Below are 57,671 nucleotides of genomic sequence, written 5' to 3'. Positions count from 1 at the left end.
GCCGATGCCGGTCAGCAGGTCTATGTCGTGCCGGCCTTTACCGGCCTCGGCGCGCCGTACTGGGACCCCGAAGCGCGCGGCGCGATCTTTGGCCTGACGAGGAACAGCGGTCCGGCCGAACTTGCGCACGCCGTGCTCGAATCCGTCGCGTATCAGACGCTCGATCTGCTCGTTGCAATGAGGAAGGATTGGGGCGACCACGGCATTGAAACGGTATTGCGTGTCGACGGCGGCATGGCCGCTTCCGATTGGACCATGCAACGCCTTGCCGATATCGTCGCCAATCCGGTCGACCGTTCGGCCGTCCCCGAGACGACGGCGCTCGGTGCTGCCTGGCTGGCAGGCTCGAAGGCGGGCGTGTGGCCGGGGCGGCGACAATTTGCAGAAGCATGGAATTGCAGCCGACGTTTTCTACCCTCCATGGCCGACGGGGTGCGCCAGACCAAGATCGCGGGGTGGCGCAACGCCGTGTCGCGCACATTGTCCGGAGCGCAATTCGGCAGCCAGATTTCCTGACGCTCGCGGAAGTGTTCATGCCGGATGCCGCCGCCTTTGCTCAGGTCGAATAGGCGCCGAGAGAAAAGGAAAAGTTCGGCTTGACCGGCGCACGACGATTGGTGAATGCATAGGCGGCGATTGTTGCTCCCCAAGCGTATGCAATCGTGGCCTTCTTGAGGAGATGAGAATGACGTCGAGCAGCCTGTTCGTATCGGCCAAAGGCGCGAACTGGACAAATCCGGAGCCGGGTGTCACCCGCCGCATCATGGCCTATCTGCCCGAGATGATGATGGTCGAAGTCGTTTTCGAGAAGGATGCAGTGGGGGCAGCGCATTCGCATCCACATGTCCAGGCGAGCTATGTCGCGGAAGGCAGCTTCGCGGTGACCATTGATGGCAAGACGGAGACATTGACGGAAGGTGGCAGCTTCATTGTCCCCTCCAACCTTGTGCACGGCGTCAAAGCACTGGAAAAGGGACGATTGATCGATACCTTCACGCCACATCGGGCGGAATTCCTCGGCTAAGCTGTTGTGCATGAGCGATGCTGGCAGCACGGCGGGGGCGCCGCCAGGTTGCCGGGCGTAGATTCAACGCCAGGCAAAGCCAAACTACAGGACCCGATGCATGTTTCTGACAGACGAAGAGCTTATCGATATCAAGCAGTTTCGACGCGATCTTCATCGGAATCCTGAGGTATCCGGGGAGGAGACTGAAACGGCACTCCGCGTCCGACAGGCATTGCTGCCGACAAAGCCAGACCGGATTGTCTCGAACCTCGGCGGCCATGGACTTGCGGCAGTTTACGACGGTGGGGTCGCCGGGCCGACGGTCATGATCCGCGCCGAACTGGATGGGCTTCCGATCGAGGAAATCTCTGACGCTGCTCATCGATCGACGGTTGCGGGCAAAGGTCATCTTTGCGGTCACGACGGGCACATGGCGACACTGATCGCACTGGCCAAGGGCCTTGGCCGCAAGCGACCGGCAAAGGGCCGGGTCGTCCTGATGTTTCAGCCGTCGGAGGAAAATGGCGCCGGGGCTGCGGCTGTTTTGGCCGATCCGAAGTTTGCTGTGCTGATGCCTGACTTGGCGTTGTCGCTCCATAATTTTCCCGGTGTCAGGCTTGGCCACGCACTTTTGCGGGAGGGGCCGGTGAACTGCGCCTCGCGCGGCATGAAGATCGTCCTCAAGGGCAAAACATCGCATGCCTCCTATCCGGAGGATGGCATAGCACCGACGTTTGCACTGGCGCGGCTGCTCGGCGGGCTGACGTCCCTTGGCAACAATGCAGCTCTCGGACCGGATTATACCCTGGTTACCGTCACCCATGCCCGCCTGGGCGAGCCTGCCTTCGGGATCAGCCCGGGCCAGGCGGAAATCTGGGCAACACTGCGGACATTGACGGATGAGAGGATGACCGCGCTTGTGCACGGCGCGGAAACGCTTGCACGCAAACAGGCGCAGGCGGCAGGGCTGCAGTTGGAGATCTCCTACGAGGACGTCTTCCGGCAGTGCTTCAATTCGGCAGAGGCCGTCGATGCACTGCGTCGTGCATTGGACGAGGAAGGCATTGCCGTTGACAATCCGAGCGATCTCTTGCCGATGAAGGCATCCGAAGATTTCGGACTGTTTCGAACCGTGGCGCCGTCAGCGATGTTTTTCCTGGGGGCAGGCGAGGATCATCCACGGCTGCACAACCCGGACTACGACTTCCCGGACGAACTGATTTCCATCGGCTCGCGTGTTTTCATGCGCGCGATCCGGAACGTTCTCGGGTGATTTGATCACGCGCGGAGCGCGTTTTTCTCTTTCCTGCGCGGAACGATGGGCCTATCTAGCGATGGCACGGATCGGACAAGGCTTCGGCTGTTTTCGTTGGTCCGACTGCTCGCATACTTTGCATTTCACATTGGCAGTTTGATGACAGCGATAGATACGACCGGGAAGAAAGGCGATGCGCAAAGCGCGCGCCGGGCAAAGATCGTCGCGCTGGTCGTTGCCGTCTCCTTCTTCATGCAGATCCTCGATGGAACGATCGTCACCACGTCGCTGCCGCAGATGGCGGCAAGCTTTGGCGTTCAGCCCGTGTCGATGAGCATCGGCATTACCGTCTACATGCTGACCATGGCGGCTTTCATCCCGCTCGCCGGCTGGCTCGGCGACCGCTATGGGGCAAGGCGCGTCTTCATGACGTCGATCGCCATATTCACGGCGGCTTCCCTGTTTTGCGGGCTTTCCAGCGGACTGGTCGAATTCGTCGTTGCGCGCGCCATCCAGGGTGCGGGCAGTGCGTTGATGACGCCGGTCGGCCGCATCATCGTGCTGAAGAACGCCCGAAAGTCCGAGCTCGTTCAGGCAATCGCGCTCATTACCTGGCCGGCACTGACCGCGCCCGTCATCGGGCCGCTGCTCGGGAGCTTCATTACGACCTATGCCAGCTGGCACTGGAACTTTCTGATCAACCTGCCGATCGGGGCTATCGGCATGGCGCTGGTCTGGCGCTTCGTGCCGGAGCAGCGCGAGGAGGATGCAGGCAGGCTCGATCTGCGCGGCTTGGTACTCAGCGCAGTCGGTCTTACTCTTCTGCTTGCCGCGCTTGAGTTGTCGGTCAAATGGCATGGCGGCCTCCTGCCGATCCTGGCGATGCTTGCGGCAGGGATGGTGCTGTCGTTCATGGCGACGCGGCATTTACTGCGGATCGACAATCCGCTCCTCGATCTCTCCGCTTTCAAGGTCCACACCTATGCCGTCGCCACGCTGTCGGCCGGTACGGCCAGCCGGGTCGCGATCAATGCCACACCGTTTCTACTGCCACTACTCTTTCAGCTCGGCTTCGGCCTGAGTTCGATCGAAGCAGGTGCCTATCTGCTCGTCTATTTCCTTGGCAATCTCGGTATGAAGGTGGTGACGACTCCCTTGCTTGCCAGGCTGGGCTTCCGCACCGTCCTTTGTTTCAACGGCCTGATCGCAGCGGTCTCCATCGCTGCCTGCGGGTTTCTTTCGCCGGCGACGCCGCGTATCGTCATCTATGCGCTTCTTCTGACCGCCGGTCTTTCGCGCTCCATGGAGTTTACGGCGCTCAATACGCTGGCCTTTGCCGACATCAATCCGGTGCAGCGCAGTTCTGCCTCGACTTTGTCCAGCATGCTGCAACAGGTCTCGCTGCTGCTCGGCGTTGCAATCGCCGCCGCCGTGCTCAACATTTCGGTCGCGTTTCGCGGTCTGGACAATCCGGGGCTGGCGGACTTCCGTTGGGCGTTCCTCGTCATCGGAGCAATCGGCATGGTGTCGTCGCTGCGCTTCCTGCAACTGGCACCGGATGCGGGCGCAGAGGTTTCGGGACACCGGTTGCGGCGGTAAACTGGCGGGACCGTACCCAGGTGTTCGCTCTGCTGGGCTGGCTGCGAACCCGATTTCGACATCGCCACGTTGCGACCGACGTGCTATCGACGGCAGTTGAACGCGAACGGGACGGCTCGACTTCTCGTACTTCGCCTTTCTGTCGCCTTTCTTTCCTATGAAAAGCAAGCCTCCAACCTGACATAGCAAACCCAAGCGGGGACATCTTGCGGCTGACACCTATTCTGCTTCGGACTTTTCTGTTCCTTTCGCTGGCCGCGGCCAGCGGGACCCTTGTTCATGCGCAGACGCCGCAGCCGCAGGCCGCTCAAGTTCAAGCGCAGCAGCAATCCGCCGAACCGGCACCGCTTGCCACGACAGCCGTCGAGCAGGCGGCGAAGGATATAGAGAAAGCCAAAAGCGCGCTCGCGTCCCTGCAGGATGGCGTGAAGCAGAACGGCCAAGACGACGATGCGCTCGTTGCGCTGAATGGCAAGGCCGACCAGCTCGGCCGCGCTGTCATTGGTATTTCCAGCGGATTCGCTCCGCGCCTGGATCAGATCAAGGCACGTCTTGCGGAACTCGGCGATCCGCCGAAGGAAGGGCAGCCGGCGGAGGCAGAGATTGTCGCCAACGAGCGCAATGCACTGACGGCCGAACGGGCGCAAATCAACGCCGTGAAGGGCGATGCCGAAAGCCTGTCTGCCGCGATCGGAAAGCTCAGCAACCAGATTGCTGAAATCCGCCGCCAGCTCTTCGCTGCGACCCTGCTGCGCCGAACGGATATATCGGGCTCGGTCCTTGACGATGCAGCAAGCGCATTTGTCCAGGAGGCCGGCGCTTTCTGGCAGGCTTTGGCAAGCTGGCTGGGTTTCGTTTTGAAATTCAAGGCGCTGGCATTCTTCGCGGCGATCTTCATGTCGCTGGCAACGGCTCTGATTTTGCTATCCGGTGGCTATCGCCTGTTTGGGCACTACCTTCAGCGTAAGGAGACCGCGGTACAGCCTTCTTACATCAGCCGGCTTTCGATTGCCTTCTGGTCGACGCTGATCAGAACGCTCTCGCTCGCTGCTCTACTCGTCTCGTCCTATTTCTTCCTCAACAGTTTCAACGTTTTGAGGTCGGATATTGCGCCTGTGGTTGCCGCGCTTTTCGGCGCGATTGGGCTGGTCTACTTCGTTCGGCGGTTTAGCAATGCAGTCTTTGCGCCGAGAGAGCCGCACTGGCGGCTGGTCAAGCTGTCCAACCGCGGGGCAAGCTCCATCGGCGCCTGCCTGCTGGCGATGGCAATTGTGCATGCCCTCGACTTTTTCTTCGGCAGCATCGGCGAGGCGATGGGCTCGCCGTTGGTCCTCACCGTCGTCAGGAGTCTGATCGCGGCACTGATTATCGGCTTGATCCTGATCGCAGCGTCGTTCGGCAGGCCGATGCTTGCCATGGACGGCGATCCCGACTCCCCCGGGCGGCACTGGCCTCGGGGCATGGCGATCATTCTTCGCGTGCTTGGCGCGGGGCTCATTGTCTCAGCGTTGACCGGCTATGTCGGTCTGGCACGGTTCGTCGCCTCCCAGTTGATCGTCACGGGCGCGATTGGCGTCACGACCTATATCGGCCTGCTTTCCGGCAAGGCGATATCGCGCAACGAAACCTTCGGCGATACCGCTCCGGGGCGGTTTGTTGCGCGGCGTTTCAAGCTCGGCCCCGTTGCCATCGATCAGGTGGGACTGCTGGTGGGCTTCTGCATCTATGGCGTCGCTCTGGCGGTGGGCATTCCGCTGATCCTGCTGCTTTGGGGCTTTCATGTGCAGGACCTGCAACTGCTTGCCTATCGACTCTTCACTGAGGTCAGGTTCGGCGGGATCAACATTTCGCTCGTCGGAATATTCACGGGCATTCTGTTGTTTGCCGGCGGCTATCTGCTGACGCGCTGGATCCAGCGGTGGCTCGACAGCAACATCATGGCGCGCAGCCACGTCGATCTCGGCGTGCGCAATTCGGTGAAGACCGGCATCGGCTATCTCGGCGTTGGCATTGCGGCGCTGATCGGCATTTCGTCTGCGGGCATCGATCTCTCCAACTTCGCGCTCGTCGCATCTGCGCTGTCGGTCGGTATCGGTTTCGGCTTGCAGAATATCGTGTCGAACTTCGTATCGGGCCTGATTTTGCTCGTGGAGCGGCCATTCAAGGTCGGAGATCATGTCGTTTCCGGCACGGCGGAAGGCATTGTCAAGCGGATCTCAGTGCGGGCCACGGAGATCGAGACTTTCCGCAAACAGTCGATCATCGTGCCGAACTCGGAGCTTATCAATGCTTCCGTCGGCAACTGGACACACCGAAACAAGATGGGTCGCTCGGAGATTCCGGTCTCAGTGAGTTACAATGCGGACCCGCAGAAGGTGATGGACATTCTGCTGGAGCTGGTGAATGCAGTGCCGCTTGTGTTGCGCAATCCGGAGCCACAGGTCGAGTTCCTGCGTTTCGGTCCGTATTCGCTTGATTTCGAGCTGCGCTTCATGCTCGGCGACATGGGCGATGGCATGAAGATCAGAAACGAGCTGCGCATTGCAATCCTTAAGCGCTTCAGGGCCGAGGGCATCGAAATTCCGCTTCCGCAAAGCGATGTCGTATTCCATCGTCCGCTCGATACGATCACGTCAGCCGCTGCAGATACCAAAGTTGCTGCGGAGGCCGACGACGTCGCCGACCTCGGCGAAACGGATGAACCGGCTGAAAGCGACGGTAGGGTGCGCCGGTTGCGGAGCAAGGCTGCCGACAGCGGTCGAGACCGGCAGTGATTGCAATCCATGCAGTTGCGCAGACAACGAGTTTCGCCGCGCATCGATCGCTTGCCGGCGCTTGCGACAGCGCGATGCAGTGTTGTGCCTATTATTTTAAGCATGTTTTGAACAAAGTCGGGGCGGTCGCCGTGGCCGCCTTTTTGTTGGGCTCCCGAGCGTGCCGATTAATACTTATTCAAACCGCATAATGTAGCGATTTGGACCAGGGCATGGTTTCTTTAAAAGGTTTGGAAATGGCTTTTTTGGGTATTTCGGGGATGCAGTATTCCGGTGGCATGTTTGCAAATGCACGTATTGTCCTGGCGGAAGACTCCAACGTGTTCACCGCGATGATCGGGAGTCGGCTGAAGGAACTCTTCGATATCGATGTCGAGATCTGCCGAAACTTCGAGGAGCTGCAGCTCTGCTACGATAAGACCACGGATCCGATCACGCTCGCCATTTCGAACATCAACCTTCCAGGCGCGGAGAACGGCGAGGCACTCGAATATCTGGTCGACCTCAGCATTCCGACGATCGTCTTCACCGGCACGTTCCAGGCCGGCATGCGCGACAAGCTGATGGCAAAGGATATCGTCGACTACATCCTGAAGGATAATGTCTTTGCCGTCGACCTGCTGGCGGAATCGATCTGCCGCTTCCTGACCAATCACCGCCATCATGTGCTCATCGTCGATGACAGTCCAACTGCACGCGCGCTGCTTTCCAGCCGCCTGAAGCGCTACAATTTCCGCGTCAGCACCGCCGACAGCGGCTTGAAGGCGCTGGAGATCCTGAAAGCCAATCGCGACATCGGGTTGATGGTCACCGACTACAACATGCCCGACATCGATGGCTTCGAGCTGACGCGGCGCATCCGGGCCAGCATCGGCTCGCACGAATTGCGCATCATCGGCGTATCATCGTCTTCCAATCGATTGCTCTCCGCTCGGTTCCTTAAGGCCGGCGGCAACGACTTCATGTTGAGGCCGTTCATCGACGAGGAGTTTTATTGCCGCGTCAACCAGAACCTGGATACGCTGTTGCAGATAAAGTCGATGCACAAGCAGCAGTCCGTCGCCTGAAACATTGGTTGACATCCGGATCCGTCGCGGGGCTGGACGCGGCGGGCTCATAGCTCCCGGTTTATGGGCGTCGGTTGTCGCGGACAATCCCAGGTGTTCGTTTTTTTGCAATTTACAGTGTTGCTTCTTGCTGCCCGTCTTCACGCCGAGCGAGCTGTCGGATATCGTCCAAACCGTCGGCAGACGACTCGATTCGAGTTCCGGCACTCAGCGGGGCAGGGCTGGATGGCTTTTCAAGCGGAAAACAACCGATGGGGCGCGGGGCCGCGTTTTGGCGGCCATACGGTACTTTTGGTTGAAGATTCTCGGATGTTTTCCGCAGTTCTGTCACACCGATTTCATGTCGAGCTCGGCTTGAACACCAAGACGTGCGCGTCGCTGAAGAGCCTTCGCGAGGTGCTTTTGCAGGACAGCCAAGCCTACACCATAGCGATCGTCGATCTGACCTTGCCGGATTCGCCATATGGCGAGGCGCTCGATTGCGCGATGGAACACGGCATACCGGCCATCGTTTTTACCGCGACGTTCGACATCGGGACGCGCAATCGGATCATGGAGCGGAATGTCGTCGACTATGTGCTGAAGGACAGCGAGTTCGCGCTCGACAACCTCGTCGCGGCGGTTCGGCGGGCGATGACAAACAGGAAGACGCGTGTGCTCGTGGTCGATGACGTCGCTTCGGCGCGACAGCTTCTTGTGGAGCTGCTGGAGGCGCAGCAGTACATGGTGGTCGAAGCCAGTAGCGGCGAGGAGGCTATGTCTGCCCTGCAGAGCTACGGTGACATCGAATTGGTGGTGACCGATCACCACATGCCTGACATGAGCGGACAGGAGCTGACGCGACGGATGCGGAAGCGCTTCGGCTCGGACAGGTTGCGGATCATCGGAGTGTCGTCGTCGAGCGACCGCATGCTTTCCGCGAGCTTTCTCAAGGCGGGCGCATCGGATTTCCTCTATCGGCCGTTCGTTGCGGAGGAGCTTCAATGTCGCGTTGCCAACAATGTCGAGACGCTGACGCAGCTGAAGCAACTGCGGGCCGCCGCCGCACGCGATTATCTGACCGGTCTCTACAACAGGCGCTACTTCTACGACATTGGCCCCAAGCTTGTCACCGATTGCCTGCGGCAGAAGGCAGTAAGCTCTGTCGCCATATTGGATATCGACCACTTCAAGCGGCTCAACGACACCTACGGTCATGAAATCGGCGATACCGTGCTGAAGGCTGTCGCAGACAGATTGGCGACTATTTTCGAAGGCAGCGACAACCTGCTCTCCCGTCTCGGCGGCGAAGAATTCGCTATTCTGTTTCCGATGACGGATTCCATCGCTGCGACGAAATTGTGCGACGAGATACGGTCGGATATTTCGCGGCTGAAGGTGACGGCGGACGACGAGGATCTGTCGGTGACGATATCGATCGGCGTGGCCGAAATCTCAGACTACGAGACGTTCGACAACTATCTGAACGCTGCCGACCAATTTCTCTATATGGCCAAGCACAAAGGCCGCAATCTCGTCTACTCCGACGCGAAGCTGACGGGCGAGGCGGCCCAGTAGTCGCGCCCCACGGCCCCTCAGGCTGCGATTGCCTGGCGAGCCGTTGCCATGGTCATCTTGCGATCGGCGCGCTCCTGCTGCGGCGAGCGGTGATAGAGTTCGCGATAACACTTCGAGAAATGCGATGCGGAGACGAAGCCACAAGCGACGGCAACCTCGACAACCGGCATGGAGGATTGGACGAGGAGGTGGCGCGCGCGGTCGAGCCTTATCTCGAGATAGTAGCGTGCGGGCGAGCGTCCCATTTCCTGTCGGAACAGGCGCTCGATCTGCCGCCGTGATAGGCCGGCACCGTCGGCAATCTCCAGAAGCGACAGCGGCTCCGCAAGATTGCCTTCCATCAGCTCGATAATCGAGAGCACCTTGCCGTTTTGCACGCCAAGACGGGCGCGTAGCGGCAGGCGCTGACGATCATGCGGGCTGCGCACGCGATCGGTCAGGTGTTGCTCACAGACGCGGTTGACAAGTGTTTCACCGAAATCCTCACCGATCAGGTTCAGCATCATGTCCAGCGATGCGGTGCCGCCTGCGCAGGTGTAGAGATTGCTGTCCACTTCGTAGAGATCGGCATAGACCTCAGCCTGCGGGAAGGCTTCAGAGAAGCCCGGCAGGTTTTCCCAGTGGATCGCGCAGCGTTTGCCGTTCAGCAGACCCGCCTGTGCAAGCACATGCGCGCCGGTACAGAGGCTGCCCACCGCTACGCCGCGATTGTAGGTTTCGCGCAGCCAGGCGTTGACCGACTTGTTGTTGAACTCCTCGACATCGATGCCGGAACAGACCAGCACCATGCTCGGGCGGTTCTCGCCGCCGAGGTTACGACGCTCGTCGGCCAGCGAGGTGTTGGCCTCGATACCGATGCCGCAGGAGGAATAGACCTTCTCGCCATCGACCGAGGTCAGGCGCCAGTTGTAGGCCTGATAGCCGAGCATGCGGTTGGCGATGCGCAGTGTGTCGATCGCTGCCGAAAACGGCAGCATGGTGAACTGGGGGACCATGAAAAAGACCAGGGAGCGTTTCTTATGCTGCATCTTGTTCATGAGACCATTCCGTGCTCGAGGACGATCGTCTATTGGTTGCTTGGAATGCGTCGTTTTGATATCCTGAAAACGACATTGGCATGAAAAAATGCGGCCGCAAAGAGCAAATTGCGACATTGCTCGAGTTGATCTTTGTCAATTGACGATTGGCAGCGACAAATGTTCAGTCGCGACGCGCCGGAAAATACATGTGTCTGAAATTCAAGATTAAATTCTGGGTCGCCGAAAAATAGCGAAGGCGGCGCTGCCGGGAGCAGAGCGCCGCCTCCAAGAGGGTCGGTATGTCGCATTCATTACATGGCCTTACGTTCGTCTGCGTCATCTGCCGACGGCCAACCGATATCCTTGCGCATATCAAACGGCATGGATTCGATTTCGCGTGCTGCCTGCCACTGATGCCATGCATGAACGATCTTGCGGGCATAACCTGACACGGACGGATAGAGGTCGCCTGAGGAAGACGGCTTGCTGTCTCTGTAACTGATCGTGGTCATTTCGATTTCCTTTTCTCTCGAACGACATCTTCTTCATGCCTACTGATATGGGCCTGTCGTGCCCATCAATCAAACGAATAGAGTTTATGGCTATCATCAATCTTTTTGAATGAATTCGCTGAGCTCGCCTTTTGATAACCGGCGACGTCGGCGGTTGTCGAAACCGGCGAGGACAGAGCCGAAAGCCTCACGCAACCCGTGTTCGACCCATTTCTGACGGGGTGTTCACCGCAGCAATGCGCGACGCCGTGAAAGGGCTGCTTTCGCAAGGCGATAGAATTTCTGCCTTCGGATTTTGCGGACCTGCAGAGATCATCCATGGGCGGTGCAAGGGGTGTGCCGCCGGCTCTGCCGTATCGATATTTCCGGAGCAGATGTGATGTCCATCAACCGCCGCCAATTCAACCAGCTGCTGCTGCTCAGCAGCGCAAGTCTTGCTCTTGCCCGTCCTTCATTTGCAGCCGGAGAAACACCTGTTCGTGGCGGCACGCTTAATTGGGCCTACTATCCCGACCCGACATCGCTGATTGCCATCAACACGTCGTCCGGCACTGGCCAGGCGATTGGGCCGAAGGTGAACGAAGGGCTTCTTGACTTCGACTACGACCTCAACCCCATTCCCCTCTTGGCGACCGATTGGTCGGTCAGCGAGGATGGCCTACGCTATACGTTCAAGCTGCGGCAGGGGGTCAAATGGCACGACGGCAAGGATTTCACCTCTGACGATGTCAATTTCACGATCTTCCGGTTGAAGGAGGCGCATCCGCGCGGCCGCATAACCTACCAGAATGTCACGGCCGTCGAAACGCCGGACGCCCACACCGCGGTCATCGTCCTGTCCAAACCTGCTCCCTACCTGATCTCGGCGCTGGGCAGCTCGGAATCGCCGATCGTTCCCAAGCACGTGTACGAGACCTTCAAGCCGCAGGAGCAGCCGAAACTGGAGCAAACGATCGGCACCGGCCCGTTCGTCCTCAAGGAATGGATACCCGGCAGCCATCTGATCTTCGATCGCAACCCGGACTATTGGGATGCGCCGAAGCCCTATCTCGACCGGGTGGTGCTGCGCGTCATTCTCGATCCGGCTGCACGCGCCGCCGCACTCGAAACGGGCGAGATCGATATCGGCGCCAACCCTGTGCCGCTGTCCGATATCGAGCGCCTGAAGGCCAATTCGAGCCTTGTCGTCGATACCACGACCTATGCCTATTCGGGGCCGCAACAGCAGCTGTTCTTCAACTATGAAAATGAGATCTTGACGAAGCGCGACGTGCGGCTGGCGATCGCGCATGCCATCGACCTGCAAAAGCTCGTCGATATCGCGCTCTATGGGTATGCGCAGGTCTCGCCGAGCCCCATCAGCAAGGCATTGCCGAAATGGTACGATCCAAGCATCAAGGCGAGGGAGCCGGACCCGAAGCTCGCGGAAAAACTGCTGGACGAAGCGGGCTATCCCCGCGGGGCAGACGGAACGCGCTTCAAGCTGCGTCTCGCCTACAATTCGTTCCTGCCGCCGTCTTATGCAGACTTCATCAAGCAGTCGCTTGCGGTCGTCGGCATCGATGCCGAAATCCAGAAGCTCGATCTCGCGACCTTCCTCAAGACCGTCTACACGGACCGCACGTGGGATCTGGTCGTTGAATCTCTCTCGAACACTTTCGATCCGACGCTCGGTGTGCAGCGCGCCTATTGGTCGAAGAACTTCAAGATCGGTCTCGTCTTCTCGAACGCCAGCCACTACTCCAATCCGCAGGTGGATCGCCTCCTCGAAGCCGCGGCGGTCGAGCCGGACGAGAGCAAGCGCCGCGACCTCTGGTACCAGTTCCAGCATCTCATCCATGACGACGTCGTGTCCGTCGACCTGGTCGCTGCGGGCGCGCAGATTGTCGCGAACAAGAAGGTCCGGAATTTCGCGCCGGGCGCTCAGGGCATCAACAACAGCTTTGGGCAGATCTGGCTGAGCCCGGACGCCTGATTTCCCGGGCGACGCAAGCGAACCAGCCGCAGGCGTCGCGCGGCCGGTCATCCCAAGGACGACTTTCAGAGGCGGTGGGAAGGGCGGCACTTTCGGATTGTGTGCTCACGGCTGAAGGCGTCGAAGTATGCTACCCAACTCCGCTACTGTTTGCAGCGGGGTTGACGCTGGAGCGGGGGCCGGCGGGAGGATCGTCCCTTGTACGTCCCGCGGCGAGCATCCCAGCACCTGCCGAAAGGCGCGCGTGAATGTGCTGGCGTCGGAGAAGCAAAACATTTCGGCAAGCTCGGCGGTCGTGAAACGGTTCGTGGGATCCCGCAGCATGCGATAGGCCGCAAGCAAGCGTTGCCTCTGTATGTAGTGCGACACCCCTTGCAAGGGCTCGAACAGGGAATAGAGCGTCGAACGAGACACCCCGATGTCCCGGCAGAGCGTTGCCGGACTGAGCGTCGGGGACAACAGGCTCATATGGATCCGCTGACGCGCTCGCTCTAGACGCGTCGATGCGATCGGTTTGCTGGCCTCGGCCAACCTGTCGGGCGTTGGCGCGACGCAGGCGATGATCATCGCCGCAATGGATTCGACCAGGCGCGGAACGTCTTCGGTTGCCATTGTGGGGAGCCGCCGCTCTACGGAAATGAAAAAATCGGACAGGAGCGCACCAAGCCCGTCGTTAGGGAGCGTTTCAGAGTGTGTATCAAGCAAGCCTGCAACCGGGCGCAGGAGGTCGCGTGGAATGAATAGTGTCGATACGCTTGAGTCCGCTGCAGCGCCGCAAAACTGCCGCCCGAGGGATCGAAAATAGACCTGAGGCGAGCCCTCCAACGCCTCCTCGGTGTGCCGTGCGCTTTCGGGCAGCACAAAACACCAGTGATCGAGCGGATCCTTGCTGAGATGCTCCCAGCTGCGGGGTACTTGCGGGCCGGGCAGGCGGGCTGAAGTGAACGCGACGGCACCCAAGTCCCACACCTTCTGCTCGAAGGCAAAGGCGTCACGATTGTTCGGAGACAATGACACATCGATGACAGCTGAATTATAGGCACGCCAGGCCTCGAACTGGTGTTCCTGCGGCAATGAACGCGTATCGAAGATCAGCGGGAAAATTCGATTCTTCACGATCATCAAACCTCTGGTGTTCCGGTAGCACCGACTGAAGGTTGTTCATAGGATTACTCTGATTAATACTCCATCAATGTCACATCTTTCGCCGATTGGTCTTGATGTCTGCCCGTTTGCCGCTGCAATGAAGGAGGTTTCGCCTTGGGTGACCTTCCCAGGCGCAACCAGTGATATATCGACCGCGAAGGCAAGCGATCCAGGGGGACGGACGCTGCGCTTCGATCGCGGCATCGGCTCATTGCGAAGCGCCGGCCCGTGCCAGAGCTCCCTTTGCCGCAATGGTGCGGATCATATGGCTTTGCGGCGCGTGCGAGCGCGCCGTGATCGCATCGCGGTGATGCCGTTCGAGCTGGAAATCCCGGTTGAGGCCTGGGTTGCCGGCAAGCTCCAGCGCGAGATTGGTGATGGCGACGGCATTGTCGATCACGACATGACGAACGCTCATACCGTCCATTCCGACCGACCGCCCTGCATCGACGTCTTCTCCCAGCGACCGCAGCAATCTCTCATTGGTAGCCAGCCGGATTTCGATCTCGCCGAGGCCATCCTGGACACGTGGAACCGATGCGATCGGCGCGCCGAGGCTCGCCGGCGCGTGGTGCGCGGCAAAGCGCAGAACCCGATCGCGGGCCGACCTGGCCACGCCGTGGTACACGGCGCCGATCAGCGAGAAGAAGAAGGCGGTCGCATGCTCGTGGCGCGCGATTGGCTCGGAGGCGAGTTGCGCTTCGATGATGTCGTCCGCGGCGATGACGACATCGTCCAAAATGATGTCGTCGCTCGCCGTCGCATGCATGCCGGCGGCGTTCCATGTCTTTTCGATGCGGAGGCCGGGTGCATCGGTCGGCACGAGGAAGGAGGCAAGGCGAGGCGTCTCTTCGTCCGTCAGCGCCAGCAGAGCGACCCATTTCAGGATCGGAATGCCAGTGACGTAGCTCTTGCGCCCGGTGATACGCCAGGTATCGCCATCGCGTCGGGCGATTGTTTCGGGCAGTGCGCCGTGAGCCGGTGAGCCGATGCGCGGCTCGGCCTGAGCTGCGTTGATCAAGGCCGGACCGAGACGGTTTGCCGACACGACCCGTTCAGCTAGGTCAGGCGCCCATTTGCCGAAGCGGCGGATCGAGTAATGCGTGTTGTAGTGCATGGCAAGCACAAGCGCCGTCGACGGTTCGCCGCGGGCGATTTCGCTGATGATTGCCTGGGCCTCCTTGAGGCCACTGCCCAATCCGCCATGCTCGCGCGCGGTCACAAGGCCGAGGAGACCCGATGCAAAGAGCTTGTCGAAGTTGGCGAAGGGAAAGTCTCCCGTGGCGTCGTGATGGGCGGCGTTGGCCGAGAATCCATCGGCAAGGCTTTTCGCCTTGTCGATCAGCTCGTTGAAGTCCTGTGTCATGATGATCGGGATGCTTTCTGCTTCACGCGACGGCGCGGGTGTCGAAAGCGTCGATGTGACGGCGGTCGACCCAGTCGGTGATGGAGAAGTCGTTTGCGAGGAAACCCCAGTCGCGCAGGAAATCCTTGTAGTGTCCGATTGCATCGACGAGTTCGGCCTGCAGGCCAAGGCCGAGATGTCGGTGGATATCAGGGCCATTGGCCGCGAGGACCTGCTCTTCCGTCGCACCCGCTTCGCGTGCGACAAAGCGTCGTGTTTCCTCAGGATGAGCCTCGGCCCATGCGCTCGCCTTGAAAATCGCGTCGAGCAGCCGGCGAACGAGGTCAGGGCGATCCTCTGCAAGCAGTTCATCGACCGTCAGCACGCGAGGCGACCCCGAATTGATGCGGATCTTCGGATCGGGGTGGAAGCCGAACTCGACGACCTCCACGGCGCCGATAAGGTTGGCGACATTGATGCCGGCCGTTCCCTTGACGTAAATCGCGTCGACCTCGCCGCGGAGCAGCGCTGCAACTTCCTCGCCATAGGCCTGCCGGCGCTTCAGGCCGAAAAGCGATGGCCCTTCCTGGCTGGCAAGGACTGAATCGGCAAGTCCGATGTCGACGATCTCCACATCGGACGGAGAGAGGCCTTCGAGCGACAGCGCCGAGACCAGGCCCTTGAGCGCTGTGGCCCGCATGAAGTCGACGATGCCTTCCGGTCGGCGCGCGATGCCGAAGCGACGGCCTTTCAGGTCCTTCGTCGTCTTGATCCCGGTTCCCGGCAGCGTGATGATCGCCTGGAATTCGTCTGTCCAGGTGATGCCGACGAGCCGCGTCTTGCGGCCTTCCGACCGGGCACGGATCGGCGGCACGTTGCCGCCGTGGCGGAACGACCAGTCGAGCGTGTGGTTGAAATGGCTCTGGCGGATATTGCGATCCGGCGAGTCGATGATCGATTTCAGCGTCACGCCGTCCTTGCTGAAGCCTTCTTCGAGATAGCCGAGCTGCGCTGCAAGGCCGACGGGCGTCGGAACGGGGCAGCGCGTGTACCAGATTTCGGAAATGGCATTGCTTGTCATGATCGTTCCTTTCAGTTGCGCAGGCCCGCCTGCTTCATCAGCGGCAGAACCTCGCTACCGAAGAATTCCAGGTCGTCGCGGAAATCGAAGAAGCTGAGTTGAAGGCCATCTACGCCGGCGGCTTTCAGTTTGACGAATTGATCGACCACCTGCTCCGGCGAGCCGATGACGCGGATGTTGCCGCCGATGGCGCGATAGGGGTCGTCCGGGTCACGCCCCTTCCAGGCCTGGGCGTCCGAGTTGAGCGACTGGAAGCCCTGCGGCGAACGCTGGTCGGCGTGAGCGACGATCTTGTCGGCAAGCGCCCAGGCTTCCTTTTCCGTTGGCCGGCAGATGACCATTGGATTGAGCAGGGTTTTCACCGATCGGCCGACATCGGTGGCTGCGTCCTTGACCCGTTTTGTATGAGCGGGCAGGGATTGAAGCGCGCTGTCGATATCGGCACCCGTCGGGCTGGTGATGAAGACGATATCGGAGTAGCGGCCGGCAAAGGCGATGCCGGCGTCCGACCCGGTCGCGTTCACCAGGATCGGGCGTCCGTAGTTCGGCTTCGGCGTGACGAACCCGCCGCCGAGCTTCCAGCTGCTTTCGCCCTCGTAGGAGAAGTTCTCCGTGTCGCTCCAGAGCCGCTGCACGACCTCCAGGAATTCGGCGGCCAGCACATAGCGCTTGTCGTGCTCAATGCGTGGCCAGCCGAACATTTCGTGCTCGACGGCACGGTGGCCGGTGACGACGTTGATACCCCAGCGCCCGCCGGTGATGTGGTCGAGCGTGGCGCCGAACTTGGCAAGATGCAACGGGTGCCATGGGCCGTAGAGTACGTGCATGGTGGAGATCAGGATGATCTTCTTCGTCAGGCCGGCAAGGGCCGCCGTCGAGACGAAGCTGTCGAGCGCCTGACCGTCGAAGACGCCGCCGTAGCCGCCCTTCGGCAGCCACTGCGACAGGGCGAAGACGAGGTCGAAACCCAGTTCCTCGGCCTTCAGCGTCAGCGCCTTGTTATAATCGAAGCGCCAGTCGGTCGATCGTTCCAGCGTCGATTGCGTCCAGCCGCCGGCCTGGATCGGCAGGAAGAGCCCGAGCAGCACGGGCTGCTCAAGCGCCTTTGACAGCGGGCTGTCTGGAAAATCCGTCGGCGCGGCGAATTTCGGCAGGCCCACGAACGAGCCAGGCAGGTGTTGGATGGACATGGCGTCCCCTTGCTTCTCGGTTTCTATCGGAATCGCGGCCTGCCTCAGGAGGCTGCGACATAGGCATAGGCAAGGCTGCCGGACACGCCTTCGCCGCCAACTGTGTGGTCGGTGATGCGCTTGTTGTAGATCGTGAGTTCCGGTTGGCTGACGATGTCGATCGCCGGTAGATCCTCGACCAGAATCTGCTGGATCTCGCGCCATTGCGCGACACGTTTCGCGGCATCGACTTCGACAGCAGCCGCTTCCAGCAGCGCGTCGACCTTGGGGTTGGAGTAGGCCGACCCGTTGGAGAAGGGCACGCCCGGCTTGAAGTTCTTGCTCCAGTAGAGGCGCTGCACGCCGACCGTCGGATCGAAGAGGTTGCTCATGCCCTCGAAGGCGAAATCGAAGTCTCGGTCGGTGTAGATACGCTTGGTGTAGGTCGCAAAATCCTGGCTGCGGACGGTGGCGTCGATACCGACCTTGGCGAGCGCCTGGCGGATGTACTCGGAGCCGCGTGGGTAACTTTCGCCACTCGGCACGTAGTCGAGGTTTATACGTGCGCGGATGCCGTCGGAACCCCGCGGATAGCCCGCCTCGTCAAGCAGCTTTTCGGCAGCGGCCAGATCGATCGGATAGGTCTTGAGGTTGGCGACGTACCATTTTGCGAGGTTCGGATTGATCGGCCCGGAGATGGCTTGGCCGTAGCCGTAGTTGATGGTGTTGCGGATCACTTTCCTGTCTATGACATGCGCAAACGCCTGTCGGACGCGCACATCCTTGAAGAACGGACGCTCCAGATTGAACTCGATGCGGCTGACGCCATTGGAATACTGATAGCCGCGTGTGTCGAAGGCGATGCTTGGCAGCGTCTTGAAGCGCTCGAGGTCGCTCAGCGGCACCGGCGTTGACGGAGCGAGGTCGATCTCGCCGGTCTCGATCGCGATCGAGCGCGCCGCCGCATCGGGAATGAAGCGGACGATCAGCTGATCGAGATAGGGCCGCGGCTGGTCCCAATACTCTGTATTGCGTTCGTAAACGATGTGGCTTCCACGCACCCACTCCTTGAACTTGAAGGGTCCGGTGCCGATTGGAGCGAGGTTTGCCGGGTTCTCGGCGACCTTCGTGCCTTCGTAGATATGGCGGGGAACGATCGGCGTTTCGGAGGAGGCGAGCGCCGTGATCAGGTAGGGCGCCGGCTTTGAGAGCGTCAGGATTGTCGTCAGCTGATCTGGCGTTTCGACATCGACGAGATTGAGGAACGTGTTTCGGCCGCGCGGATGCACATCCTTGATCGTCTTGATCGAGAAGGCGACGTCAGCCGAGGTGAAGGGCTGGCCGTCGTGCCACTTTACGCCGTCGCGCAGCTTGAACGTATAGCGAAGCCCATCGTCGCTGATTGCCCATTCCTTGGCCAGAAGCGGCCGCGGGTTGAGTTCGAAATCATAGGTCAGCAGCCCCTCCGTCGTCTTCGGCGAGACATAGACCGAATTGAAGGCCGTGTGCGCGATCGTCGTCAGAACCGGCGGTTCGGCGGACAGCAGCAGAACCGCCGTGCCGCCAAGTACCGGCTCGGCAAGGGCGGGCAGGTGGGTTGCCATCGTCACGCCGAGCGCGACTGAGGAGAGAAGAAAGCTGCGGCGCGTCGGAGCCGAAAAAACGGTCATTGTCGTCCCTCAAAGACTGCGAGCCGCATTCCATTGGATCGGCCCTTCCTGATCTGTCTTTCTGTCGAGGTGCAGCGCCGTAGGGCTTTTTACCTCAGCAGAGTGATGATTGGGTACAAAAACCCACAAAATTAGATTTTGTAACATTTAATTTTTCAACTGACCTATTTTTAGGTCATTTGTAGAATTATTTGCCAATATTGATTTGACAAAACACACCGATTTAGTCAACTATTATTACAAGACAGCGAAAACAAAATCTGCGAACGTCGCGAGGTGAATGGCAATGTCGGCTTACAAGCGCGTGTGGCGAACGGTTCGCAAGACGATCGTCCAGGCGGTGCCCACCATGCTCGGGATCGTCATTTTCAATTTCTTCCTGCTGAAGCTCGCCCCGGGCGATGCTGCCGACGTCATGGCGGCCGAATCGGGCTCGGCCACAGTCGAGACGATGGCAGCACTCAGGGAGCGGTTCGGGCTGGACAATCCGATCCTCGTGCAGTTGGGCAACTACCTGAACAACCTCGCGCACTTCAGTTTGGGCTTCTCGCCGCGCTATGGCATGCCGGTGGCTGACCTGATCGGCCAACGCCTGCCGGGCACCCTGATGCTGATGCTTGTCGCCCTGTTCATCGCGATTGCGGTCGGATTGTTCCTCGGATCGCTGATGGCGACTTTTTCGGGACGCTTACCTGATCGATTGATCTCGATCGTGTCGTTGCTGTTCTATTCGATACCCGGCTTCTGGATCGGCCTGATGCTGATCCTCCTCTTCTCCGTCAAGCTCGGCTGGCTGCCGAGCGGCGGCGACAGCACCATCGGGTCGCGCCTGACCGGCATTCCGGCCATCCTCGATCGCGCTCGCTATATGGTGCTGCCGGCCACCTCGCTGGCGCTCTTCTACCTCGCCATCTATGCGCGTTTGACAAGGGCTTCGATGCTGGAGGTGAAGTCGCAGGACTTTGTCCGCACGGCGCGTGCCAAGGGCGTTTCGCCATTCTTCCTGACGACGCGCCATGTGCTGCGCAACGCGCTGATCCCGATCACGACCATGGCCGGCATGCACTTCGGCGGCATGCTCGGCGGCGCTGTTGTGGTGGAGACCGTTTACAGCTGGCCGGGTCTGGGTCGTCTCGCTTTCGAAGCTGTGATGGCGCGCGACTTCAGCGTTCTGCTCGGCATTTTGCTGCTCTCGTCCGTCCTTGTGATCGTCGCAAACGCTGCCGTCGATTTACTGCAGGCATGGCTCGACCCCAGAATTGGAGCAAGTCGATGAACACCTACAAGCTTGGACCCTATACAGGCGAGGCAATCGAGTTCACTGCCAAGGGCGCAGCGGAAGTGGACCGCGCACCTGAAAGTGCAAAGCCGGAGCCGCGCTGGGCCCATATCCACGCACCGGATGTGCGCGCCTCCGTGCCGGGTACCGCATGGCGCGGCGCGCGGCGGGAGCTGAAGATCTTCCTCTCCAACCCCAACGCGTTGTTCGGCGTTGCCTTCCTGGCCGCCGTTGCTCTGGCGGCACTTTTGGCATCCGTCGTCTATCCCGGCGATCCGATGGAGATGGTCGCCCGGCCCTTCCTCTGGCCGGGGCAGGACGGCGCCTACCCGCTGGGAACGGATTCGATGGGCAGAGACGTGCTTGCGGGCATTCTCCACGGGGCGCGTATTTCGCTGACGGTCGGCATTGCGGCAACCGCGCTCGGACTGACAGCCGGAATCGCCATCGGTGCGTCCGCAGGCTATTTCGGCGGTCTGGTCGACGACCTGCTCGTCAAGTTCATCGAGATCTTCCAGACGCTTCCGAGCTTCGTGCTGCTCGTCGTACTGGTGGCGATCGCACAGCCGACGACCTCGACAGTGACGGTGGCGATTGCCATCGTCAGCTGGCCGACCATTGCGCGTCTGACACGGGCCGAGTTCCGGGCGATCCGCGAAAAGGACTATGTTCTCGCAGCCCGTGGCCTCGGCTTCGGACACACCCGTATCATTTTTCGCGAGATCCTGCCGAATGCGCTGCCGCCGTTGATCGTCACCTCTTCCGTCATGGTTGCCAGCGCTATCCTGATGGAATCGGCGTTGTCCTTCATGGGGCTCGGTGACCCGAACCGGGTGTCGTGGGGCTCGATGATCGGAGCCGGTCGCGACGTGATCCGCACAGCCTGGTATCTCACGGCGCTGCCCGGGCTTGCGATCGTCTTCACAGTGCTTGCCCTCAATCTGATCGGCGACGGGTTAAACGATGCGCTCAATCCCCGTTTTTCGGAGGAGCGTTGATGGCCAGTCTTCTCGATGTGCGCGACTTTTCGGTTCGCTTTGCGTCTGCCGAGCCGGTCAAGGGCGTGAGCTTTACCGCCGAGCCCGGAGAGATGTTGGCTATTGTCGGCGAGTCCGGGTCGGGAAAGTCGCTGACGGCGCTCGGTCTCATGGGGCTGCTTCCACGGCAGGCGAAGGCAGGCGGCCAGATCTTCTTCAGAGGGCAGGACCTCTTGACGCTTCCCGAACGACAGCTTCGGCGTATCCGCGGTCGCGATATTGCGATGATCTTCCAGGAGCCGATGACCTCGCTCAATCCGGTGCTGACGATCGGCGACCAGATCATCGAAGTGCTGCGCATCCATGAAAGCCTGAGCCGCAGGCAGGCGCGGGTACGCGCCATCGAACTGCTCGACCTGGTCAGCATCCCGGAGCCAGGCCGGCGGGTGGACGACTACCCGCACCAGCTTTCGGGCGGCATGCGGCAGCGGGTGATGATCGCCATTGCGGTTGCCTGCAACCCGACGCTTCTTGTCGCCGACGAGGCGACCACCGCTCTCGACGTGACCATTCAGGCTCAGGTGCTGCAATTGCTAGATAATCTGCGCAGCAAGCTGAACATGGCCGTCATCCTGATCACGCATGATCTCGGCATCGTCGCCCAATGGGCCGACCGCGTGGTCGTCATGTATGCCGGGCGCAAGATCGAGGAGGGGCTGCCGGAGGCGGTGTTCGAGACGCCCTATCATCCCTATACGCAGGGCCTGCTTTCGGCATCACCACGGCTGAAGGCCGATTATCACTACCGCGACGGACCGTTGTCGGAAATTCCGGGCTCGATCGTATCGGCGGCAGGCGAGAAGGGCTGTTCGTTCCGCCCGCGTTGTCCCGTTGCCCGTCCCGCCTGCGGTTCTTCCGTTCCGCCGCTTCTCAGCCTCTCTTCAGGGCGGGAAGTCGCGTGCCCTTATGTTCCAGCCATTGCGGAGGCAGCCCATGCCGCTCCTGTCGGTCGATAGACTCTCGACACACTACCCAGCGGCGGCAGGCACCGTTCGTGCCGTTGATGAAGTCTCGCTTGAGATCGGCGAGGGCGAGACCGTCGCGCTTGTCGGCGAATCCGGCTGCGGCAAGTCTACCCTCGGCAAGTCGCTGATGCGGTTGGTGACGCCGTCCTCCGGCAACGTGTCCTTCAAGGGGCGCGACATCTCTGCTATGTCGTCGAAGGAGTTGCGGTCGATCCGCCGCAACATCCAAATGATCTTCCAGGATCCTTTCGCCTCGCTCAACCCGCGCCAGACGATCAGAACGATCCTGACCGCGCCTCTTGTCGCTCACGGCATCGGCGACGCCGGGCGGCGCAATGCGATCGCTGCCTCCATGATCGAGCACGTCGGGCTTTCAGCCGATGCGCTCGACCGTTACCCGCACGAGTTCTCAGGCGGCCAGCGGCAGAGGATCGGGATCGCTCGCGCGCTCATCCTTCAGCCCGAACTCGTCATTTGCGACGAGCCTGTTTCGGCGCTCGATCTATCGATCCAGGCGCAGATCCTCAATCTGCTCGTCGAGATGAAGACCGAGCTGTCGCTCTCCTATCTCTTCATCTCGCATGATTTATCGGTCGTGCGCTATTTCGCCGACCGGGTTCTTGTCATGTACCTTGGCCGCATCGTCGAGAGTGCGCCGACCAGCGCGCTGTGGTCGGACGCCAAGCATCCCTACACGCAGGCTCTGCTCGCAGCCGTGCCCGATCCGTCGCGGCGCAAGCAGGCAGCCCCGATCACCGGCGATCTGCCGAGCCCGCACAATCCGCCAGCCGGCTGCCGCTTCCATACACGATGTCCGCTCGCCACCGATATCTGCCGGGCCGAGGACCCCGCCTTGCGTCAGTTCGGCCATGGCCATGCCGTTGCCTGCCACCACGCCCAATAGAAATGGAGAATGAAAATGGTTGACTATCGCTATCTCGGACGCAGCGCACTGAAAGTGTCGCCGCTCAGCCTTGGAACCATGATGTTCGGGGGGCCGACGCCGGATGAAGTCGCCTTCCGCATCATCGACAAGGCCCGCGAGCAGGGCATCAATTTCATCGATACGGCAGACGTCTACCACGACGGCAAGTCGGAAGAAGTCGTCGGTCGCGGCATCAAGGCTCATCGCGACGACTGGGTACTTGCTACCAAGTTCGTCAATTCGCACAAGAAGGGTCCGAACCTTGGCGGCCACTCGCGCAAGTGGGTGATCGAGACCGTCGAAAACTCGCTTCGCCGGCTGAACACCGACTACATCGATATCCTCTATTTCCACCGCGCCGTCTTCGACGCGCCGCTGGAAGAGCCGTTGCGCGCCATCGCCGATCTGATCCGCGCCGGCAAGCTGCGCTATTTCGGCGTCTCCAATTTCCGCGGCTGGCGCATTGCCGAGGTTTCGCACCTCGCCGACCAGCTCGGTATCGATCGGCCGGTTGCCAGCCAGCCGCTCTACAACATCGTCAACCGCACGGCCGAAGCCGAGCAGCTGCCGGCCGCCCATCACTACGGGCTCGGTGTCGTTTCCTATTCGCCGCTGGCACGCGGTGTGCTGACCGGCAAATACGAACCTGGCCAGGAGCCTGGTGTCGATACGCGCGCCGGGCGCGGCGACAAGCGCATTCTGGAGACGGAATGGCGGCCGGAATCGATCTCGATTGCCAAGGAGATCGCGGCGCATGCGACCCGCAAGGGGATCAACCCGACAGAGTTTGCGCTTGCCTGGGTGCTGAACAACAAGCTCGTTTCCGCTGCCATCACCGGTCCGCGCACCGAAGACCATTGGGACAGCTATATCCGCGCGCTTGACGTCAGGCTCGATGCCGAGGACGAAGCGCTGGTCGATCGTCTCGTCACGACGGGCCATCCCTCGACGCCGGGGTTCAACGATCCGAGCCATCCAGTGGAAGGTCGCGTGCCGCACAGTGACGCGTCGGGTGCAGACAATGTCGTGCCGCTCGCACGCGCAGTCGCCTGAACCAAAAGACAGGCAGGGTCCGCCATGCGCGGGCCCTGCAATCACCCGTTCCGGCGACGAGAAGGCCTTCACATGGCAAATACCGCTTCCTCCCCCTTACCAGTCCACGACCAGCTCACCGCGGCTGACAGAAAGTCCCGGGTCGGAGACCTGTCGGCTTTGCTTGCGAAGGTTCCGGAAATCGCCGGGGAGATCGCCAAGGGCGCCGTGAAGCGTGACCTGGAGCGCGCGCTTCCTTTCGAGGCCTTTCGGCTGTTCAAGGAGGCGGGGCTTGGAACGCTGCGCGTGCCAGTGGCGCTGGGCGGTCCGGGCGGTTCCGTGCTGGATTACATCGAGACCGTCATGGCGATCGGAGCAGCCGACTCCAATGTCGCACATGCGCTTCGAAGCCACTTCAATTTTACCGAGGGACTTCTGCTCAATCCGAACATGGCGATCGACCGTACCCAGCTCAGCCGCGTCCTCTCCGGCAAGCTCTTCGGCGGCGCGCACACGGAGCAGGGGACCAAGCGGCCGGGCGACGTGACGACACGGCTCACGAAATCCGGCGATAGCTACCGTCTGAACGGCCGCAAGTGGTATGCAACTGGCACGGCCTTTTCGGATTTTGCATCCTTCAGCGCAAAGAATGACGAAGACCAGCTTGTCAGCGTTCTGCTGCCTGTCGATCGCAGGGGGATCTCCATCCTCGACGACTGGGACGGCATGGGGCAGCGGCTGACCGCAAGCGGTGGCGTGCTTCTCGAGGACGTCGAGGTCCTTCCACACGAAATCTCGACCCGCGGCCTGAATACGCTGGTCGGCCGCCATACTTCGACGTTGCGGCAACTGCACCTCGCGGCCTCGATGGCGGGTGCTGTTCGCGGCGCTCTTGCAGAGGGCACCGAATATGTGCGCAGGCAAGCGCGTTCGGCCGCGCATAGTGCTGCGGAGACGGCGAATGCCGATCCCTTCGTGCAGAAGATACTGGGCGAGATTGCCGCCGGCTCGTTTGCGGTCGACACGCTGATCCGCGAGAGCGCGCGTGCGCTCGACCGCACGGTCGAAGCCTTCGGCGCCGGCGACGCGGACAAGCTGGAGGCGGCGCTGATCGAAAGCGCACTGGCGACGGCAAGAACGCAGGTCGTCGCCTCACAGCTCGCACTTGCTGCCGCGACGAACGTCTTTGAACTCGGCGGCGGCTCGGCGACATCCCGCCATCTCAATCTCGATCGCCATTGGCGCAACATCCGCACCGTCCTCAATCACAATCCGCTGCTGCACAAGGCGCGGGTGATCGGCGACTACTACATCAACGGCACGACCACGCATCTCGAAGAGGGCAAGGTGTTCTGAGCCGGCCGATTCCAGGGAAGGTTGAATTCATGAGTTCGGAGTTTATCGGGCACGTTTCGAACCGCGAAGGTTCGGATATCGTGCCGCCAAAGGGTCCTGTCGTCGACAAGGACTACATCGTCAACCACGCGCAGGCGGCCGAGCAAGCCGGTATCGACCGATTGCTGATCGGTGCCTTCTCGACCTGGCCCGACAACAACCAGATCGCGGCGCATGTGTTTTCCAAGACGGATCGCATCGGTGCGCTTCTTGCACATCGCCCGGGCTTCATTGCGCCGACGCTTGCGGCACGCCAACTGGCGACGCTTGACCAGTTTTCCGAGGGGCGCCTGTGGATCCATGTGATCACCGGCGGCTCGGATGCCGACCAGCAACGCGACGGCGACTTTCTGGAGCACGACCGGCGCTACGACCGCACGGATGAATACCTTGATGTGCTGAGGAAGACCTGGGAGAGCAGCGGACCGTTCGATCACGAGGGGGAGTTCTACCGGGTCAAGGGCGCGATCTCCCAGGTGAAGCCCTTTCAGCAGCCGCGCATCCCGATCTCATTCGGCGGCTCGTCGGACGCCGCCTTCCGCGTCGCCGGCAAGCACGCGGACATATACGCGCTCTGGGGCGAGCCGCTCGACGGCGTGCGTGAAACCATCGGCAAGGTGCGTGCCGCAGCCAAGCCCTATCATCGCGCCGACGACATCCGCTTTACCATCGCCTTCCGCATCGTCGTCGCTGAGACGGAAGACAAAGCGTGGGAGAAGGCAGACGAGATCCTGCAGAAGGTGAAGGCCACCGCGCGTGTCGGCGGCAATGGCGAAAAGCTACCGTCGAACATCGGCTCGGTGCGGCTGCGGGAGGCGGCGAGCCGAGGCAAGGTGCTCGACAAGCGCCTGTGGACGGAGGTCGCAGCAGCTAGCGGCGCCGGCGGCAACTCGACGGCGCTGGTCGGAACGCCCGACCAGGTCGCCGAGGCAATCCTCGACTATTACGGCGCCGGGGTTTCGAATTTCCTGATGCGCGGCTTCTATCCGACGGAAGACACGGTGGCTTTCGGCCGCGACGTTGCACCGCTCGTCAAGGCCGGGATCGCGGCGCGCAAGGCCAGAAGCGTGGCAGCGGAGTAGATCATGAGCAGACTCAACATCGTCGACTTCCACGCGCACTTCCTGCCTGCGGGCTGGGAGGTCTACCGGGCGCCTGGGCGCCCCGTCGATCTCCTCTGGCAACGGATCGGCACGAGGATTTCCGATCTCGATGCGCTGATCGCCGACAGCGATGCGGCCGGCATTGCGCAGCGCGTGATCGGCGTGGCACTTTCCATGGTTGCAGCCCCGGATGCCGATCTTCGCGCTGTCAGCCGGCGTCTGAACGACGATCTGGCGGCAACCGTCGCCAGGCATCCCGACAGGCTTTTCGCCCTCGCGACCGTGGACGCATACGACGGCGAGGAAGCGGCGAACGAAGCGCGGCGCGCCATTCTCGAGCTCGGCCTGTCCGGGCTGTTTGTCGATAGCGCCAAGGGCGACAAGCTGCTGGACGCGCCGGAGGCAAGGCCGGTCCTCAGAGTTGCGGCCGAACTCGGCGTTCCTGTCTTCGTTCATCCGATCAGTCCGGAACCGCTCGCGACCCAGCTTGCCGGACTGGGCCGGTTGGGAACGCGGCTGAGCCGCGGCACGATCAATGCGGCCGCCGCGATTGCGCTCGTCACCTCCGGCGTTTTCGAGGAGCTGCCGGCGCTGCGGGTGGTGATCACCGCGCTTGGCGTCTCGGCGCTGGCGCTGACCGGTCCATTCGGCGAATTGCCCTCGATCTTCGCCGATGCTCCGCCCGGCAAGCGCCGCCATCTCTATATCGACATCATGCCCGCCGAAGCACACTTCATACGGTTTGTCACGAGCCTTGTCGGCGCAGACCATGTTCTGACGGGCAGCGATTGGCCGATCCTCGGGCACGATCCAACGCAGGACATCCTTTCCAAGGCATTCGACGCGGCTGGGCTCAGTCCGGAAGAGCAACGGCAGATCGCGGGCCAGAATGCGCTCGGTCTGCTGTTGAACCGCAGCGGCCAGAGAGCGCTGCGTTCGGCTTAGCCGCGGCGGCCATCACCACCGACCGGTATCCATTGACCTGCGCTGCAAGATGCGGAGGAAGGAGAGACCATGCGCATTGACCATACTCACCGCCATTCCATAGCGATCATCGGCGGCGGCTTTGCCGGCGCACTGACCGCGATCAAGCTGCTGGATGCAGCCACGGAGCCATTGCACATCACAGTCGTCGAGCGCCGCGCCGAACTCGGGCGCGGTGTGGCCTACAGCACCACGGAGGCCGTTCATCTGGTGAACGGCCCTGCGAACATCTTCTCCCTCCATCCCGAGGATCCCGAACATCTCGCCCGCTGGCTCAGCGAAAACGGCGCGGCCAACGGCTGGGAACCGCCGCAGGACGTCGTCGCCAGCACGCCGCCGCGCTATCTCTTTGGAACCTACGTTCGTGACGAGCTGAGGCGCGCGATTGCCGATGCCGGGGGACGAAGCACGTTCTGCCATGTTTGTTCTTTGGCGACACACCTGCGATCAACGCCAAACGATGTGCGCGTGACCCTCGCAAATGGCAATGCAATCGAGGCCGACGAGGTGATTCTGGCCCTCGGCGTTTTCCAGGCCGGACCATCCGGACAAGAGGCAGCGGTGGCGGGCCATCCGGCATTTGCCGCCAATCCATGGGATCCCGCAGCCCTCGACAGGCTGGCGGACGGCAAGGACATCCTGGTGATCGGCTCAAGCCTGTCGATGGTCGACGCCGTGGCCAGCATGGAGGCCCGCGGCTATCGCGGCAGCTATCAGGTCATATCGCGGCGCGGCCAATTCGTGGAAAGCCGCAGAAACACCGAGCCCGCCCGCGACTTTCTGGCAGATCGTCCCCTGCCGGCGACCGCGCGGTCCCTGCTGTCCCTGGTGAAGGCCGAACGCCGAGCGATAGCGCAGGCCGGAGGAGACTGGCAGGGGCTGCCGCTTGCGATCCGCCCCTACATCCTGCCGCTCTGGCAGAACGCCAACGACCGGGAGCGACTGCGCTTTGCCCGCCACCTGAGAGCTTTCTGGGACGTAACCGCGCATCGCTCCGCTCCGGACACCCATGCTGCGATCGAAGGGGCGGTCGGCCAGAAGCGGCTCTCGCATCGCGCGGCTCGGCTCGTCGAACTTGCTCCGGAGGGTGATCGTATCGTTGCAACTGTCCGCACCCGTCTCGGTGTGGAGAAAACGGTGTTCGATGGGGTGATCGACTGCCGTGGTCACCAGCTGCACGACTGGGGCCGGATAGCCGATCCTTTCGTCCAGGACCTGCTCGCAAGCGGCGAAGTCCGGCCTCACAGCACCGGCTTCGGGATCGACGCCACGATTGATGGCGCGCTGATTTCGAGAGACGGGCAAGTTCACCGCAATCTCAGCGCCATCGGTCATCCCTTGCGCGGTATCGCGTGGGAATCGAGCTCGATCACCGAGCAGCGCGCACAGGCGATTGCACTGGCCGACCGTCTCCTGGCAAAGTTCACGCCGGCCGAGCGCGTCGCATCCTAAGGACGATAAAAGGGGCGCGTCCCGGTTCGAAACGCGCCCCGATTTCGCACCGCTCTTCCAGCTATCAGCCTTCGCCGTCCTTGATATAGACGTCGGCGAAGTTCGACTGCACGCCTTCGGCGCCGGTCGTGTGGTTCTTCACGCGCTTGTTGAACACCGTCACATTCTCGAGCGAAATCAGGTTCACGACTGGAACCTCCTCGGCGATGATCTTCTGGAAAGCGTTGAACTCCTGCTTGCGCTTCTCCTCATCGATCTCGACCGATGCGGCTTCCAAAAGTCGGTCCACTTCCGGATTTGCGTAGTGGCTGGCGTTGGAGAACGGCAGGCCGATCTTGAAGTTCTTCGACCAGTAGATGCGCTGTACGCCGAGCGTCGGGTCGAACTGGCTGCCGAGATATTCCGCCGTCAGGTCGAAGGCGCGGTCGGTATAGACTTTCTTGATATAGGTCGAGAAATCGTAGGAATCGATCGTTGCGGTGATGCCGATGCGTGCCAGATTCTGCTTCAGATACTCTGCAACTCGCTTGAAGCCTTCATTGTAGGAGTTGTGCGTCAGACGCAACTGGAAGCGAACGCCCGCTGCATCCGGTTTGTATCCCGCCTCGTCCAGAAGCTGCTCGGCGGCTTTCAGATCGAAGGCATAGGGTTTGATCGAGGGATCCTGATAGTGCGGCAGGAAGGTGCTGATCGGGGTTGGCGACACGTGGCCGTAGCCGTACCAGACGGTGTTCAGGATGACATTCAGGTCGATCGCGTGGGCGATCGCGCGCCGTACGCGCACATCCTTCAGATACTGGTTGTCGAGATTGAAGATGAGCTGGGTCTGGTCCCCCTTCGTCTGGTAGCCACGTGAATCGGTTCCGATGTTCGGCAGTGCCTTGATACGTTCGAGATCGCTGAGCGGGATCGGATTGTCGCCGCCGATGTCGAACTCGCCGGTTTCGAAGCCTGCAGCGCGCGCAGCGCCATCCGGCACGAACCGCACCACGACCTGGTCGAGGTAGGGCTTGCCTGCATCCCAGTAGTTGGGGTTGCGCTCGAGGATGATATGGGAGCCGCGCACCCACTCCTTGAACATGAAAGGTCCGGTGCCGATCGGTGCACTGCCGTTGGGGCTGGTCGGCACGTCGGCAATCTTGGTGTTTTCATAAACATGCTTCGGCACGATCGGCGATTCCGCCGCGTAGAGGGCCGTCAGAAGGTAGGGCGCAGGCTTGGACAGGCGGATGATGGCCGTCAGCGGATCCGGCGTTTCGACCTTCGTGACATTGGCGAAGGTGCCGCGGCCGCGCGGGTGAACTTGCTTCAACAGCTCGATCGAATAGGCGACGTCTTCGGCGGTGAARTCCTTGCCGTCGTGCCACTTGACGTTGGGGCGAAGCTTGAAGGTGTAGTTCAGCCCGTCGTCGCTGATCGACCATTCGGTCGCAAGCTGCGGCTTGGGCTTCAGGTCGAAGTCATAGGTAAGCAGGCCCTCGGTGATCTTCGGGCTGACCTTCTGCGTGCCGCCGGCGGTGTGGGCAAGGGCGAGAATGGTCGGCGGCTCGGGTTCGACGATAAAGTTCAGCGTGCCTCCCGCCTGCGGCTTTTCCTCGGCTGCGAAAGCCTTGATCGAGGGCAGCAGTGTCGCTGCGGTCGAGAGCAGCAGGAGCTGGTTGAAGTGGCGGCGGTTGATGGTCATTGCGATTGTCCTTTGGAGAGCCAAGCGTCAGGAGTTTTTGAGGAGGTAGGCGGATGACAGACTGCCGGACAAACCATCGGCGACAACAGTGTGGTCCTGGACCTTTCTGTTGAGGATCGTCAGCTGCCTGAAGGAGACGAGCGTGATGTCGGGCAGGTCCCTGGCGATGATCAGCTGCATCTTGTTGAAAAGCTCGACCCGCTTGGCGTGATCGTTTTCGACGGCTGCCTGCTCGAAGATCTGGTCGATCTCGGGATTGCTGTAGCCGGAGCCATTGGAGAAGGGGACGCCCTTCTTGAAGTTCTTGGACCAATAGAGCCGCTGCACGCCGATCGTCGGGTCGAAGGTGTTGCCCATGCCGCCGGTGACGAAGGCGAAGTCGCGATCGGTATAGACACGCTTCAGCCAGGTCGGCACGTCCTGACCGCGCAGATCGACCTTGATGCCGATCTTGGCGAGCGTATCGCGAAGGTAGTCACCGATGCGGGTGTAGGTGTCACCATAGGGCATGACGTCGTGCGGGACTTCAAAGCGGATGCCGTTTTCGCCGCGCGGATAGCCCGCTTCGTCGAGCAGTTGTTCCGCCTTGGCAAGATCAAAGGCGTAGATTGGCACATCCGGATTGTAGAATGTCTTGAGGTAGGGGCTGATCGGGCCGGGCGCCGGAATGGCATAGCCGTAGAAGGCGATGTCGGCGACCTTCTGCCGGTCGATCGCGTGAGCGACGGCCTGGCGTACCTTGTCGTGTTTGAAGTACTCGTTCGAAAGGTTGAACTCGATCCGGTAGACGGTCGGCGAATAGTCGTTGCCGCGATCATCGACAGCAAGCGTCGGCAGGGATTTTATGCGGTCGATCTGGCTGAGCGACACCGGAGTATCCGGCGCGATATCGACCTCGCCGGTCTCAAGGGCGGCAAGCCGCGCGCTCGCGTCGGGAATGAACTTGATGACGATGCGGTCGAGAAACGGCCGGCCCTGATCCCAGTAGTTCGGGTTGCGTTCGAGAATGATGTGGCTGCCGGCCACCCATTTGCGAAAGATGAACGGCCCGGTGCCGATTGGTGCGCGGCCGTTCAGATTGCCAGGCAGATCCGCGCTTCCCTCGTAGACATGTTTCGGCACGATCGGCGATTCGCTCGCCTGAAGCGCGCCGAGGAGGTAGGGTGCCGGTTTCGAGAGCTTGATGACAGCGGTATGAGCATCCGGCGTCGCAACGTCGGTGACGCTGGAAAACGTAGCGCGACCGCGTGGGTGAACCTCCTTCAGCGCCAGAATCGAAAATGCCACATCGTCCGAGGTGAATTCACGTCCGTCATGCCATTTCACGCCTTGGCGCAGGTTGAACGTGTATTGAAGGCCGTCGTCACTGACGTGCCATGCCGTCGCGAGCTGCGGTATGGGCTTGAAATCCAGGCCGTAGGCGAGCAGGCCCTCGGTAATCTTGCCGCTGACGCGCGTCGTCGGCCCGGCTGTGTGGGCGAGGGTCACAAGGGTTGGCGGTTCAGGCTGAACAAGCAGGTTCAGCGTTGCGCCCGCAAGCGGCTCGGCCGCCTCCGAGAAACCGCCGATAGGGACAATGGCGCTGACCGCGGTCAGAGCGAGAATTTGATTGAGCCGACGTCTCTTGATGTCCATGAATGCCCCCTGAAAACCGGCTTGCGCCCAGCGTGGGGACAGCCTTCAACGCGCATCATCACGTCGGGAAATGGCAATTGGGAAGAATGTTTTTCTACGTCACCCGGAAAGAAAAGCTTTGTCTAGGCGTTTATTCTGCKGCGGCTTTCCAGGCGCATAGTCTAGTAAAAATATAGACAATTTCTCGGTTTTAGTTTTTGGTTCTCCGCGTCCCATCAAACGGAGAAGGAAATGTTTCCACCGAGATGGTGAGCGCAAAGCGGGTTCTCGTCTTGGCCGCCATGATTGTGGTGCAATCACCCCATGAACACAGTGGCCGAGTCCCGCAAAAAAACCATTCAGCCGACGCTAGCGCGCCTGCCGCCTTTGACGTCGCTCAGGGCCTTCGTTGCGACGGCGCGGCATTTGAATTTCATTCGCGCCGCCGATGAGCTTCACGTCACTTCTGCCGCCGTCGGGCAGCAGATCCGGTTGCTGGAGGAGTACCTCGGCAAGCCGCTCTTTCACCGGATGCGCGGACAGCTGCAGCTGACGCCGGCGGGGCAGGCGCTGATGCCCGGCCTCACTGACGCCTTCGATGCGGTGCTGTCGGCAATGACGCAGTTTGCCGCAAGCGACCATGACCTGCCCATCCGCGTTTCCGTTGCTCCATCGTTTGCCAGCAAATGGTTGATACCGCGGCTTGATGCGCTCAGCCGCGCCGCGCCTGCCTTGCAGGTTCTGGTCGATGCCTCAGCCCAGCTGACCGATCTCGACACCGGGGATGCCGACTGCGTGATCCGCTATGGCAGCGGCACCTATACGGGTCTTGTCGTCGACCATTTATTCTCCGAGGCCGTGCTGCCAGTCTGCAGTCCCGAGTTTGCCGACAGACATTCGCTCTGGTCGGGGGCGCAGGCGATCGAAGGCGTGCCGCTGCTGCATGAGGACGGTGCCGAACACGATCATTCCTGTCCGGACTGGAATGCGTGGCTGCGCACGGAGGGGCTCCCATACCGGTTGCCGCAGGGCGGGTTCCGGCTCAACCAATCGTCTCTGGTACTCGATGCTGCCTTGGCCGGCCATGGTCTCGGCCTTGGCAAGGTGCGTCTGGCTGAGGCCGAACTCAAATCCGGGCGGCTGGTCAGCCCGTTCGGCAATCCGCAGCCCGTACGCTTTTCCTATTTCTTTGCAAGCACACCGCATAAGGCGCGGCTGATGCGCGTCGATCTCTTCCGCAACTGGCTACAGGCCGAGGCGAGGGCGCTGAGTGCGATCGAGGCGCTTCCAGGCCGGATCGCGCGCGCCGGCCTGACCATTATTGCGGCGGAATAGCGGCGTCGGGCGCGCCCGAGCTACTTGAGCGCGAAGCCGATCCTGCGGGCAGTTGCGGCGAGAAGATGCCGGCCCTTCAGCGCCTCGACGGTGCCAATCCTGCAGCTGACCTGTTCTGTCCAGTCGATGGGCGGCAGCGACTGCTCGCTCTGGAATGACCCCAGGGCCGCGTTGTAATCGCCAAGGCCGCCCGCGGCTGTCTCAACGTCGTAGCGCTCGCGATGCAGGACATTTGCCTGTGGCAGTCTTGGCTTTACGGCAGCGGGGAGCGCCGGATCAGGATAACCAACCGTCAGCCCAAAGACAGGAAAGACGCCAACAGGCAAACCGAGCTCGCGGGCAACCGTTTCCGGATCGTTGCGGATTGCTCCGATATAGCATGTGCCGAGACCAAGCGATTCCAGAGCGACCACGGCGTTCTGCGCTGCCAGCGCAGCGTCGATGACCCCGAGAAGAAAGCTCTCGAGGTAGTCGAGGCCCTCGGCGCTCGTGCCTCCCCTCGTCGCGATGCTGCGGGGGCGACAGAGGTCGGCAAGCCAGATCAGCAGAAGCGGGGCCTGGGATATCTGCCGCTGCATGCCTGAAACCGTGTTCAGCCTGTCCTTGCGCGCCGGATCCTCGACCGTGACGACACTCCAGGCCTGCAGGTTCGAAGAGCTCGGCGCCGACTGCGCCGCGGCAACGGCAAGCTCTATCGCGTTGTGCGGGACCCGTGCGGGGAGGTAGCTGCGAACACTGCGATGAGAGAGGATCGTGTCCAACGTCTCGTTCCAGTCGCCAGTCAGAGCCTGGGCAGCTCTATAGCGTTCACCGGCAAGCGCTTTCAGGCGGTCGTCATCATTCGCTTTTCTATAGGTCGACAACGTCATCATTGCGTTCCTTATTCGGCAGCAATGGCATAGGGGTTGGCCGGGCGGGAGAGACCAAGGTGGTCGCGCAACGTTTTGCCGGCGTATTCATGTCTGAAAAGGCCGCGCCGGCGCAGGATTGGGACCACTTCATCAACAAAGATCTCGAGCCCGGAGGGCAACACGTCCGGCATCAGGTTGAAGCCGTCTGCAGCGCCGGCAAGGAACCACTTTTCGATATCGTCGGCGATGCTTTCAGGTGTGCCGACGATGGTGCGATGTCCGGTGCCGCCGTTCATGAAGGCTTTACCGTCATGTCCATGATCCCTCTAACTGTGAAGTCGCGGAAAGCCGTGCCGTTCGGCAAGCAGCTCCAGAATGCGGCTGGTGGCGCTGACGAAGCGTATGCCGTTCGCCTCGGAAGCATCGGATGGTGCGTCGCCTGCAAGCAGCAGGACAGGCAGTGACTGGTTCTCCCCGCCAACCGCGTCGATCACGGGCTGGCGCGGGCGGGCAAAGGGCACGCGCTCCACGTCGATCGCAGCGGCGAGATCGGGAAAGCTGGCGAGCAAGCCCTCGATCGCGTTGCAGTACGGGCAGACGAACACGGTGCCCGGGTGCTTCGGGTCGGAAAATCCCGGCGAAATCAGAAACAGTTTGTCACGGCTCATGTCGGCTTTTCCTATTCGGCCGCAAAGGCGCTTTTGGTGGTGAAACGGTTTGTGGGACGCTTCAGGCCGAGGTTTTCGCGCAGCGTCGTTCCCTCGTATTCGTGGCGGAAAAGGTCGCGTCGGCGCAGTTCGGGCACCACCAGTTCGATGAAATCGACAAGGCCACCCGGCATGATCGGGGCCATGATGTTGAAGCCGTCGGCGCCGTAATTCTCGAACCGCTCCTCCATCACATCGGCGATCTGTGACGGCGTGCCGACCACCTGCCAATGGCCGCGCGCGCCGGCAACGCGCAAATAGAGCTGGCGGATCGTGAGCTTCTCGCGGCGGGCGAGATCAAGCACCAGTTCCTGCCGGCTTTTGCCGGCATTGGTGACCGGAAGATCGTCGGGGATCGGCCCGTCGAGCGGATAGGAACGGAGGTCGATGCCGCTCAGCTGCGACAGCAGATTGAGCCCAACCTCCGGCTGGATCAGCTCCTGCAGCGCTTCGAACTTCTCTTCTGCCTCGCTTTGCGTGAGGCCGACCACCGGGAAAATGCCCGGCAATATCTTCAGATCGTCGGGTGACCGGCCATATTTGCCAAGCCGTCCTTTGACATCGGCATAAAAGGCCTTGGCTTCATCGAGCGTGATCTGGGCTGCAAAGATCGCCTCGGCCGTGCGGGCTGCAAGCTCCTTGCCCGGCTCCGAAGCGCCGGCCTGCACCACCACCGGCCGGCCCTGCGGCGAGCGCGGAATATTCAGTGGTCCGCGCACCTTGAAATGCCGACCCTTGTGATCGAGCCTGTGGAGCTTTTCCGAATCGAAATAGCGTCCGCTTGCCCGGTCGCGTACGAAGGCGTTGTCCTCCCAGCTATCCCAGAGGCCGAGGACGACGTCGGCGAATTCCTCGGCGCGGCCATAGCGGTCTTCATGCAGGATCTGAGCGTCATGGCCGAAGTTGTAGGCTGCATCGGGGTCGGAGGAGGTGACGAGGTTCCATCCGGCTCGGCCTGCACTTAGCCGGTCGAGCGAGCCGAACTGGCGCGCCAGATTGTAAGGGTCGGAATAGCTGGTAGAAGCGGTGGCGATGAGGCCGATGTTCTTTGTGACCGCCGACAGGGCCGAGAGCAATGTGATCGGCTCGAAGGGATAGACGCCGCTGTGAGCCTTGCGGCTTGCCGCCTCGATATCCTTCAGCCGCGCCGCGACGCCGTCTGCAAAGAAGATGGTGTCGAACTTGGCCGCTTCGGCGAGCTTGGCAAGTTCGAGATAGTTCTCGAATTCGACGCCGACCGACGCGTCAGGATGTCTCCAGGCGGCGACATGATGGCCGGTAAACAACAGGAAGGCGCCCAGCTTTATCTGATCCTTGCGCTTTGCCACGGGTATTCCTTTCAGCGGTAGATGGCCGGAACGGGAAACTCGCCGGTCAGCAACCATGTGCCGATCGTGCGCTTCTTGTATTCGGCGGGATTGTGGAGGGTGTGGGTGCGCACATTGCGCCAGAAGCGATCGAAGCCGTTGGCATTGGTGGCCGAGCGCGCGCCCATGACCTCGAAGATTTCGCTCGACACGGCGAGCGCCACCTCGCCGGCATAGACGTTGGCCGTGGCAATATCGATGGATGCCGCGCCACGCTCCTCGTAGCTCAGCGCCGGCCCCTTGCCGAAAGCGGCCTCCAGGCTGCGCGCAGCCTTGTCTGCCAGCTCGGTTGCAGCCAGCGTGCGGATGTAGAGATCGCCATACTGGCGCTGGATCCATGGATCGTCGGTGTGCTTTTCCACGCCGGAGTAGATCCAGGGTCGTGAAGCGGTCGTCGTGTAGGCCCGTCCTTCCTCCAGCGCCCCCTGCGCACTGCCGACGAAGACATTGAGCAAAACGCTTTGCTGCAGGAGAGACGTCAACGATGTGTATGGCGTGATCGCTACTTCGGGCGAGCTGATCAGTTCGTCGTCGGAAACATGCACGTCGCGGAAGGTGACGGTCCCGCTGCCCGTCTGGCGTTGGCCGAGACCATCCCAGTCGTCCTCGATGACGACCCCCTCGCGCGCAGCCGGCAAGGCGGCGGTCAGGCGTTGTCCCTGCGCATTCTCCCAGGAGATCTGGATGTAGTCGGCAATGTGGGACCCCGATGAGAAGGGCCGCTTGCCGCTGACGATCCAGCCGTCGGTCGTCCGCCGGCCGGACGAAGTCTTGGACATCGCGTTGCCGGAGTTCCCCCATACCCAGTTCTGCGCGGCAGACACGCCCAGCCAGCGATCCTTCTGCGCCTCCGATGCCCGGAAGAGCACCAAATTGAGGGGCAGGTGATGGTAGCCGAAGAGATGCGCGAGCGATCCGTCGGTGCGGGCAAATTCACGCACGACCCGCATGATCGAGAGCCAGGATGCACCCCTTCCGCCATACCGAACGGGGATCTGCGCCGAGGGCAGGCCGCTCTCCTTGAGCAGTCGTATCTGTTCGGTCGGGCGCCCGCCGCGCTTGTCTCGCTCGACGGCATCCCTGTCGAAGAGTGTTCTGAGTTCGACCGCCTTGGCGACGAACGGATCGGTCAGGTCTGGTTGAAAAGACATCTTTGGCCCACGCTGTCGTGATCCCGGTTGGCGGGTCACCGATGCGTCGATGGTTCGACGGCCGACGTCGTAAGTCCAGCAATATCTATTTGATCTTATAAGAAGAAATTCTTTTCTGCCGCCCGCACCGAGATATATTCGATATGCTGGTGACGGCATCCATGGAACTTTATCCGCGTATTCGAACGGCCTTGCGACAACTAAATCGCGATCGCTGATCTAAATAGAATTTATTGTCTATGTATGGCCGCGAACCTTCGCCCTTGGCGGCGGCACCGAAACGAGATCGCTGCGATGATGAATGCGAGAGGCGTCATGCAGTTGCCGCGCCTGTTCGTCGCAAGGCGAAATATTCCCACGAAGCCACCATCAGCAATGTGGCAGCGCTCACAATTTGAATGGTAAAATTGGTCTGCGACCGGCGCGACCGCCCGCGTCGATAGCAGATAACCAGGCAGCAAGATGAGAGAGGGGCAGTTTCTGTGCGGCCGCGAGCTTGAGCCATAGATTTCCGAGAAGGTAAAGGGCCGGGCCCCGAGGATTGCGAGGGCATGCTTCATGCTGCTTTGCTTGGCAGGATGGGACAGGCTGAAATCCTCGCCGACAGCCGTCAGGATAATGCCCGCGGCGATCGGGAGGTGCCCATAGGTGAAGAGACTATGGGCGACGGTTTCGGGCGCCGATGTCGCCTCGGGCTTGTCGGCTGCTTTTTGCTGTCCGTAATGACAATAGATCCACCACATGAACCGGTCATCAGGAAAGCGCTGCAGAAGACAGCAAAGGGCGTGCTCGACTGCATGTGCTCGGCAGCGTTGCGGCCGGTCGTCAGGATTGTTTCCCCAGGCAGAGGATCACGAAGGGGGCGCAAAAAAGAGCTCCGGGAAGCTTACTTTGGTCCGTTCCGCGCTCTCATTGCGGATCGAGTTCAGGAGAATGCATCCTTGATCTTCTTGCGGATCATCGTGGAGGTCCGGCTATGTTCCTCGTGTGACCATGTCCTATTGGACAACGGGAGGTAGGGCGCTTCGCAACACTGGCAGTGGCCTGCGCCGGCCTTGCGGACCACGTTGCGCAGCGGTTCCGGGACGCTCATGATGCCGGCGATTCCATTACGGACAATGCGGGACGGCCGATGCGCATCTTTCTCGTTCGCCACGGCGAATCCCTTGGTAACATCAACGAACAGGCCTACGGCCAATTCGGCGATCACAATGTTCCGTTGACCGGGTGGGGTCATCGGCAGGCGGTGGAAGCGGGCCGGATCATCGCGTCCTATCTGGAGGGCGTTCCGAGCACCGGGTTCCAGAAGCTGCGCATCTGGTACTCGCCCTTTTTGAGGACGAGGCAGAGCAAGGATGCCCTCCTTGAAGCCCTGCCAGCCAGGTTTGTCGGCGACGTCCGGGAGGATTATCTTCTGCGGGAGCAGGATTTTGGTCTCTTTACCGAAATCTATGACCACGCCGAACGAAAACAGAAGTTTCCCGATGAATTCGAAAAGTGGGCGAGACTGCGCAGCAGCAGCGGCAAGTTCTACGCGCGGCCGCCGGATGGCGAGAGCCGGGCAGATGTGGCGCAGCGGGTTCGCCTTTTCCTGCAAACTGTCATGCACGACGCTAGAAATGGCAGGGACAATATCGTCGTCGTCGGCCATGGCGTCACCAACAGAGCGTTTGAGATGAACTTCCTGCAGCATTCCGTCGACTGGTTCGAGCGCTCCGACAATCCGGGCAATGCCGACGTCACACTGATCGAGGGCACTCGCTCGAAGGGCTACACGTCGATCCTGCTTCATCGTGCGGCCGACCGGCAGGAGGGACAGGAAAGCGAGCTGCGCGAAGCCTTTGGTGCCGATCTGGCGATCGCGTCGAAGGCCGAGAGATAACGACGATCAACCGCGGGTCTATTTGCAGCCAGTTGACTGCTGCAATGGCTAATCGCCCAGCGTCGGGGGACGACGGATGCCGTTGCCATCCGATGGGGGGCAATGCTACGGCGTGGGGGATCCGGCGGTTTGGCTTTCTCTGATAAGATCGACAAAAGCGCGAAGTTTGGCGGGGAGGTGCCGGCGTCCTGGATAATAGAGGCTGAGACCGGGGTAGGAGGGCGTCCAGTCATCGAGGACCTGCACGAGCCGGCCGGCGGCAAGATCCTCGGCAACCAGTGATTCCGTCAGGTAGGCTAGACCTGCACCGCTGCGGACGGCCCGCAGCATCAGCTCGCTTTCGTCGAGGATCAATCGTCCGGGAACGTCAAGAACGAGGCTTTCTCCACGTCGTTCGAATTCCCATGCGTAGATCGTGCCGCTTGCCATGCGTGCTCTGATGCACTCGTGGTCTCTGAGATCTGAGGGCAGCGAGGGTTTTTTCCGTTCCTTGAAGTAAGCCGGTGATCCGACGATCACCGAGCGGATGGTTCGGCTGATCGATATGGCGATCATGTCAGGCGGAACGGCCTCGGCGATGCGGATGCCGGCATCGAAGCCCTTGGCGTTGATATCCACGAGCGCCCCTTCGGTGGCGATCTCGACGTTCACCGCTGGAAACTTGTTGAGGTAGGCGAGGACGAGCGGCGTCAAGATCATGCGTGCTGCGCCAAGTGACGTATTGATCCGCAGTGTGCCCGCAGGCTCCGCGCGGTGCTCGTCCACGACGTCGATGGCATTGCGGATCCCAGCGAGCGCTGGTGTCACCTCAGCCACGAATTGCTCGCCCGCCGCCGAGAGAGACACGCTGCGCGTCGTGCGGTTGAAAAGGCGAACGCCGAGCCTTGCCTCCAGGGCAGCAATGGCCTGGCTCACCGCGGAGGAGGAAATGCCGAGTTGGCGCGCGGCTGCGCGGAAGCCACCGTTTGCCGCAACGGCCACCGCCGCTTCCAGCTCCAGAATGTTGCCACGGATCATTGTCCCTGTTTCCTTATCAGATCGCGTATATTTGGTCAGCTTATCAGGGCAATGGCGATATGCCACATGATGTTCATCGAACACGGAGAACTTTCATGCACAATATCGACCGGATTTACATCGATGGAGCATTTGTCATGCCTCACGGCGAAGAAACCGCCAGCCTCTACAATCCCTCGACCGAGGAGGAGATCGGCACTGTGCGGCTGGGTGATCATGCGGATGCTCTGCTAGCGGTCGCCGCGGCAAAGCGTGCCTTCCAGAGTTTTTCCTGCACGACAAAGTCGGAGCGCATAGGCATGCTAAAGCGGCTGAGTGCCGCCGTCGCATCCCGCGCAGAAGAATTGAGCGGAGCGATGGCCCTGGAATACGGGGCTCCGCAGTATTTCGTCGGGTTCTCGGTGCCTCACGCGTCGTCCGTCTTCCTCGACATGGCCGAGACTCTCGAGACATACGACTTTACCCGGCAGATCGGACGGGCCGAGGTGACAATGCAGCCGCTCGGCGTCATAGCAGCGATTACCCCCTGGAACAGCAACTATGGGTTCATTTGCAGCAAGCTCGCCACGGCGATCGCCGCGGGCTGCACCATCGTCGTCAAGCCGAGCGAGATGAGCGCAATCCAGACAGATCTCCTTACCGAATGCTTGCATGAAGCCGGATTGGCGCCGGGTGTTTTCAACATCGTCACCGGGCGCGGCGATGTCGTTGGCGCGGCCCTCAGCGGGCATCCCGATGTTGCCAAGGTGAGCTTTACCGGCTCAACCGCAATCGGAAAGCAGATTGTCCGTACCAGTGCCGAGACCCTGAAACGCGTTACCCTGGAACTCGGCGGCAAGGGTCCGAACATCATTCTCGACTATGCGGATCTCGACAAGGTCGTCCCGACCGTCCTTATGATGGGGCTTGCCAATAGCGGCCAGGCCTGCGTTGCCGGGACCCGCATCCTTGCGCCGGAAAGCCGTCTTGCGGAAATCCTGCCCCGGTTGAAAAGCGCTGTCGAGGCGATCAAGACCGGTGATCCCACGGATTGCGACGTGCGTGTCGGTCCCATGGTCTGCCAGAAACAGTACGACCGCGTCCAATCCTATATTCGGCTTGGTTCAGCGGAGGGCGCGGAATTACTGGCCGGAGGCGAGGGGCGTCCCGAGGGCCTTGATCGCGGCTGGTTCGTCCGCCCGACGGTCTTTGCCGGCGTCACCAATGAGATGCGCATCGCGCGGGAGGAAATCTTTGGCCCGGTCCTTTGCGTCATTGCCTATCGGGACGAGGAGCAGGCGGTCGCCATCGCCAATGATACGAGCTATGGCCTTCAGGCTTATATTCACGGGTCAGACGAGGAGCGCGCCCGGCGCATCGCAGACCGGCTTCAATCCGGCCGAGTGGTGATAAACGGCGCCCCGCACGAACCGCTCGCGCCGTTCGGCGGTTTCAAGCAATCCGGTATCGGCCGCGAATACGGCGTCTTCGGGCTCGAGGCCCACCTGGAGCCCAGGGCGGTCCTGTTATAGATCGATCCGGAGCTTGCAGAGGCGGCGTGACCCCGCCTCTGCAAAAAATGCGGGGGGAGGTCGTAACGCCAGTCTCGATCTGCCGCGCGGTAGAGCTTGCGGGCACGCCGTGCTCGATAGGACAAAAACATGTGGTTATCGCATGGGGGACCGGTGTTTCTGCTCACGAATCGTATCAATCCGCTGCGCGGTTCCATAGAGTCGCGCTGTCTTCGTGAACGCAGAGCGAGTGCATGTCGTCCTTCAGGTTCATCCACGCAGCCGACCTCCATCTCGGAAGCCCGTTCCAGGGTCTTGCTCTCAAGGATCCGGACATCGCGGCGACCTTCGTCGAGGCGAGCCGAAAGGCTTTTTCAACGCTGATCAGCCGTGCGATCGAGCTTGGCGTGGATTTCTTCATCATCGCGGGCGACGTTTACGATGGCGACTGGAAGGACAACAAGATTGGTCTCTTCTTCAACCGCGAAATGGCGCGACTCGAGCGGGCCGCGATACCGGTCTACCTGCTGCGCGGCAATCACGACGCGTTGAGCGTGATCACCAAAACAATAACCTTGCCGTCGAACGTCCACGAGTTCCCGACATCCAAGCCTGGATCGATGTTTGTCGAAGGGCTCAAGGTGGTCCTTCACGGGCAAGGCTTTGCGGAGCGATCCGCCAATGACAATCTCGCTCTCTCCTATCCGGCTCCCGTGAAGGGGGTCTTCAATATCGGGGTATTGCACACGTCATTGACGGGCAGGGAGCCGCACGCTTCCTATGCTCCCTGTTCGCTCGATGACCTACGCTCGCGCGGCTACGATTATTGGGCTCTGGGCCACGTGCATGAATTCGAGGAGGTGGCGAGCGATCCACCGATCGTGTTTCCCGGCAATCTCCAAGGTCGCAGCGTCAGGGAGGTGGGTGCCAAGGGGGCATTGCTGGTGACCGTTGACGACGGTCGTGTCGCGCTGGAGCGGCTCATCGTCGACGAAGCCCGATTTGCCACTGTGGAGGTCGGCATCGACGTCGATCACGGTTCGTTCGAAGTACTGCAACGTGTCGAGGCAGCAGCGCGTGCGATCCGCGCGGGCGCCGACGGCCGCACGACCGCCCTGCGCGTTCGATTGAAGGGGGCCTCCCGCCTCCACCGGAACTTCACCGCAAACCGGCTGCAATGGATCGATGAGGTGCAGGCAGCCTGCCATCGCGCCCATGAAGACATCTGGCTGGAAAAGCTTGAGCTGCAGATCATCGAACCTCCTTTATTGGTTGAACGGGATGGTGCGATTCTTGACCTCGGGAGGCTCGTAGCCGAGCATGGCAAGGATGCGGACTTGCAGACTGAAGCGGAAATTCTGATCTCTTCGATCGTGCCGCGCTTGCCTGCCGGTATCGGTGCCGGCCACCTTCCCCTTGAGATTTCCGTGGACGCACTTATCGAAGAGGCTCGACAACTCCTGCTCGCCCGTGGCGAAGGGGCTGACTAGGATGCGGTTCGACCGTCTTGATATTCTACGCTACGGAGCGCTGACAGACCGCCCCTTGGAGTTTCGCGCAGATGCGACACTGCATGTCGTCTATGGTCGGAACGAAGCGGGTAAGTCGTCCGCGCTAAAGGCGTTCTCGGATCTGCTCTTCGGTTTTCCTCATGAGATCGAGCAGAACTTCCTGCATGAAGCCTCAACATTGAGGATCGGCGCGGCTATAACGGCGCGCGGTGGCAACGACATTCGCTTCCGGCGCCGTCGCGGACGGAAGAACACGATTGTCTCGCACTCGGATCAGGAGACGCCGCTTCCGGACGATGCGCTTGCACCGTTTCTCGGCGCGTTGGGTCGGCCGGTGTTCGAACGAGCCTTCGGGCTCGATACACGCCGTCTGCGTGACGGCGCTGCTGCCATGCTCCAAAGCGGCGGCGAAATCGGCAGCCTTCTGTTCTCCGCCGCATCAGGACTGACGGGCCTGACAAGCCTGAGGCGAACCTTGGACAGCGATGCCGAAGGGATTTTCGCGCAACGCCGGTCAAAGGACAGGCTATTCTATCAGGCTCTGGAACGTCACGAGGAAGCTCGAAAAGCCGAACGCGAGCACGAGTTGAAGTCCGGGGATTGGAAAAAGCTTGTAGACGAAGTGGAACGCAGCGACGCCGAGCTTGCGGAGCTGCAAGGGCGCCGGCTCGAGAAACGACGCGAGCATAGCCGCCTTACCCTTCTGCGAAGTCTGGAGCCGTTGATCCGCGAAATCGACGCCGATGCAATCGCGGTCTCGACGTTCTGCGACATAGACGGCCTTGCCGACGCAGAGGAACGTCTCAATACGGCAATCGATACGCATCGGCGCACTGTCGAGAAGACGGACACGGCGCGCGCGGATGTCCTTCGACTACGCGACGAGCTGAGCGTCGCCCAAGTTGATGAAGCGCTCTACAAGGCCGCAGGCAGGATTATCGAGATCTACGCCGGCAAGTCCGCCTATCTTGCCGCGAAATCGGACATTGGCCGCGTTCGGGGCGAAGTCGACGAGTTCGACCAGAGGATCCGTCAGTTCACGCGCAAGCTCGGTCTGGATGGCGATATTCACCAGTTGGCGGATATGCAGCCGACCGATGCCGTGCTGGCGCGGCTCCATCGGCTGACAGAGATCGGGCGTGAGTTGCGTCGATCATACACGGACGTCGAGAGGAACCTCTCGAAGGAGCGAGCCTATCTTCAGGATCTGGACAACATCCGCGACGGCCCGCAACCGGTCGATCCACGGCAGTATTCGGACCGGCTCGCAGCTCTCCTGGGCGACCTCAGCGATATCGCCCGCATCGACGGCCTTCAGGTCCGCGTCGAACGTGCACGGTTGGAACTTGAAGATGGGATCGGTCGGTTGAAACCGTCCATCGATAGCCTGGACAGGCTTCTGGCGGTGCCGTTGCCCGACGTATCGACGCTCCTGGGGCATCGGCGCCTCATCGAGGCAGCGGCGGCTTCCGTGCGCGAGATATCGGGCAAGAATGCGAACGTCGACGCGGAGGCGCAAGCTGTCGCCGACGAAATGAGGCAGCTGGGACGCGGCGATGTGATCGTCACGCGCGAGGAGATTGCCACCGAGCGGGAGCTCCGGGACCAATTGTGGCGCGACTTCGCCGATCGTCCGACGCCGGGGGGATTCACGGGAGTGGAGGCGGCGATTTCGCGAACGGACCGTCTCGCAGACCTGGCATTGTCGGATGCCGAGCGGGTGGCGCGTCACACCCAGTTGCAAATGCGTTGTGCGGACCTGATCAAGGCCGGGGAGAGGCTGGCGATGGAACAGCGAGAGGCAAGGGCGGCTCTTGCCGGACTGGAAGCCGACTATCTCTGCCTGTTCGCACAGTCGGGCGTCATACCGCTCGGCGCGGAGCCGATGATCGAGTGGCGCCGAGCCGTGGAGGCTCTCGCCATCCAGCGGGCGTCCTTGAATGCGATGTCGGACGAACTTTCGGTCCTGCAGATAAGCCATGACCGCATATTCCCTCTGCTCGCCGAGATCGCACGAGAGACGGCCCTGCCAGAGGCTAGCACGTTGCCCTGCTCGGTTCTCGGGCGTGCGCTCGTTCGGCAGATCGACGTCATGGAACAGCGTTGGAGCGAAAGCCGCGCCACTGAGGGAAAACGCGCTTCCAGCCTCGACAGCATCCGCGATATCGAGGCCGAGGCGGACGACCTAAGGGGCCGGACCGAGCGCTGGCAGGCCGAGTTCGCGGAGACAGCCTCGATGGTCCACCTCGGTGAGACGGCCACCGTCGAGATGGCGGAAGCTACCATGGACGTCTGGAGCCAGGTGCCTCAGGTGCTGTCCGAGCGGGAGAACCGAGATCGACGGGTGAGGGGGATGACACGCGACATCGGCGTCTTCGAGGAAAGCGTCAAGATACTGGCCAGTGAGACTGGGGCCGATCTTTCGCAACTGTCGGCCGACGCGGCGATCGACATCCTGCATCACCGCGCCGTTGGGGCGAACGCCGAGCATCAGCGGCGCGCCAGGCTGGTGACCGATCTGGAACTTGCTGAGCTCACTCTTGCAAGGTGCGAAGGCGAAGCCACGAGCTGCCAAGATGCCTTGTCCGTTTTGACCAGTTCCCTTTCCTTGCTTGTCGAGCCGTCATCTCTCCTGCAAAGGCTACGGGAGCGTCGCAATGCGAAGGCAAGGCTTCATGCCAGCCGGCGACGCTTCGTCGAACAGGCGAACGGTCGGCGTGAGGAAGATGTCCGCTCCGAGCTTGCTGATTTCGATCGAACCGCGGCGGCACTCGCTGTCGAGGAACTGGAGCGCGAGGACGCGGAGCTCGTCGACCGTCTTGGCGACGTGGCCGCGCGGCTGGCCGAGAACCAACGCAGGAGGCAGGAACTGGAGACCGGCAAGAGCGTCGAGTATGCGGTTTTCGAGAGGCTTTCCGCCGAGCAGGAGACAAAGGATCTGGCGCGGCAGTGGGTTGTCCTGAAGCTGGCCGCGAGGATGCTGGCAAGCTCGATGGAGGCCTATCGCGAGGCACAGTCGGATCCGGTGATCATCCGCGCCGGCACGCTGTTTTCCGCTTTGACGGGAGGTGCTTTCCTCGGCCTGGTCCAGGACTATGGTGACGATGATACGCTTCATCTTCATGCCATGCGAGCGAGCGGCGAGCGAACCCAGCTTTCCGGCCTGAGCGAGGGCACCGGTGATCAGCTCTATCTCGCGCTAAGGCTTGCGTTCCTCGAAGACTACTCCTCGCGCAACGAACCAGCTCCGTTGGTGATCGATGATATTTTCCAAACCTTTGACGATGATCGTACCCGGTCCGGCTTGCGGACGCTTGCGTCGACATCGCAGTCTTTCCAGACGATCCTCTTTACCCATCAATCGAGCGTGGTGGATCTTGCAAGGCAGGAACTTGGGGAGGCTGTGGACGTCATCGGAATGTAAGGGCGCAGACCCTGCTCGACAATGGCCGCCAGCGCCTGGCATCCGTGGTGACGAGTTGAAGATTGAGTTCGTTTCGCTCAAGATGCGCGAGGTTACGCAGTCCGTCCATCGCACGGTGCAAGCTCGATAGAGGAGTTCAACATGTCCCGGCCGCCATTGCCGCCATTCACGCTCGAGAGCGCCGTCGAGAAAGTTCGACTTGCCGAGGATGGATGGAACAGTCGAAATCCGTCCAAGGTTGCGTTGGCGTATACCGAAGACAGCCGCTGGCGAAATCGTGCTGAGTTCATCAACGGCAGAGTGCAAATTGAAGCGTTCCTTGCGAGAAAATGGGCACGTGAGCTCGATTATCGACTGATCAAGGAGCTTTGGACATCGACCGGCAACAGGATCGCGGTGCGGTTCGCCTACGAGTACCACGACGACAGCCAGAACTGGTATCGAGCCTACGGCAACGAGAATTGGGAGTTCGATGGCGATGGGCTGATGCGATACCGTCATGCCAGCATCAACGAGCATCCGATCGCCGAAGCGGAGCGCAAATTTCGCTGGCCGCTTGGACGTCGGCCTGACGATCATCCGGGACTGAGCGACTTTGGTTTCTGACGGTTTTCGCCAGTCCCCGGAAGCGACCTGAAATGGTCGGAGCGCAGGTATGGAAGCGCTCCGACCGATCCGCAACGTCTATTGTCTTGTCTGTTTCAGGGCGCGCCTTGCCCTTACGCCGGCTGCCAGGTCCTCCAGAGCCGCAACAGTCGTCGGCCAGTCGATGCATCCGTCGGTGATGCTTTGACCGTAGGTGAGGGCTTTGCCTGGAAGCAGATCTTGGCGACCGCCGACGATGTTGCTTTCGAGCATGGCTCCGATGATGCGTGTGTCCCCAGCGGCGACCTGGTGCGAAATGTCCTGGAGCACCGCTGGCTGATTTTCGGGGTTCTTCCGGCTGTTGGCATGGCTCGCATCGATCATGATGCGTGGCTGTAGTCCGACTGCGACGGACGCGGCCGCGGCTGCCTCGACGTTGTCGTGATCGTAGTTCGGTTGCTTGCCGCCGCGCAGGATGAGATGGCAGTCCTCGTTGCCGCGCGTCGACGCGATGGCCGCGCGGCCGTCCTTTGTCACCGCCGGGAAATGATGCGGTTGCGACGCGGCCATGATCGCGTCGAGTGCGATCCGAACATCGCCACTCGTTCCATTCTTGAAGCCGATCGCGCTGGAGAGGCCGGAGGCAAGTTCCCGATGCACCTGACTCTCGGTCGTGCGGGCACCGATCGCGCCCCAGCTTACCAGGTCAGCGATGTACTGCGGCGTGATGGTGTCGAGAAACTCGCATCCCGCCGGCAGCTCCATCTTGTTGATGTCGAGCAAGAGCTTTCGCGCGATGCGGAGTCCATCCTCGATCCGGAAGCTGCCATCCAGGTTGGGATCGTTGATCAGTCCCTTCCAGCCGACTGTCGTGCGTGGCTTTTCGAAGTAGACGCGCATGACAATCTCGAGGTCATCACTCAGCCTCTGTCGCTGGTCGGCGAGCCTGGAGGCGTAGTCGATGGCCGCGATCGGGTCGTGAATGGAGCATGGGCCGACGACGATCAGGAGCCGGTCGTCCTCGTTCGTGAGGATATTATGGATGTCCTTCCGCGCCTCCGAGATCGTCTGGCTGACGATTTCGTCTCGCGGTTGCTCCGCGATGATTTGTGCGGGCGAGGAGAGTTCGATGATGTTGGCGATGCGCAGGTCGTCTGTCGAGTTCGACACGGTATTGGTCTCCAGGAGGTCATACCGGGCGCATAAAAAAACCGCCAGGTTGACTAGCGGTTGGTCGGGATCGGTTTGCGTCTATCTACTCACGCGTTTTCCCACCTCCGCACAACAGCGCGGAAGTAATAAAATCGGGAAACATATGCACAAGCAGATGACATGCGAGCTTGCTACAGCAATCCACCCGCATTGTCACCCTCCTAAATCGACAGAAGCTTTCTCGATCGTCGCGCGTTGAAGCTGGCTGGTCAATCGAGGCGCCAGCTCATGGCCGATATCTGGACGCCGAGATCGTCCGCCAGATGGGCTGGCAGTCGCGCCAGGTGTTTCTGCACCCACTTTCTGGTCGCACAGGTGCGCTGGCGCGACCTGAGTTCCTGCAGCTTCTCTATGATTGTCCGAAGTGTCATCGCCTTGCCTCCTTCCTCGGGATCGTGCGATCCTGATGAAAGCCTAGCCATTGGTTGACTTTCAGACAAACAAAATGATATGGTGTCATAAATCAGAAAAATTGAAAGATGAGACGATGACACTTTCTCTTCGCCGTCCCATTCCTTTGCTTGACAACGATGTGTTGCGCACGTTCGTCGCAATCGCCGAAACGGGTAATTTTTCGACTGCCGCCGAAGCGGTTTTCCGCACCCCGTCGGCGGTTTCCATGCAGATCAAGAAGCTCGAGGAGCAACTCGGCGCGACGCTTTTCCTGCGTGATGCCCGTTCGGTGTCGCTGACGCAGCATGGAGAGGTTCTTCTGTCTTACGCGCGCAATATCCTCGCATTGTCGAACGAGGCGGTTTCGCGCTTCATCATGCCTGAGCTCAGCGGTGTCGTCCGCCTCGGCGCACCCGAGGATATCGGCGAGCGGCTGCTGCCAAGCATCCTCAGGAGCTTTGCCGATAGTTTTCCAGGGATCATGGTCGACGTGACGATCGACATGAGCATAGGTATCAGGAAGCGCATGGAGGAGCAGAGGCTGGATCTTGCGCTGATCAACTGCGCAACGCGTCCGCTGCCGACTGACGGCGAGATCGTGTTTCGCGAGAGGCTTGTCTGGGCGGGGGCGAAATGTGGCACGGCGCATCGCCGCGACCCTTTGCCAATCTCTATCTGGGAAGAGGGTTGCATCTGGCGCTCCGAAGCGCTTTCGCAGCTGGAGCGCATGAAGCGTGACTATCGTATCGCCTTTCTCAGTGGTCATACCATGGCCCAGCGCGCCGCTGTCGTTTCCGACCTTGCGATCGCGCCGCTGCCGCGCTCCTATGTCGGTGAGGATATGGCGATACTGGGCGCGCAGGAGGGATTGCCTGAACTCGGCTCCTTCGACATCCGTCTATTGACTGCCTCGCAGATGTCCGGGCCGGTCCTGGCCGTGGCTGACAGCATCCGGTTCGCCTTCGCGGAGAAGGCAAAGGCGATTGCCGCTTGAGGAATCCGGAAGGTGTGAAACCTTTTGCTTCCCAGTGCGTTGAGAGACCGCAGCAGTCTTTGCTACTGCCTCAGGGAGCCATTTCAAATAAAGGATTTCCAAAATGACGACCACGGTTAGAATCGGTGCCGCCATCATGCTTCTGCTTGCGCTGACCTCCTGCGGCAACACCATCCGCGGCGTTGGCCGCGATACGGCCAACGTCGTGAATGCCACGCAAGACGCCGGGCGTTCGGTTGGTCGCGCCGCAAGGTAGGAGTGCCTCAGATTTGTGCCGGTGGGTACGCCTTGACGAGGCCTCCGGAGACAGTCAACCCTGCTCGGAATGCAGCATAGGCTGGATGCTGGCTGGATTTTGCAGCTTCCATCAGGCGAATCTGGAGGCGCGGCGGTGCCACGTCTCCAACCCACCTTCCCAGATTTTCCAGCTTCAACGAATTCAGGAATGAAGCGCCGGCAGCGTTGTCCAGATGACGGTGCAAGCCTTCGATCACATTGTCGTCCTGCGCGGGGTTTTCAAGCAGAAGCGCAACGTAGGACTTCTCCTGCTCTCCGAGCGTTGAGAACTTGGCAGCGATCGTCTCGCGATCTGGGAACGGGGCGGACGTCATCGAGATCTCCCTGGGGTCAGTACGGCGCGACTGGCGAGTCGGCCAACGAAGCTTGTGCGGCTTATAGGCCAGCGGGGCTTGCGCGGAAACAACCATGTCAAAAAGGTCAGACGTGACTGGCGCGAGGCGGCCGATTTGAATGTGCTACAGTTCAGCCTTCACCTTTTCCGCGACATTTGCCGGGACCCATTTGGTCCATAGATCGGCGTAGTTCCGCAGGAAATAGAGCGCCGCCTCCCTGTTGCTTTCCTTGTGCTCGTCCTGCCAGGCCAGCACGTCGTTGATCGTGCTGTTGTCCCACGATCGCTTCTTCAGGTAGTTCGCGGCTGGTCCTGCGCGATCGGCGAAGGCCCTCGTCATAATCGTGAAAGCGCGCGATACCGGATAGGAATTGACCTGTGGCCTGGCGCAGCCCGGTACGATCGTGCAAGTGTCCCATTCCGCCTTATCGTGGCTGACGCCGAAGCTCAGCCGTGTCATGTCGTATTTTCCTAGAATTGCCGTGGGCGCCCAGTAGTAGCCGAGCCAGCCGACTTTCTTGTCGAAGGCAGCAGCAATCGAATCGTCGAGCCCTTGTGGGGTACCGGTATCGATCAGACTGAAGCCACTGTTTTCTGCGCCAAGGGCACGGAAGAGGTTCGCCGTCGATATCTGGCAGCTCCACCCGGCCGGGCAATTGTAGACTCCGCCTTTGGAGCCGTCCGGTGCGGGAAAGAGTTCGGGATGCTTCAGTGCGTCCTGCGCGGTGCGGATGTCAGGATTTGCATCGGCGATGAATTTCGGGATCCACCAGCCCTCAACGGCCCCGTCGGACAGAATCTCCGCTGCCTGAACAATGCGATTTTGTTTGACTGCCGCGTCGAGTTCCACGCGCACCCCGTTCACCCAGAATTCGGACGCGACGTCGGGCTCGCTCTTTTCGTTCATGGTGAAGAGCGTCGGCTTCGTATCGCCGGAGACGATCGTGACCTTGCAGGCGTAACCGGTCTCCAGAATAATCTTGTCGAAATTCGCGGCAATGCTGGCCGAGGGCCAATTCATCCCGGCAATGGAAACATTGCCGCATTCTTCCGCAGCAGCTGTGCCAACTGCCCCCAACAGTCCCGTCGCGACTATGATCGACGTGCAAAAAACTCTCATTTTTCTGTTCCCGCTTTTGTACAAGCACCGGCAGACTACACGCTCCGCAGATTGCAGGGGACCATTTGCAGCGTGTCTCTTTGCAGTCGCTTTGACGCCGATGCTGGCGCCTTGAAGCGGAGCCTACCCCTTCGCATCGGGAAATCAACGCTCTTCTGAAACGAGGGAGGCAATTTTAAGCGGCTGATTTAAAATAGTTAATTTCAAAGTGGTTGGCGCTGTGACTCTGCCACAATCGTCGCTTTCGCAGTCTTGGTATCACCAAAAATCGAAAAAGGCGCGAAATTCATCTTTGCTTAATGGCTTACTAACTCTCCGGTAAGGATGTGACGCTATGAGTTGTTGCGTGGCGGGGGACAACCGCTGCTTCTCCGGATCAGGTAGTGCGTCCCGGAGAAAGCGAGTTTCGTCATGTATGGGCGAATGCGCCAGAGTATTTCGGCAAGCCGCGCGACCTCGAACGGGTCGGCGCGGCTTTCGCATTTTCAACGGTTACGATTGACCGATGCGGAAGGGCCGTTGTAGGCCGGTGCGACCGTTTCGGGAGCTCGCGACAATGACAAAAGCCATCATGCTGCAGGGAACCGGATCCGATGTCGGCAAGACCGTGCTGGTGGCCGGGCTCTGCCGGCTCGCGGCCAATCGCGGTATCAACGTGCGTCCGTTCAAGCCGCAGAACATGTCGAACAATGCGGCCGTGGCCGATGACGGCGGCGAGATCGGCCGGGCGCAATGGCTGCAGTCGATGGCGGCACGGGTGCCATCCTCGGTGCACATGAACCCGGTACTGCTAAAGCCGCAATCGGAAAACGGCAGCCAGATCGTCGTTCAGGGCAAGGTCTGGGGGCAGGCGAAGGGGCGCGATTACCAGAGGCTCAAGCCGCAACTGCTCGAATACGTCATGCAGAGCTTTTCCAACGTTTCCACCGGTGCCGATCTGGTTATCGTCGAAGGAGCGGGGTCGCCGGCCGAGATCAACCTCAGGGCGGGCGACATCGCCAACATGGGGTTTGCGACGCGCGCCAAGGTGCCGGTCGTGCTCGTCGGCGACATCGATCGCGGCGGCGTCATTGCCTCTCTGGTGGGCACGCACGCGATCCTGTCCGATGAAGACCGTACGATGATTTCCGGTTACCTGATTAACAAGTTTCGCGGCGACGTATCGCTTTTCGATGATGGTATCGCGGCAATCGAGCGCTTCACGGGCTGGTCCAGTTTCGGTGTCGTGCCGTGGCTGAAGGCCGCCTCGCGTCTGCCGGCCGAAGATTCCGTGGCGCTGGAACGGCTGGCTCGCAACCGGGGCGGAGCACTGAAGATAGCAGTTCCGGTTTTGCCCAGGATTGCGAATTTCGACGATCTCGATCCTCTCAATGCCGAGCCGGATGTCGATCTGGTGTTCGTGCGACCGGGCGAGCGTATACCCGTCGATGCGCAGTTGGTCATCCTGCCCGGTTCCAAATCGACCATCGCCGACCTTGCCGATCTGAGGGCGGAGGGCTGGGACGCCGATCTGACGGACCATGTGCGGCGCGGAGGGCGCGTCATAGGCATTTGCGGCGGCTATCAGATGCTCGGCCTGAAGGTGCACGATCCCAGGGGAATAGAGGGAAACGCTCTGGAAACGCGGGGGCTCGGGCTGCTCGCTGTCGAAACCGTGATGGCGCCGGAAAAGACGGTGCGCAACAGCACCGCGACATCGGTCGAGTACGGCGATCCGCTTTCAGGCTATCAGATCCACCTCGGCGCAACCCGTGGTGAGGATTGCGGCCGGCCGTTCGCGATCGTGGACGGTAGGCCTGATGGCGCTATTTCGGGCGATGGGCGGGTCGCGGGGACTTACCTGCACGGTGTTTTTTCCAGCGACGCCTACCGTTCCAGGCTGCTGCAGAGCTTCGGCCTTGTCGGCGAGAGACGGAACTACCGTGCAGGCGTGGAGCTTGCACTCGACGAGATCGCCGCCGAGCTTGAAACCTATCTTGACGAACGTTGGCTCGGCGCCTTGCTCAGCTAGAGCTCGCCCGACACTTCCCGCCTGCGGCGGTCGAGCTCTTCGCTGTAACGGCGCAGCGTGTGGGCCTCGCTCAACTGGCCGACCACCGTTCGTTCCACCAAATTGTTGACGACAGCGAGTGCTTCGCTTTCGGTCTTGTCGAAGATGGCGGCGGCCTGCTTGGCGTTCATCTGCGGCTGCAGGAGGTCGTTGTGATAGCGGACGAACTGGTCAAGGCCGTTGCTGTCGTCATCGCTGTCGGTCAGGCTTGCATAGATCTCCGGCACCAGCACCAAGCCGGCATATTTGCCGCTGTCTTCTACAAGAATGACGCGCTGTGCGGAGCCGATCGGAAAGCGGTCCTTGAACTCCTCCATGGAAATGCCTGCCTTGGCGGTCTTCACGTCGGCGCGCATCAGCTTGTCGACGGTCAGATTGCGGATCCAGCCGACATCATGGGCACTCCGGATGCTCTCGCCACGCAGATGGAAACGCCAGGTTGCGAAAGAATAGCCGAACGTGCTGCGGACCACCAGCGACGAGGTGAGTACGGCAGCGAGCACGAGCGCGGTTATCGGGAAGTCACCGGTGATTTCCAGCGCAAGAAACGTCATCGTGAGTGGCCCGCCGATGACGGCGACCGCAAGCGAACTCATGCCCACCACGGCGTAGACGACAGGTGTTAAAGTTGCGTGAGCAAAATAGGGGGCAGAGTAGGCAAACAGTTTGCCCAGCAGCGCTCCCATGAACAGGGAAGCGAAAAACAGGCCGCCTCGGAAGCCGGAGCCGATGGATATGGCGGATGCAAACGACTTCAGCAGGAAAAGGCCGACMAGCACGGGGATGGCGACCTCACGGTCGAGGTTCAGATGCAACGCGCCATGGCCAGCCGACAGCACCTGCGGCGTGACGAGAGCAAGCAGGCCAACGACGACGCCGCCAAGCGCGGGCCGCAGCGGCGAGGCGATCGCGCTCCTGCGGGCGAGCTCTTCGATAAAGGCAACGCCCTGCATGATCAGGATGCCGACGCCTGCGCAAAACGCGCCGAGCAGGACCGCCGGAACGTAGTCGGCGGGCATGACGGCTCCGAACGAGCCGACGTCGATGACGAAATCGCTCCCGGCAAGAAGGCGCGCCACGAGCGTCGAAACGAGAGCGGACACGACGACCGGCGTCAGCGATACGATGGTATATGTGCCAATGATCAGTTCGAACGCATAGAAGGCGCCCGTCAGCGGTGCGTTGAAGGCAGCGGCGATCGCGCCTGCCGCGCCGCAGCCCACGAGGACACGCAGGTCCGAGCGGCGCAGCTGCAGCTTGAGCCCAAGCTTCGAGGCAATGCCCGACGCCAGCTGCGTATAGCCGGCTTCAAGCCCCACGGAGGCGCCGAAACCATTGGAGATCAGGTTCTGGACGGCCACAAGGATGCTGTCCGTCAACGACAGCCGTCCGCCGTGGAGCGCATTCGCCTCGATCGGGTCGACCATCGGCTTCTTGCGTGTCTTTGCCAGGATGAACATCAGCAGGCCGAGCAGCATGCCGCCGAACACGGGTGCAGCAAGCAAGAGGAACTTGTTGTCGATTTCGGAGGAGCTCAGCCTTTCGACATCGCTGATGCCGAAGATCAGGCTGTGCATCTCGCGGGAAACAAGACTCATGCCCGTGACCGCGAGGCCGGAGGTGACGCCGACGATCGCACCGGCGATGACCATGCCCATTTCGCTGCGGCGCAGGAGCGCACGCATGCGTCCTACATCCAACAGAGTGTGAAGCAGGCCGAACCGGCGCATATCGATTTTGAGGAGCATGGCAAGGAAACTAGGCGGGCAAAAGCCCGGTCAAGGGCGAGGGAGAGGTGCGACGGCGGCGACGGCATCCGCTTGCGGTGCAATTGAAACAAAAGCCCGGCGATGGCAACAGATTTCTTCTGGCGTAAGTCACTGATAAAATACCATAAATACGGTAGAGATAGTCGTCTTTGCGCGTGGTCGACATGGTTTTCCCATCCAATGCGAAGTGGGTTAGCCAATTGACTTCGCACTGGCGCTTGCCTAACCATGAATCCATAACGGATGGTTCTGGATCGCCTAAAGCGTTTCGGATGAAAAGGGAATGTGACGCGGTGGACCCAATCAGGGCGCTTTCATCACAGCCGACCCCGCGACTGTAGAGCGGTCAGGGTCTTCCGTCCGGCGTCGGATGCGCATTACCGGTTGTCTGCATGGTGCAGACGGGTGAGGCGGGGAAGACGACGGAAAAGCCACTGGTAGTGCAAGCATGATTAGCCGGGGCTGGACGCCTCTCAGTCTACGAATCGTCCGCCTTTTCATGATTGCCGCCGGGAAGGCGAGGAAGATCCGCTGGCACGATCAGGGCGACCGGTTTACCGGCCCGCCCCGATCGCGGCCTGAACCCGCGAGCCAGGAGACCTGCCATATCGTGCCGGGCGCAGAGCCCACCCATGGGGCGACGTCCCCGCTGCCAGCACGGAGGTTGTCATGGCTGAAAGACAGATTTATCGATCGCATGGCGCGGTCGTCTTGCCGGTCGCTTGCGGGCATGGTCCGCAGATCGGATTGCATTTCCCATGAACACCTCATCTTCGGGCGCCACCTTCGTTCTCGGTGGTGCGCGGTCTGGAAAATCCCGCTTTGCCGAGCACCTGGTTGCGGCAAGCGGTCTGGAGCGCCACTACGTCGCGACCGGCCGCGCCTGGGACGACGAGATGCGTGCGCGGATCGACCAGCACAAGGCAGATCGCGGCGACATCTGGACCACCCACGAAGAGCCGCTCGATCTGGTCGGATGCCTTGAGGCTGTCGATGGCGAGAAGCGGGCGATCCTGGTGGATTGCCTGACGCTGTGGGTTACCAATCTGATGATGGCGGAGCGCGGCATAGCGGCGGAGTTTGCCGCCCTTGCCGCCTATTTGCCGACGGCGCGCGCCCAGCTCGTCTTCGTCTCCAATGAAGTCGGGCTCGGCATCGTGCCGGAAAACCGCATGGCGCGGGATTTTCGCGACTATGCCGGCCGGCTGCACCAAATGATCGCGGCGGAAGCTGCGAGTGTATATTTTATCGCGGCTGGATTGCCGCTGAAAATGAAGGGTTGAATTCCATGAACCAGCAGAAGATCCCCGCGACCGTGATCACGGGCTTTCTCGGCGCGGGCAAGACGACGATGATCCGCAACCTGCTCTCCAATACGGGCGGCAAGAGGATTGCGCTCATCATCAACGAGTTCGGCGATCTTGGCGTCGACGGCGAGGTTCTGAAGGGCTGCGGCGCGGAGAACTGCACCGAGGACGATATCATTGAGCTGACCAACGGCTGCATTTGCTGCACGGTCGCCGACGACTTCGTCCCG

At 61.0% G+C, this 57,671-nt stretch carries 48 protein-coding genes, 1 pseudogene and 1 riboswitch (2 of these 50 running past the window's edge); of the genes and pseudogenes, 28 read left to right on the top strand and 21 right to left on the bottom strand.

Features of this window, described 5'->3' with window-relative positions; all coding sequences use genetic code 11:
- The 7 genes from glpK to AC1DMK_RS03930 form a co-directional block, all read left to right on the top strand.
- Positions 1-516 carry the final stretch of a glycerol kinase GlpK gene (gene glpK, locus AC1DMK_RS03960; RefSeq protein ID WP_037061019.1) on the top strand. It extends 999 nt beyond the left edge of the window, so the window shows 516 of its 1,515 coding nt (coding positions 1,000-1,515); its start codon lies beyond the left edge, outside the window; the stop codon is at positions 514-516.
- Between the two features lie 169 nt (positions 517-685).
- Positions 686-1,024, top strand: coding sequence for a cupin domain-containing protein (locus AC1DMK_RS03955; protein WP_037061021.1), 339 nt, complete (start codon positions 686-688; stop codon positions 1,022-1,024).
- Between the two features lie 100 nt (positions 1,025-1,124).
- Complete coding sequence (locus AC1DMK_RS03950) at positions 1,125-2,279, top strand: amidohydrolase (protein WP_477857244.1); 1,155 nt, start codon at positions 1,125-1,127, stop codon at positions 2,277-2,279.
- A gap of 141 nt (positions 2,280-2,420) precedes the next feature.
- Positions 2,421-3,860 (top strand): MFS transporter, encoded by a 1,440-nt coding sequence (locus AC1DMK_RS03945; protein WP_477857243.1) that lies wholly within the window; start codon positions 2,421-2,423, stop codon positions 3,858-3,860.
- A gap of 206 nt (positions 3,861-4,066) precedes the next feature.
- Complete coding sequence (locus AC1DMK_RS03940) at positions 4,067-6,634, top strand: mechanosensitive ion channel domain-containing protein (RefSeq protein WP_477857242.1); 2,568 nt, start codon at positions 4,067-4,069, stop codon at positions 6,632-6,634.
- A 236-nt stretch (positions 6,635-6,870) separates the two neighbouring features.
- On the top strand, positions 6,871-7,701 hold the full coding sequence (locus tag AC1DMK_RS03935; protein WP_477857240.1) for a response regulator: 831 nt from the start codon (positions 6,871-6,873) through the stop codon (positions 7,699-7,701).
- Between the two features lie 225 nt (positions 7,702-7,926).
- The gene (locus AC1DMK_RS03930) at positions 7,927-9,258 is read left to right on the top strand and encodes a diguanylate cyclase (protein ID WP_037061028.1); all 1,332 of its coding nucleotides are present in this window, start codon (positions 7,927-7,929) and stop codon (positions 9,256-9,258) included.
- 17 nt (positions 9,259-9,275) lie between these two features.
- On the opposite strand, the gene AC1DMK_RS03925 is transcribed toward AC1DMK_RS03930, so the two are convergent.
- Both AC1DMK_RS03925 and AC1DMK_RS03920 read right to left on the bottom strand, forming a co-directional pair.
- Positions 9,276-10,295 carry a GlxA family transcriptional regulator gene (locus tag AC1DMK_RS03925; RefSeq protein WP_037061031.1) on the bottom strand — a complete coding sequence of 340 codons (1,020 nt, stop codon included), beginning with the start codon at positions 10,293-10,295 and terminating at the stop codon, positions 9,276-9,278.
- Between the two features lie 293 nt (positions 10,296-10,588).
- On the bottom strand, positions 10,589-10,789 hold the full coding sequence (locus tag AC1DMK_RS03920) for a hypothetical protein (RefSeq protein ID WP_037061033.1): 201 nt from the start codon (positions 10,787-10,789) through the stop codon (positions 10,589-10,591).
- A gap of 379 nt (positions 10,790-11,168) precedes the next feature.
- On the opposite strand from AC1DMK_RS03920, the gene AC1DMK_RS03915 reads away from it, so the two are divergent.
- Positions 11,169-12,764 carry an ABC transporter substrate-binding protein gene (locus tag AC1DMK_RS03915; protein ID WP_477857237.1) on the top strand — a complete coding sequence of 532 codons (1,596 nt, stop codon included), beginning with the start codon at positions 11,169-11,171 and terminating at the stop codon, positions 12,762-12,764.
- Between the two features lie 105 nt (positions 12,765-12,869).
- Here AC1DMK_RS03915 and AC1DMK_RS03910 read toward each other — a convergent pair whose 3' ends face one another.
- From AC1DMK_RS03910 to AC1DMK_RS03890, 5 genes are all read right to left on the bottom strand, one after another.
- Positions 12,870-13,886, bottom strand: a complete 1,017-nt coding sequence (locus AC1DMK_RS03910) for a helix-turn-helix domain-containing protein (protein WP_477857236.1) — start codon at positions 13,884-13,886, stop codon at positions 12,870-12,872.
- 232 nt (positions 13,887-14,118) lie between these two features.
- On the bottom strand, positions 14,119-15,276 hold the full coding sequence (locus AC1DMK_RS03905) for an acyl-CoA dehydrogenase family protein (protein ID WP_477857235.1): 1,158 nt from the start codon (positions 15,274-15,276) through the stop codon (positions 14,119-14,121).
- A gap of 22 nt (positions 15,277-15,298) precedes the next feature.
- On the bottom strand, positions 15,299-16,336 hold the full coding sequence (locus AC1DMK_RS03900) for an ABC transporter substrate-binding protein (RefSeq protein ID WP_477857233.1): 1,038 nt from the start codon (positions 16,334-16,336) through the stop codon (positions 15,299-15,301).
- 11 nt (positions 16,337-16,347) lie between these two features.
- Positions 16,348-17,526 (bottom strand): LLM class flavin-dependent oxidoreductase, encoded by a 1,179-nt coding sequence (locus tag AC1DMK_RS03895; protein ID WP_477857231.1) that lies wholly within the window; start codon positions 17,524-17,526, stop codon positions 16,348-16,350.
- A gap of 44 nt (positions 17,527-17,570) precedes the next feature.
- The gene (locus tag AC1DMK_RS03890; RefSeq protein WP_477857229.1) at positions 17,571-19,175 is read right to left on the bottom strand and encodes an ABC transporter substrate-binding protein; all 1,605 of its coding nucleotides are present in this window, start codon (positions 19,173-19,175) and stop codon (positions 17,571-17,573) included.
- Positions 19,176-19,461: 286 nt separating this feature from the next.
- Between AC1DMK_RS03890 and AC1DMK_RS03885 the strand changes: the two genes are divergently transcribed.
- The 9 genes from AC1DMK_RS03885 (at position 19,462) to AC1DMK_RS03845 (ending at position 29,347) form a co-directional block, all read left to right on the top strand.
- Positions 19,462-20,451: an ABC transporter permease gene (locus AC1DMK_RS03885; RefSeq protein WP_477857227.1), complete on the top strand. Its 990-nt coding sequence runs from the start codon at positions 19,462-19,464 to the stop codon at positions 20,449-20,451.
- Positions 20,448-21,452, top strand: a complete 1,005-nt coding sequence (locus AC1DMK_RS03880; RefSeq protein ID WP_477857226.1) for an ABC transporter permease — start codon at positions 20,448-20,450, stop codon at positions 21,450-21,452. Before AC1DMK_RS03885 ends, AC1DMK_RS03880 begins: the two co-directional genes overlap by 4 nt.
- A complete protein-coding gene (locus AC1DMK_RS03875; RefSeq protein ID WP_477857224.1) occupies positions 21,452-22,447 on the top strand; it encodes an ABC transporter ATP-binding protein in 996 nt (331 codons plus the stop codon). The genes AC1DMK_RS03880 and AC1DMK_RS03875 overlap by 1 nt, the downstream gene beginning before the upstream one ends.
- Complete coding sequence (locus AC1DMK_RS03870; RefSeq protein WP_477857222.1) at positions 22,425-23,360, top strand: ABC transporter ATP-binding protein; 936 nt, start codon at positions 22,425-22,427, stop codon at positions 23,358-23,360. Before AC1DMK_RS03875 ends, AC1DMK_RS03870 begins: the two co-directional genes overlap by 23 nt.
- A 15-nt stretch (positions 23,361-23,375) precedes the next feature.
- Positions 23,376-24,434: an aldo/keto reductase gene (locus tag AC1DMK_RS03865; RefSeq protein ID WP_477857220.1), complete on the top strand. Its 1,059-nt coding sequence runs from the start codon at positions 23,376-23,378 to the stop codon at positions 24,432-24,434.
- A gap of 72 nt (positions 24,435-24,506) precedes the next feature.
- On the top strand, positions 24,507-25,769 hold the full coding sequence (locus AC1DMK_RS03860) for an acyl-CoA dehydrogenase family protein (protein WP_477857219.1): 1,263 nt from the start codon (positions 24,507-24,509) through the stop codon (positions 25,767-25,769).
- 29 nt (positions 25,770-25,798) lie between these two features.
- Positions 25,799-26,890 carry an LLM class flavin-dependent oxidoreductase gene (locus tag AC1DMK_RS03855; RefSeq protein WP_477857218.1) on the top strand — a complete coding sequence of 364 codons (1,092 nt, stop codon included), beginning with the start codon at positions 25,799-25,801 and terminating at the stop codon, positions 26,888-26,890.
- A gap of 3 nt (positions 26,891-26,893) precedes the next feature.
- Entirely contained in the window at positions 26,894-27,856 is a 963-nt protein-coding gene (locus tag AC1DMK_RS03850; protein WP_477857216.1) for an amidohydrolase family protein, read from the top strand.
- 69 nt (positions 27,857-27,925) lie between these two features.
- Entirely contained in the window at positions 27,926-29,347 is a 1,422-nt protein-coding gene (locus AC1DMK_RS03845; protein ID WP_477857214.1) for an FAD/NAD(P)-binding protein, read from the top strand.
- A 64-nt stretch (positions 29,348-29,411) separates the two neighbouring features.
- Here AC1DMK_RS03845 and AC1DMK_RS03840 read toward each other — a convergent pair whose 3' ends face one another.
- Both AC1DMK_RS03840 and AC1DMK_RS03835 read right to left on the bottom strand, forming a co-directional pair.
- Positions 29,412-31,031 carry an ABC transporter substrate-binding protein gene (locus AC1DMK_RS03840; RefSeq protein WP_477857212.1) on the bottom strand — a complete coding sequence of 540 codons (1,620 nt, stop codon included), beginning with the start codon at positions 31,029-31,031 and terminating at the stop codon, positions 29,412-29,414.
- Between the two features lie 27 nt (positions 31,032-31,058).
- Entirely contained in the window at positions 31,059-32,666 is a 1,608-nt protein-coding gene (locus tag AC1DMK_RS03835; RefSeq protein WP_477857210.1) for an ABC transporter substrate-binding protein, read from the bottom strand.
- A gap of 303 nt (positions 32,667-32,969) precedes the next feature.
- Here AC1DMK_RS03835 and AC1DMK_RS03830 point away from each other — a divergent pair, with 303 nt between their 5' ends.
- The gene (locus AC1DMK_RS03830; protein ID WP_477857208.1) at positions 32,970-33,980 is read left to right on the top strand and encodes a LysR substrate-binding domain-containing protein; all 1,011 of its coding nucleotides are present in this window, start codon (positions 32,970-32,972) and stop codon (positions 33,978-33,980) included.
- A 20-nt stretch (positions 33,981-34,000) separates the two neighbouring features.
- Here the strand turns inward: AC1DMK_RS03830 and AC1DMK_RS03825 are convergent, their stop codons facing one another.
- The 6 genes and pseudogenes from AC1DMK_RS03825 to AC1DMK_RS03800 all read right to left on the bottom strand — a co-directional run bounded on the left by AC1DMK_RS03825 (position 34,001) and on the right by AC1DMK_RS03800 (position 38,799).
- Entirely contained in the window at positions 34,001-34,849 is an 849-nt protein-coding gene (locus AC1DMK_RS03825) for an NADPH-dependent oxidoreductase (RefSeq protein ID WP_477857207.1), read from the bottom strand.
- Between the two features lie 11 nt (positions 34,850-34,860).
- Positions 34,861-35,127, bottom strand: a pseudogene (locus AC1DMK_RS03820) (LLM class flavin-dependent oxidoreductase); the annotation flags it as partial.
- A gap of 30 nt (positions 35,128-35,157) precedes the next feature.
- A complete protein-coding gene (locus tag AC1DMK_RS03815) occupies positions 35,158-35,499 on the bottom strand; it encodes a DUF3088 domain-containing protein (protein ID WP_477857206.1) in 342 nt (113 codons plus the stop codon).
- An 11-nt stretch (positions 35,500-35,510) separates the two neighbouring features.
- Complete coding sequence (locus AC1DMK_RS03810) at positions 35,511-36,866, bottom strand: LLM class flavin-dependent oxidoreductase (RefSeq protein ID WP_477857205.1); 1,356 nt, start codon at positions 36,864-36,866, stop codon at positions 35,511-35,513.
- Between the two features lie 11 nt (positions 36,867-36,877).
- Complete coding sequence (locus AC1DMK_RS03805) at positions 36,878-38,056, bottom strand: acyl-CoA dehydrogenase family protein (protein ID WP_477857204.1); 1,179 nt, start codon at positions 38,054-38,056, stop codon at positions 36,878-36,880.
- A 230-nt stretch (positions 38,057-38,286) separates the two neighbouring features.
- Complete coding sequence (locus AC1DMK_RS03800; RefSeq protein ID WP_477857202.1) at positions 38,287-38,799, bottom strand: low temperature requirement protein A; 513 nt, start codon at positions 38,797-38,799, stop codon at positions 38,287-38,289.
- A gap of 389 nt (positions 38,800-39,188) precedes the next feature.
- Here AC1DMK_RS03800 and AC1DMK_RS03795 point away from each other — a divergent pair, with 389 nt between their 5' ends.
- A complete protein-coding gene (locus AC1DMK_RS03795; protein WP_477857200.1) occupies positions 39,189-39,938 on the top strand; it encodes a histidine phosphatase family protein in 750 nt (249 codons plus the stop codon).
- A gap of 105 nt (positions 39,939-40,043) precedes the next feature.
- Here the strand turns inward: AC1DMK_RS03795 and AC1DMK_RS03790 are convergent, their stop codons facing one another.
- A complete protein-coding gene (locus AC1DMK_RS03790) occupies positions 40,044-40,955 on the bottom strand; it encodes a LysR family transcriptional regulator (protein WP_477857199.1) in 912 nt (303 codons plus the stop codon).
- 95 nt (positions 40,956-41,050) lie between these two features.
- Here AC1DMK_RS03790 and AC1DMK_RS03785 point away from each other — a divergent pair, with 95 nt between their 5' ends.
- From AC1DMK_RS03785 to AC1DMK_RS03770, 4 genes are all read left to right on the top strand, one after another.
- The gene (locus AC1DMK_RS03785; RefSeq protein ID WP_477857197.1) at positions 41,051-42,466 is read left to right on the top strand and encodes an aldehyde dehydrogenase family protein; all 1,416 of its coding nucleotides are present in this window, start codon (positions 41,051-41,053) and stop codon (positions 42,464-42,466) included.
- Positions 42,467-42,699: 233 nt separating this feature from the next.
- A complete protein-coding gene (locus AC1DMK_RS03780) occupies positions 42,700-43,935 on the top strand; it encodes a metallophosphoesterase family protein (RefSeq protein WP_477857195.1) in 1,236 nt (411 codons plus the stop codon).
- Position 43,936: 1 nt separating this feature from the next.
- The gene (locus AC1DMK_RS03775) at positions 43,937-47,380 is read left to right on the top strand and encodes an ATP-binding protein (RefSeq protein ID WP_477857193.1); all 3,444 of its coding nucleotides are present in this window, start codon (positions 43,937-43,939) and stop codon (positions 47,378-47,380) included.
- 141 nt (positions 47,381-47,521) lie between these two features.
- Complete coding sequence (locus AC1DMK_RS03770) at positions 47,522-47,986, top strand: nuclear transport factor 2 family protein (protein WP_037061055.1); 465 nt, start codon at positions 47,522-47,524, stop codon at positions 47,984-47,986.
- 78 nt (positions 47,987-48,064) lie between these two features.
- Here the strand turns inward: AC1DMK_RS03770 and AC1DMK_RS03765 are convergent, their stop codons facing one another.
- On the bottom strand, positions 48,065-49,135 hold the full coding sequence (locus AC1DMK_RS03765; protein ID WP_477857191.1) for a 3-deoxy-7-phosphoheptulonate synthase: 1,071 nt from the start codon (positions 49,133-49,135) through the stop codon (positions 48,065-48,067).
- A gap of 251 nt (positions 49,136-49,386) precedes the next feature.
- Entirely contained in the window at positions 49,387-49,548 is a 162-nt protein-coding gene (locus tag AC1DMK_RS03760) for a hypothetical protein (RefSeq protein ID WP_477857189.1), read from the bottom strand.
- Between the two features lie 74 nt (positions 49,549-49,622).
- On the opposite strand from AC1DMK_RS03760, the gene AC1DMK_RS03755 reads away from it, so the two are divergent.
- Positions 49,623-50,564: a LysR family transcriptional regulator gene (locus AC1DMK_RS03755; RefSeq protein WP_196246743.1), complete on the top strand. Its 942-nt coding sequence runs from the start codon at positions 49,623-49,625 to the stop codon at positions 50,562-50,564.
- Between the two features lie 103 nt (positions 50,565-50,667).
- Positions 50,668-50,820: an entericidin domain-containing protein gene (locus AC1DMK_RS03750; RefSeq protein ID WP_037061063.1), complete on the top strand. Its 153-nt coding sequence runs from the start codon at positions 50,668-50,670 to the stop codon at positions 50,818-50,820.
- A 7-nt stretch (positions 50,821-50,827) separates the two neighbouring features.
- Here AC1DMK_RS03750 and AC1DMK_RS03745 read toward each other — a convergent pair whose 3' ends face one another.
- Positions 50,828-51,175 carry a hypothetical protein gene (locus tag AC1DMK_RS03745; protein ID WP_037061065.1) on the bottom strand — a complete coding sequence of 116 codons (348 nt, stop codon included), beginning with the start codon at positions 51,173-51,175 and terminating at the stop codon, positions 50,828-50,830.
- Positions 51,176-51,319: 144 nt separating this feature from the next.
- Positions 51,320-52,315 (bottom strand): glycine betaine ABC transporter substrate-binding protein, encoded by a 996-nt coding sequence (locus AC1DMK_RS03740; protein ID WP_477857187.1) that lies wholly within the window; start codon positions 52,313-52,315, stop codon positions 51,320-51,322.
- Positions 52,316-52,871: 556 nt separating this feature from the next.
- Between AC1DMK_RS03740 and AC1DMK_RS03735 the strand changes: the two genes are divergently transcribed.
- Entirely contained in the window at positions 52,872-54,326 is a 1,455-nt protein-coding gene (locus AC1DMK_RS03735; protein WP_037061072.1) for a cobyric acid synthase, read from the top strand.
- Here the strand turns inward: AC1DMK_RS03735 and AC1DMK_RS03730 are convergent.
- Positions 54,323-56,113 carry a chloride channel protein gene (locus tag AC1DMK_RS03730; protein ID WP_477857184.1) on the bottom strand — a complete coding sequence of 597 codons (1,791 nt, stop codon included), beginning with the start codon at positions 56,111-56,113 and terminating at the stop codon, positions 54,323-54,325. The genes AC1DMK_RS03735 and AC1DMK_RS03730 overlap by 4 nt on opposite strands.
- Before the next feature lie 248 nt (positions 56,114-56,361).
- Positions 56,362-56,756, top strand: a riboswitch (cobalamin riboswitch).
- Between the two features lie 136 nt (positions 56,757-56,892).
- Between AC1DMK_RS03730 and cobU the strand changes: the two genes are divergently transcribed.
- Both cobU and cobW read left to right on the top strand, forming a co-directional pair.
- The gene (cobU, locus tag AC1DMK_RS03725; RefSeq protein WP_477857182.1) at positions 56,893-57,417 is read left to right on the top strand and encodes a bifunctional adenosylcobinamide kinase/adenosylcobinamide-phosphate guanylyltransferase; all 525 of its coding nucleotides are present in this window, start codon (positions 56,893-56,895) and stop codon (positions 57,415-57,417) included.
- A gap of 5 nt (positions 57,418-57,422) precedes the next feature.
- Positions 57,423-57,671, top strand: the 5' end (the start) of a protein-coding gene (gene cobW / locus AC1DMK_RS03720; RefSeq protein WP_477857180.1) for a cobalamin biosynthesis protein CobW. 801 nt of this gene lie beyond the right edge of the window; 249 of the gene's 1,050 nt are visible here — the first part of the coding sequence; the start codon lies at positions 57,423-57,425; its stop codon lies beyond the right edge, outside the window.

Source organism: Rhizobium sp. 05L419 (assembly GCF_056397845.1).
Note: the sequence above shows the minus strand (reverse complement) of the source record. Positions and strands in the feature narration are given on the sequence as shown.

What these genes read in the sequence shown, in the direction of transcription:
- AC1DMK_RS03770 (WP_037061055.1), top strand. Translation starts at nt 47,522, where the DNA reads ATGTCCCGGCCGCCATTGCCGCCATTCACGCTCGAGAGCGCCGTCGAG.
- AC1DMK_RS03815 (WP_477857206.1), bottom strand. Translation starts at nt 35,499, where the DNA reads ATGAGCCGTGACAAACTGTTTCTGATTTCGCCGGGATTTTCCGACCCG.
- AC1DMK_RS03830 (WP_477857208.1), top strand. Translation starts at nt 32,970, where the DNA reads ATGAACACAGTGGCCGAGTCCCGCAAAAAAACCATTCAGCCGACGCTA.
- AC1DMK_RS03780 (WP_477857195.1), top strand. Translation starts at nt 42,700, where the DNA reads ATGTCGTCCTTCAGGTTCATCCACGCAGCCGACCTCCATCTCGGAAGC.
- AC1DMK_RS03825 (WP_477857207.1), bottom strand. Translation starts at nt 34,849, where the DNA reads ATGACGTTGTCGACCTATAGAAAAGCGAATGATGACGACCGCCTGAAA.
- AC1DMK_RS03955 (WP_037061021.1), top strand. Translation starts at nt 686, where the DNA reads ATGACGTCGAGCAGCCTGTTCGTATCGGCCAAAGGCGCGAACTGGACA.
- AC1DMK_RS03900 (WP_477857233.1), bottom strand. Translation starts at nt 16,336, where the DNA reads ATGACAAGCAATGCCATTTCCGAAATCTGGTACACGCGCTGCCCCGTT.
- AC1DMK_RS03935 (WP_477857240.1), top strand. Translation starts at nt 6,871, where the DNA reads ATGGCTTTTTTGGGTATTTCGGGGATGCAGTATTCCGGTGGCATGTTT.
- AC1DMK_RS03890 (WP_477857229.1), bottom strand. Translation starts at nt 19,175, where the DNA reads ATGACCGTTTTTTCGGCTCCGACGCGCCGCAGCTTTCTTCTCTCCTCA.
- AC1DMK_RS03945 (WP_477857243.1), top strand. Translation starts at nt 2,421, where the DNA reads ATGACAGCGATAGATACGACCGGGAAGAAAGGCGATGCGCAAAGCGCG.
- AC1DMK_RS03755 (WP_196246743.1), top strand. Translation starts at nt 49,623, where the DNA reads ATGATATGGTGTCATAAATCAGAAAAATTGAAAGATGAGACGATGACA.
- AC1DMK_RS03800 (WP_477857202.1), bottom strand. Translation starts at nt 38,799, where the DNA reads ATGTGGTGGATCTATTGTCATTACGGACAGCAAAAAGCAGCCGACAAG.
- AC1DMK_RS03785 (WP_477857197.1), top strand. Translation starts at nt 41,051, where the DNA reads ATGCACAATATCGACCGGATTTACATCGATGGAGCATTTGTCATGCCT.
- AC1DMK_RS03905 (WP_477857235.1), bottom strand. Translation starts at nt 15,276, where the DNA reads ATGACACAGGACTTCAACGAGCTGATCGACAAGGCGAAAAGCCTTGCC.
- AC1DMK_RS03790 (WP_477857199.1), bottom strand. Translation starts at nt 40,955, where the DNA reads ATGATCCGTGGCAACATTCTGGAGCTGGAAGCGGCGGTGGCCGTTGCG.
- AC1DMK_RS03895 (WP_477857231.1), bottom strand. Translation starts at nt 17,526, where the DNA reads ATGTCCATCCAACACCTGCCTGGCTCGTTCGTGGGCCTGCCGAAATTC.
- AC1DMK_RS03850 (WP_477857216.1), top strand. Translation starts at nt 26,894, where the DNA reads ATGAGCAGACTCAACATCGTCGACTTCCACGCGCACTTCCTGCCTGCG.
- AC1DMK_RS03795 (WP_477857200.1), top strand. Translation starts at nt 39,189, where the DNA reads ATGCGCATCTTTCTCGTTCGCCACGGCGAATCCCTTGGTAACATCAAC.
- cobU (WP_477857182.1), top strand. Translation starts at nt 56,893, where the DNA reads ATGAACACCTCATCTTCGGGCGCCACCTTCGTTCTCGGTGGTGCGCGG.
- AC1DMK_RS03835 (WP_477857210.1), bottom strand. Translation starts at nt 32,666, where the DNA reads ATGGACATCAAGAGACGTCGGCTCAATCAAATTCTCGCTCTGACCGCG.
- AC1DMK_RS03775 (WP_477857193.1), top strand. Translation starts at nt 43,937, where the DNA reads ATGCGGTTCGACCGTCTTGATATTCTACGCTACGGAGCGCTGACAGAC.
- AC1DMK_RS03860 (WP_477857219.1), top strand. Translation starts at nt 24,507, where the DNA reads ATGGCAAATACCGCTTCCTCCCCCTTACCAGTCCACGACCAGCTCACC.
- AC1DMK_RS03845 (WP_477857214.1), top strand. Translation starts at nt 27,926, where the DNA reads ATGCGCATTGACCATACTCACCGCCATTCCATAGCGATCATCGGCGGC.
- AC1DMK_RS03805 (WP_477857204.1), bottom strand. Translation starts at nt 38,056, where the DNA reads ATGTCTTTTCAACCAGACCTGACCGATCCGTTCGTCGCCAAGGCGGTC.
- AC1DMK_RS03855 (WP_477857218.1), top strand. Translation starts at nt 25,799, where the DNA reads ATGAGTTCGGAGTTTATCGGGCACGTTTCGAACCGCGAAGGTTCGGAT.
- AC1DMK_RS03915 (WP_477857237.1), top strand. Translation starts at nt 11,169, where the DNA reads ATGTCCATCAACCGCCGCCAATTCAACCAGCTGCTGCTGCTCAGCAGC.
- AC1DMK_RS03880 (WP_477857226.1), top strand. Translation starts at nt 20,448, where the DNA reads ATGAACACCTACAAGCTTGGACCCTATACAGGCGAGGCAATCGAGTTC.
- AC1DMK_RS03930 (WP_037061028.1), top strand. Translation starts at nt 7,927, where the DNA reads ATGGCTTTTCAAGCGGAAAACAACCGATGGGGCGCGGGGCCGCGTTTT.
- AC1DMK_RS03875 (WP_477857224.1), top strand. Translation starts at nt 21,452, where the DNA reads ATGGCCAGTCTTCTCGATGTGCGCGACTTTTCGGTTCGCTTTGCGTCT.
- AC1DMK_RS03950 (WP_477857244.1), top strand. Translation starts at nt 1,125, where the DNA reads ATGTTTCTGACAGACGAAGAGCTTATCGATATCAAGCAGTTTCGACGC.
- AC1DMK_RS03885 (WP_477857227.1), top strand. Translation starts at nt 19,462, where the DNA reads ATGTCGGCTTACAAGCGCGTGTGGCGAACGGTTCGCAAGACGATCGTC.
- AC1DMK_RS03760 (WP_477857189.1), bottom strand. Translation starts at nt 49,548, where the DNA reads ATGACACTTCGGACAATCATAGAGAAGCTGCAGGAACTCAGGTCGCGC.
- AC1DMK_RS03740 (WP_477857187.1), bottom strand. Translation starts at nt 52,315, where the DNA reads ATGAGAGTTTTTTGCACGTCGATCATAGTCGCGACGGGACTGTTGGGG.
- AC1DMK_RS03870 (WP_477857222.1), top strand. Translation starts at nt 22,425, where the DNA reads ATGCCGCTCCTGTCGGTCGATAGACTCTCGACACACTACCCAGCGGCG.
- AC1DMK_RS03910 (WP_477857236.1), bottom strand. Translation starts at nt 13,886, where the DNA reads ATGATCGTGAAGAATCGAATTTTCCCGCTGATCTTCGATACGCGTTCA.
- AC1DMK_RS03735 (WP_037061072.1), top strand. Translation starts at nt 52,872, where the DNA reads ATGACAAAAGCCATCATGCTGCAGGGAACCGGATCCGATGTCGGCAAG.
- AC1DMK_RS03925 (WP_037061031.1), bottom strand. Translation starts at nt 10,295, where the DNA reads ATGAACAAGATGCAGCATAAGAAACGCTCCCTGGTCTTTTTCATGGTC.
- AC1DMK_RS03750 (WP_037061063.1), top strand. Translation starts at nt 50,668, where the DNA reads ATGACGACCACGGTTAGAATCGGTGCCGCCATCATGCTTCTGCTTGCG.
- AC1DMK_RS03920 (WP_037061033.1), bottom strand. Translation starts at nt 10,789, where the DNA reads ATGACCACGATCAGTTACAGAGACAGCAAGCCGTCTTCCTCAGGCGAC.
- AC1DMK_RS03745 (WP_037061065.1), bottom strand. Translation starts at nt 51,175, where the DNA reads ATGACGTCCGCCCCGTTCCCAGATCGCGAGACGATCGCTGCCAAGTTC.
- AC1DMK_RS03865 (WP_477857220.1), top strand. Translation starts at nt 23,376, where the DNA reads ATGGTTGACTATCGCTATCTCGGACGCAGCGCACTGAAAGTGTCGCCG.